Source organism: Carboxylicivirga fragile (genome assembly GCF_050589805.1).
Lineage (GTDB): Bacteria > Bacteroidota > Bacteroidia > Bacteroidales > Marinilabiliaceae > Carboxylicivirga > Carboxylicivirga fragile.
In genome coordinates this window covers 57672-106110 of record NZ_JBNGOY010000015.1, presented here as the reverse complement: position 1 = coordinate 106110, position 48439 = coordinate 57672, and the positions used below count along the sequence as shown (strand labels likewise).

Sequence of the window (48439 nt, the reverse complement as noted above, 5' to 3'; positions counted from 1 at the left end):
AATTACTCATTTCATAACCTGAGGATAAACCTCAGGCTAAATTAAGGCTAGGCTTTCAGCCTTGCAATGACATTATAATTTTCATATCACACCACCTACTTAAAGATCAATAAAAATAATTGAGTCGTAACTTATTTTATGGCTGAAGGCCATTATCAATTAAGCCCGAGGTGTTAACCTTGCGTTATAAATATCAAGTTTAAGTTCGTCCTGTAAGGACAGTTCATTCTCAGTCTAACCACTTAAATATATGGTAAGGATCGAATCTTAATCAATTATTTAATTGCCCTTTCAGGACGCTACAAATTACTCGTTTCATAACCTGAGGATAAACCTCAGGTTGAATTAAGGCTAGGCTTTCAGCCTTGCTATGACATTATAATTTTCATATCACACCACATAACTATTACACCATCTGCTTAAAGACCAATAAAAATAATTGAGTCGTAACTTATTTTATGGCTGAAAGCCAGTTTCAATTAAGCCCAAGGTGATAACCTTGGGTAATGCAGTAAAGTATTAATACGCCCTGAAAGGGCAGTTCAACAGCAATGCATCAGAAATTTAACTGTTTCCAATCGGCTTTTAATCGTTCAGTTAGAGGTACACCCATACCTTTTACATCAACACCCATATCACTTAACTCATCAGCTACGCCATACATATTGGCACAATTAACACATGCTTCCAGCACCACTCCATCTTCCTTCATTTGCAGCACTTTCTTTTTGATCTCTTCGTTTTCAGACAATAACTTGGCAGATGGCCCCCAGATAACAAGATGCACTTCTTTAAACCATTCCCTTTTTTTGGCGGCATGTGTATACATCAAACAAACTTTAAAAGCCACATCCGGATCACCACTACTCCAAATAACCATTAACTTATCATTTTCTCTCATCTCTTTTTTCTTAGCTGTTATCCCCATAATTGGTAATATCATCAAAAACAAGGCAATCAATCGTAATTTCATATCATATTCTTTATATATTTCAATCAAATATCATCTCATTTCACTTAAAAGGCAACTATGAGCCAAAAAGAATTGTACATACAATTATTGAACGAGCAATTAAATAAAATAGATGATCGTGACTTCAACCTATCATCCTGGAAAAAAGCCAGTTCAATTATCATTGACTCCATCTTCGGTAGTCATTCTGTTCAATCAAAAGCAATAGCGGCTCTTAATTACGAATACAATAGTTGGGCACTTCGCGATGAATCGGGTAAGGCCGACCCTTTAAAGGAAGATTGTAAAGCTTGCATGAACGTTATTATTCAGCAACTTGAAATTCAAACGGAGCCAAATCCTGATGATAATACGAGAAATGAGGAATTTGATTTTATCTGGACGCCCTTTGAGGATGAACTAACCGGATCGTCGCTTAGAAATTTAAAGCAATTATTGCAAGATAAAAACACCGAAAAAGAGGACATTGAGAAATTCTTAAAGAATTTACCAGATCAAACAAACATTGATATACTTACCAGTATTATTACTGCAGAAACACTAAAAAACTGGTTAAACCAGAACAAATAAACAGCACTTAAGAAATGATTTCGTACGCCATTATTGATAATATATTTCACGTTTCATTATCAGGAACCATCGAACTGAAAGATTTACTCACATTTCTGAAAGATTTTTCAGAGATAGAGAATCGGCCGGAAGACTTGAAGATTTTTTATGATCTCACACAAGCTAATGTAGATTTACACCTTGATGACATTAATAAATTGTCGGCCATTGCTGAAAAGTCAACATTAGATTTAAGCTCAGTAAAAACTGCCTTTTTGGTCGAAGACCCTAAGGTAACAGCTTATGCTATGCTTTTCTCATGGTTACCAACTAATGAGCGAATAAATCGAAAACAGTTCTCAACAAAGGATGCAGCCATTGAATGGCTTAATTCCAACGAAGATTAAAAATATAAAAAACCACCTCAAAGGGTGGTTTTTTTATTGATGTATAATGAGAAGCTGTTTTAAGTTTATAACTTATTCTTCATTTTAAAGTCCATGTGTTCTCTCGCCAGTTTTTGCTCACGCTTTAAAGCTGATTTACGATGATTTTCAAATTCCTCTTCCAACTCTGATAAGCGATGCTTTGTTTCGTTAGTAATAGAATTACTTCTCTTAAAAAGTAAAAATAATATAACCGCTAAAGCAGTCAAACCCAAAACCAGACTCCACATAATGGTATTGTACAACGATTTGGATAACTCGTTTCCAAATAAGGCAATACTGTCTTTGCTTTTAGTAACTGTGTCTAAATTTGTTTTTAAAACAGTTATCTGAGAATTTAATTCCGCCTCATTTAAGTTAAGCTGCTCAATCTCTACTTGATGCTTATTAATACTACCTTTTAAATTTACGATACTATCGCTCGCACTCTTTCTCAACTTATTTAAGTACCAGGTTTTTACAACTTTGAATTGCTCAAAGGTATTTGATTTTTTAATCACATAATCAAACTGTCCTTTTACGTTAGTACTATCAAAAACGGCTACATCCTGGGGTGTTTGTGCAAACATCACTAAAGTATTTGCAAGAAATAATAATAGTATACCGTACCGTCCAATTTTTCTCATATTTCTAAGTTTTACGTCCTCTAATGCAACGTTGGGGTTAAGCTCAATATTGCTTTAATTCATAACTTTTTTAATAATCTCACTTTCTTCAATCAAAAATATCAATTATTTATCGAACTGATCATATAAGAAGAAACAAAAAAAGCTTCCCTGAGGAAGCTTTTCCAAATATATGATGTATAAATTACATTCTTTCAGGCACATCTATTCCCAGCATCCACATTCCATTTTTAATGGCTTGTCCAACACTTTTACACAGGAACAAACGCATTGATCGGATAGCTTCGTTTTCCTCAACAGCAATTGGCGAGTCGTGATAAAACTGATTGAACTCTTTTGCCATATCATAAATATAGTTAGCAATTACAGCCGGACTATATACCTTACCAGCCTCCTTCACTACCGATGGAAAATTAGCCAACATCGACATTAATTGCACTTCTTTATCACTTAAAATAGTGGTAGAATCAATACAATCAGGAATTGAAAATCCTTTATCAGCAGCCTTACGTCCAATAGATTGAATACGTGCATAAGTATACTGAATAAATGGTCCGGTATTACCATTAAAATCAATTGATTCCTTAGGGTCAAAGGTCATATTCTTACGAGGATCAACCTTTAAAATAAAATATTTCAAGGCTCCTAAGGCAATGGTTTTATATACTTTTTCAGCTTCTTCCTCAGAATAACCTTCCAATTTACCGAGCTCCTTCGACATATCACGCGCCGTATCAATCATAGCTGCCATTAAATCATCAGCATCTACAACTGTTCCTTCACGCGACTTCATTTTACCTTCGGGTAATTCAACCATACCATAGCTGAAATGAACCAAATCTTTACCCCAATCAAAACCCAGACGATCTAATAAAATAGCGAGTACTTTAAAGTGGTAATTCTGTTCGTTACCAACCACATAAACCATTTCATCAATCTTATAATCATCAAAACGCAATTTAGCCGTTCCGATATCCTGAGTCATGTACACACTGGTTCCATCGGCGCGTAGCAACAATTTCTCGTCTAAGCCATCTTTCTCAAGATCAGCCCAAACACTGTTATCTTCGCGTTTCTCGAATACACCTTTCTCAACCCCGCCGAGCACCATGTCACGACCAGTTTTATAGGTATCCGATTCGTAATAGATTTTATCAAAATCAACACCCATGGTTTCATAGGTAGTAGCAAAACCACTATAAACCCATTTATTTAATTGCTCCCAAAGCGCATATACTTCAGGATCGTTAGCTTCCCACTTCAAAAGCATTTCGCGAGCTTCCTTCATCAACGGAGAGCTAGCCTCAGCTTCTTCTTTGCTTGCACCATCTGCAATTAAAGCTGCTTGCTCTTTCTTTAATTCCTGATCAAAACGTACATAGTAATCACCAACTAAGTGATCACCCTTTTTACCCGTTGATTCCGGAGTTTGACCTTCTCCCCACTTCTTCCAAGCCAACATCGATTTACAAATATGTATACCTCGGTCGTTAACGATATTAGTTTTCACAACCTTGTTACCATTGGCTTCAACAATGCGAGATAGAGAATATCCTAATAAGTTGTTACGGATATGTCCTAAATGAAGTGGTTTATTTGTATTAGGTGAAGAGTATTCAATCATCACCTGCGATGATTCATCCGTTACTTTTTTAATCCCGTAACTATCGTCATTTCCTATCTTATTAAGAAAATCAATCCAATAAGCATGCGATAACTGAATATTTAAGAATCCTTTTATTACATCAAATTCCGATACATTTTGACAATCATTTTTAATAAAAGCTCCCAATTCGTTTCCAGTTTCAACCGGATTTTTTTTAGAAACCTTTAATAATGGAAATACCACAATGGTATAATCGCCCTTCATATCTTTTCGAGTAACCTGCAATTGAATCGACTCCAATGCTATTTCGGCTCCATACAGTTCTTTAACTGCTTTTACTACAGATGTTTTTAATTGATTCTCAATTCCCATTATTCAATATTATTACGAGTAAGCTATATTTATAGAAGTTGCAAAGGTAATAAAGATATGCTTTAGGTGAATACCCGATTGAGGTATCTATATCAGTTTATGCATTAAAAAATTTATTTTTAACACATTATTTAATAACTTAACTGACTATAACTATTTTTAAATATTTGAATGTTTCTACATATAATCAATTGTTATAATTTTGTTAATTCAAAACCAAAGCTATTCATGTAAGGGATTATATGAAAACATTTTAATTAAAGCATTCAACATTTGAAACCTATTCATAACATAGCAATCACAGCCCTGCATCCACAAAATGCTTCTACCATTAGCTCGGGTTTTAACTTGACGCATATGTTAAGCATTGGTGTAACGCTGCTACTTTCAGCGTTAGTTGCATTTATTATCTATACCTACTATCGAAAAGGAAACAAGAACCTATCTCAGAAGCTTCACTCCTTGAACCAACACACCTCAACCAGATCAACCGACATTGGCACCATCCTTTACCAAATAGTTAATCACATTCCATATTCAGCCTGCATAGTAAATTCGGAGGGGCGAATCAGTGTTAGTAATGTGCAGTTTATTGCTCAATGTGGTAAAAACAGAAATGAGCTATTTCAACAAATTTGGCACGAAGCATTAAAAATTAATGTCAGTGACATCGACATATCTTTAAACAGGGAAAAAAGCTACACCATAAATCATGTTAATCATTCTTCCTTAAAAATTACCACTAAACCTATTATTCTCGAAAACCTGCAAGTATCACTTTGCAGCATTGTAATTGAAAACATTACACACATTGAAAGTAACCTGAGTGATATTGAGTTTAGAAAAAAATATTTTAAAGAGATTATAGACAAAACTAACCTTGCTTTATTGGTTGAAGATTACGAAGGCCATATACTGGAAGCTAATATAGCAGCCTGTGAATTATTAGAAATAGATTATAATTCTTTAAAAAACAAACGGATTCTTGACTTTACGCCAGGCTATCAACACGACCTGATGCAAGATCGTTTCAACCCAAACAATGAACACGATAAACTTAGAACTATTAATCATTTAATAACTCAAAATAACAATGAGGTTCCGGTTAGCATCAGCACTTTCGAAATTGACTATTATGGTACCAACGTTCATTTCTTTCTAATTAAAGATGTTTCGGAGAAGGTTCGGATCGAAACCGAAATGAAAGAAGCTAAAAGAAAGGCGGAAGAATCGGATCGCTTAAAATCATCATTCCTGGCAAATATGTCGCATGAAATCAGAACTCCAATGAACAGTATCATGGGATTTACCGAATTGATGTGTGATGATCAGATATCAAACCTTGAACGAAAAGAATTTCATAACATCATAAAATCCAGCGCCAACAATCTCCTTAATCTGATCAACGACATTATGGAGTTTTCTAAAATTGAGTCTGGCATAATAAAACTCAAAAATGAGGATCTGAGTGTAAATGAACTCTTCCATTCCCTAGAAGAATATGCCAAAAACCTTCTTCAAAATCAGTCAAATGTTGAGTTTATCATTGACTATCCCACAATTGAAGAGTCAGCACCAATTATTGAAACCGACCAGTACAGAGTTGAACAAGTGTTACGACAATTAATAAACAACGCCGTAAAATTTACTTACAAGGGAGAAATACGTGTAAAAAGCACATACCAAAAAGATGGCTCCATTGAATTTATGGTATCGGATACTGGTATTGGCATTCCCAAAGAAAAAACCTCGAGTATATTTCAAAAGTTCAGGCAAGCCAATGACGAAAACTCTCGCGACTTTGGAGGTGCTGGTCTGGGCTTAAGTATATGCCAACACCTGACGAAGTCTCTTGGTGGTTATTTATGGCTAAAATCAAAGGAAGATGCCGGCTCAACTTTTCGCCTAACAATACCCCAATACAATATAGCGCACCTTTCGGAGCTCAATAAACCAAGGATTCTTATCTACCGAAATAATGATGAAGTATCGAGCCACTTATCATTTATTCCAACACACCAAAGGATTTGTGTGTATAGCAAAGAGGCTCTGCAACACATTCCAGAATCAAATGACATTGCTGTAATCATTCTTGAAACTCCTCACGATCTAAGTCTTAAGCAATTTGAGGAAGAACAAGTTCAAAAACAGTATCCAATATTACTATATGAAAAGGGTAATACAAATGTTATTTATTCGCCAATCGAAGAGGATAAAGGCAGAGTATTATCAAATTCCCAAGATCTAATGTTATTTATTAACGATTTGATACAGAGTTAATCTATTTCGAATTCGAGAGGAATAATATACTCACTCTTTATGGGAGCTCCATTTCTTGTGGCAGATAGAAACTCCCATTCATCGGGCAAATCCGATGCAACCTTTAAAACTGCCTTATCAATAAGAGGATGTAATTTCTCAGATATGTAGTAGCCATAAACCTTACCATTCTTATCAATCATTAAATTAAGCACTATCCTACCACTGATGTCTTCATCAACCGCTTTTTCGGGATAATTAACATGATCGACCATAAAAAGATATGGAATCAAAGGACTGCCTTTATAAAAGCAAGGTGTTCGAACAGATGAAATAATTCTGTTATTACTTCCTATTCTGACAATTGAATCCGAATCGAAATCATACTCATATTCCAACAGATTATTAAAACTATAATATTGCCACTGTCCTATTCTTTTACCATTTCTATAATTACCATCCTCAATTAGTTGGTGTTTATAGAACAATCGGTAACTCCCCTCTTTAATACTTGTATCTGGTTTAACATGAGAATACACCTCTTTGAAAAAACCATAATTACGCGTAACTTTTTTAACATCTTGAGAAGTAGATGAACTAAGCCAGGTAAAAAGCAAAACAAGTGTAAAAATATAATATGGCGCTTTCATACAGTTTATAACGATTAAAGACCCTAATAGGTTATAACAACACTTAATTATTTACGTCCCAACTCATCTTTGATTCCAAGCACACCCTTAGCAATTTCTTCCATCTGAATTAAAACGTTGGCGGTTTGACCATCTTCACCTAGTCCCTTCAGTTTATTATTTCGAACGAAAGCTTCTTTAACTTCTGTCCAACGCAGCTTATCTTCTTCATTCAACACGCCATATAATTCTTTAAATTTAAGCATGTTTGCTTCCGCACCCGTGGTTAATGTTTGCGCCTCATTTCTATAATGCGATAATAACAAAGTATTCAACTCTTCCTCATTCATAATCGGCAATATCTTTTCCGATATCTTATTCATATCGCGATAGGATCCTTGCAACTTAAATGCAGGCTCAGTACGATATTCATCGGCTTGTGCTGCAGAAGAAATATACTCCAAATTCACTTTTAGTATTACATCACGCGCCTTAATCAACTTCTTCAACACATCTACGTAGTCATTAATTTCTTCAGGCGTATGTGCAGCCTCAAACTCATGCCCATCCTTTTGTCCTGTTTCAGCTATTGAAATAAGCGTATATAAGTCCGCCTGGCTTTTGCTTGATAGTTTATTTAAAACAGGATTCGAGGTAAGGGAATTCTCGATATAACTCATTTTAAATTCCTCGTCCGATCCACCAATGATATCTCCAATATTATAAATATCGGCACGGTTGGCTAACATATCAGGTATCTTAAACTTATCACCACTTTCGGTATAAGGGTTACCAGCCATTACCACGCAAACCTTTTTACCTCTAAAGTCATAAGTTTTACTCTTACCCTTATACACACCTTCAACCTTACGCTGGGCATCACAAAGCGATATAAACTTCTGTAAAAATTCAGGATTACAATGCTGAATATCGTCCAGATAAATCATCACATTATCTCCCATTTCAAAAGCCAGATTTAGTTTTTCCAACTCTTCACGCGCAGCGGCATTAACCGCCTCAGATGGATCGAGTGATGTGATTACGTGACCAATAGACGGCCCATTTATTTTCATGAATATAATACCCAATCGACTGGCCAAATATTCCATTAAGGTGGTTTTACCATATCCCGGAGGCGATATTAATAACAACATACCCATTAAATCGGTACGTTTACCAGCTCCCTCTGCTCCTATCTGCTTTGCCAGGTTATTACCAATAAGAGGAAAATAAACTTTATCGATTAACTTATTACGTACAAATGAAGACAATACACGCGGTTTAAATTCATGTAATCGTAAGTCATCGGCAAATTGCTCGGTTAGTTGTTTCTTCTGTCTTGTATATTGCGTATACAAAGTCGTTTTAATAGTAACAAAGTGCTTAAGGCGCGACACAAACTCATTAAAGTCAAAAGAATAAGCTTTTCCATGTAGCAAATTATGACTCCCTTTTAAACCTTCAAGCTGACACTTAACGGATTGATTTATTAAAGTTTTGTCCTTCCTTGAATCCAACAGCAGACTTATACTTACTTCGTTAAGGTATTGCGTATCTTTTTTCTCAACATCAAAATAGGCTGAAACCCAGTTGCGAATCAAGCGATAGGCATTGGACTTATCTTCTTTCAAGGGTTCAACAGAAGCTTTAAACTGTTTGCTTGCACGATTCTTTCTAAGGTAATCTTGAAACCCATCAAACAGAACAGATGCCTCCTTCGATAAAATAAAGTTATCCTCTTTTGCAATTTGATACAGCAGGTATGAAGCAGCATCTTTGATTAACTCAGCATCAAACAATTGCTCCTCATTATTAAATTCACATAAGTGCTTTTCGAGCACATCAAGCAAATAATTGAACTGTTTAGTATCCGGAAAAACCTGCAAAATCAAACCAGCCCCTTTCAGGTTATTGTTCAAATCTGACTTAAGAACTTCATCGCAATGGGCATTCCAAAAATACTCAGCCATAGCACGCGCATCAGCAGAGAAGCGCAGCAAACCAGCATTAAAATACACATTAAGCATTTGCCTTAATATCAAAGCAGCATCCACATCGTGAACCCCTTTGGAGTAACCTTCGTTGTATCGCAATGACATAACACCCTGCACATATTCCTGCAATTGAGTCTCATCCTTTTCTTTTAATTCTTTTAGAGATGCACTGCCCTCTGTCTGTTCAAGTGACATCGTATAAATTTGATAGGCCAAAAATTCGGAACGATACACATTCTTATCTTCCGATGGCAACACTTGATTCCATATTTCTTTGGTAGCTAAAAAGCTTTCGTCACGAACTTGCTCAAAAAAGTTAGTACTACTTAGGTGATAGTACATTTCACCATCCTTGTTAATCATCGACAATTCAAGGTTTTGAGTATTAACCGAGAATTTATGATTTCCAAACTTTATAATATTGGACCCATCTTCAAACAACTCCTGCTTATCCTTTAGTTGCCTTACTGTTTCTTCCTTAAGTGATTTTAATTTACTTTCAAGATCATCCGCTTTAATGTTATCATCCAGCTCTTTCAGCTCAGTTATTACATCACGAACTTTCTCAATCATTAAATCCGAAGCAAAATAACCATTCACTTCATTTATCTCTTTAAACTTTGAAACACGATTACGAATGGCTTTAAGTATGCGCTCTGCTGAAGATTGAAGTGCCGTTGTTTTTCGGTTGCGTTTCTCAACCAAACTCAACTTTTTCGATTCGAAGGCATTATAAACCTGCTCACGTTTTTGCGTGATGGATTCCATGAACTCTTCAAAATCAGAAAACTTACCTTCCAACTCTTCGAGCTGTACCATAAGTTTTGAAAGATATTCATCAGCCTTACCAGGAGAATCACAAAGATCGAGGTAATTAAGCATGCCCTGCTCAACCAATCGAAGTTGAGAAGCAAACTCTGCTTTCGCCTCAACGGCTCTTAATCCTTTGCGCTGTTTCTTTAAATCGGCTTTTATAATATTAAACTGGGAGTATACAGCCGAGATATTATTGATGATTTGTGTAGTTTGAGTAGCATCATCAATCTTTAGGTTACTTACAATATCAATCAACATTTCCAACTGACCTGCCAGCTTCACAATTTCTTCGGAAAGATCATCAGCTTCACTTACTTTAGCAATTTCGCCGACTGATGAACGAATTTTCTCAACCTTTTGCTCGTAGGCATCCAAGGCCTCGTCTCGAAGCAAGAAGGTAACACAGTCCTGTGATAAACGGTGGGTCTTCTCTTCGACAGACTGCTCCAGTTCTTTTACAAAATCCAGATCAACATAGCGAAGTTCCTGCAAGCTTATTATTTCACCTCTAACAGCACGCAAATCAGCCAACAACTGCACATAACGATCTATGTCAGTTATATTCTGAGAACTAATATGTCTGAAAATCTCCTTTACCTTGACTTCTGCATCGTTTACACTATCTGTTGTACTTTTTCTGATGCTGCGTACTTTCTCATATTCACTTATTGCTGAAAAAGCCGATTTCTTAATTTCCAACAAAGGACTTTTAATGTCGAAGGCATCAGTTTCGGCCAACCAGTAATACGAATCTACAATGGATGTACACTGCTTAACTAAATCGCCGTATACATCATTATAACTTTCATCCTTATTTACCAGCAACATAACTTCACGACACTCCGCCATTGCCTTTACCACATCTTTATTTCCAATTTTATAAAGGCGCGAATTATTAGAGGCAGGTAATTGGTGGTCAGAAGTCATGAATGGCGTTGTCCATACTTGTATGGTATGATGCTTACTGGCTTCTTCATGTCCTTTAAAATAGCACAATTCACCATTATCAAACATAGAGTAACCATTACAAATAAGCGGCGTTTCAATCTTTTGATTGATTAAATTATAAATGAGCAAGACGTAAGTACCTACTTCCTGATTGAAAAAGACATATAGAAAATCCTCACCATTAAATGATGCTACTTTACGCTCAAACATCAGGTTGTCAAAATCACCATCAAACACCTTGAACTGTCCGTTTTGCAAATAATAACCATTGGCAAAAATCAAACCTTGATCATCTGGCAATAATACACAGGAATCTTCAAGCGCATCAATTCGTTTGACCTCTTGTACTTTTGAGTTGTATACAAAATATCGAAAGTCCTTTTCCTTATAGGGCAATATGCGTATCACAACTAAATTGCCAACAATGGCATAATGAATTTCGGAATCATCTAGGGTTTGATCAGGCACTTCAACCTCCTCGGCATAAATACCTAAACCGCTATCCGTATTGTCTTCAATTTTAATGGTAAGATCGCCTCCAACAGCCTCTACAAAAACAATATCTTCGATGGATACATGTGGATGTTCGCCATAAACATACTGCTCGCGCGTTGCCTTTGTCCATTGAAACTCGTGCTGATCGGGAAAAACAAATTCATGTGTATGCCGATTACCTTTATATTCTAACTTATCTCCCTTTACCAACCATTTAAAAGCCTTAATATCATCCGTTTTTTTTCCGATCTGAAAAACCATATACAGATGTGGCCCTATGCTTGCAAACTTGATAAATCGTGTTGTTTTATAATACTCATATAGGTTCTCAAAGTCACTTAAAAATTGATCATCCTCAATCAGTGACAAACTTTGTTCTGAAAACTTACGATCCTCATATGAATATATACTAAACACATCGTCCAAAGATGTTTTGGTTTTAAGACCAATAATCACATTGTAACCAAATATCATTGAACTTCCAATGGATACCATATCAACGGGCGAACAATTATTTTGTGTGCTAATACGATCAGTGGCAACCAGTGAACTCTCGATGGAACCAAACACTTCTTTTCGTGAAACATTGAGCTTATCAAGCCTTTGCCCCAGATCATCAGCATTTTTTCTCAATCGGTTCTTAATTATTTCATAAGTTCCTTCTTCGAGTTGAATATTTTTTTCGTTTGCTGTATTAGGCTTATCAGACATAGGATATCAGTTAGTCTTATATGTTTATGGTAATAGAGAAAAGGTATAAATAGGGTAATAAACACAGGTAACCAATGCCATGGAACGATCTTTTAAATCGTCCCAACATGGCACCTGTATCAATCTTTGGTATGTTTATAAACGAATACCTAGGTTATGAGCTGTTTGATTCGAAACCCCAAGACTACGCGCGATATCGCTCAAGCTCGATAACATACTACTTGTTTTGCTATCAGGGTTTTCATTCATCATTTTACCAATTAAGGCACTTATACTAAGGTTTCTAACGTCCTCAGATGAAATACCAAACTGATCAATAAAACTTGCAAATTGATCTTTAAAGCTGCTTCCATCTTCGCTATCAAAGAAATGATTTTTGATATCGCTGATTATTTCGCTATTGTTAACCACCTTATCAACCTGCTTACCTTGTGTAATTGATCCTACAATCTTATCAAAGAACATTGTTTCACCACCAACGATATCGATATTCGCAGCTTTCAGTGCTTCCGCAATAACATTAGCCTGAGCATCTGCTATATCTTTCTGAATATTGATTCGAGCCAACTCCAGCTCTTTCTGCATATCCAATTTCAACTTGAATTCTTCGTGGTCTCGTCCAACATCATCAAGCTTCTTCATGGCCATACCTTTTTCTTCGATACCTTTGGCCTCGACGCTGTAACGCTCATCAAGCACTTTATTCTCAGCTTGTCCTTTTTCTTCAGCCGCAACTGCTTTCGCCTTTATAACATCAGCCTCTGCTTCACCAACATTCTTAGTTGCTTCAGCCTCTGCTGCCGCTCTGGCTTTGGTTCCTTTGGCTTCAGCCTCTGCTTTTACCTCTAAGACCTTAGCTTCGTTAATTCCTTGTTTTTCAAGGGCATCAGCCTTAGCCTCTATTACCTGAGCCTCTGCAACACCAAGTGCCGCCGCTTCTGCCGCTTTAGCTTCAGCTAAAATTTTAGTTGCCTCGGCTTGTTTACCCGCGGCTTCGTACTGAGCTTCGGCTTGTATAATTTGTGTTTTAGCATTGTGTTCTGCTGCATTTTTAGCTGCTTCCGCTGACTTTATCTCTTTAACGAAAGCCTCTTCAGCATCCATTTCAGCATTGGTAATCGCCACTTTCTTCGCTCGATCAGCCGTCGCAAACTCCTGCGTATCTTTTATCTTCTCCTGTTCAGCTACAGTTGCTTTTTCTACTTCCACACGCTCACGAATCACTTCCTGAATTTGCTTCTTCTCAATTTCTACTTCTTTTTCTTTTGAGATCTGAGCCAGTGTCACCACTTTTTCACGTTCAGTTTGCTTCAAGGCACGCTCCTGTTCAACTGCTTCCGTCTCTACAGCTTCCACGCGTTCGCGATTTTTCTCAGCGATAACAATCTGACGCTCCTTATTTTTCTCAGCAACAGCCACTTCTTCTTCAGTAATTATGCGTGCTTTTTCAGCAATTAATCGTTGCTCTTCAGCTACCTTCTTAATCTCAGCTTCCTGACGATCTTTAATATTAGCAACCTCACGTTTTTGGTTTTCTTCCGTTTCGGCTAACTGACGTTCAAGCTCAAGTACTGTTTCACGTGCTTCAACATCTTGCTTAGTAATTGTCTTCTGCTTATCTCTCTCAATCTGATTCGATAATATTTTTTGAGCGGCTGTTAGTTCAACAATTTTCTTAATACCCTCTGCATCAAGAATATTATTTTCAGATAAAGATTCAAGCGGTGTCTGCTCCAGGAAGTCAATGGCACAATCATCCAAAATGTATCCATTCAAATCCGTACCAATGATATTTAAAATCTCATGCTTAAACTTCTCACGCGAATTGTACAAGGAAACAAAGTCGAATTGCTTACCCACCGTTTTTAATGCTTCCGAAAATTTAGCGTCAAATAACTCAACTAGGGCTCTTTGGTCAGATGCTCGAACACAACCTATTGACTGAGCAACCTGAATAACATCTTCTGAGGTTTTATTTACACGAACAAAAAAGGCCACTTTAATATCTGCACGCATATTATCCATACAAATAAGGCCATCCTTGCCCATACGCTCAATCACAACGGTTTTAAGCGTGATGTCCATAATCTCCATTTTATGAAAAATGGGTATTACAAACAAACCAGAAAAAGAGACTTTAGCTCCACCAAAACCAGTTTTTACCAAGGCTTGACCTTGGGTGGCTTTACGAAAAGTCTTTATAATTAGAGCCAAGGTTCCAATTACGACAAATACAATTAATAATACTGTAGCAATACTTAATGATTGAATAATTTCCATTTGTTATATTTTATAGGGTTCTACTAAGTAACATTTCTTTTCAGGTATGTATTCTATTATTAAAGCGGTTTGACCTTTGTCGAGCTTTACACTTTCATCTTTGGTTAAGATGTTTACACGGTAAATATTGCCTTCACGCTTTATTTCTGCCTGTCCAAATTTATTATGGCAAGCCGTCATTAAAACTGTGCAAATCTTACCTACATATTTAAAACTATCATCGTCGTTCTTCTTCATTTTAGCGAAAAGAGCTGCAATGGGAGTAGTTAATACTTTAGAGGCTAATACACTTACAATTAAATTGGGGATAAGAGCGATCAATGAAATCAAGAAGGAACTATTGTGAAATACATGGTTAAACAGGATTGATATAAACCACATGGGAATTATCAGGAAACTTAACCACACCATAAAGGGTATTCTGCCTAGGTTGAAGAAGATTAGTATGGAATTGAGAAAGGCAGCGGATCCGACACCATCGGTGTCGACATCTGCATCTGTATCAAGGTCAGTATCTACATCTACGTCCGCATCAATGTCAACATCGGTATCAACGTCTACATCAAGAAAATCCATATCCATGGCACCAATGATGACAAAAATCCAATAAACCAATATCAATAGTAATAAAACAGTGGGTATAATATTCACCCCTGAAAACGCAGCTTCAAATAGTTCCTTCATGAATAAGGATTTAAGGTTAGGTAATAGCTTGTCTTACTATATTTAAGCCTTTGCTATAATATGGCAAGACGTATATTAAAAAAGAGCTTAATACAATTATTTGCATTAAGCTCTTTATCGTTTATTCTTCTTTATTCATACCCAATTTTTCTTTCAACTTAGCCAATGATTCAGAAGCTTCAGCCTTATTTTCTCCACCAAGAGCTGAATTTATTTCATCATCCAAGCTTTTTGACTCATTGGCAATATCACCATACGCCTCAGACAGAGCTTCCTCCTGGTTCACTTTCTCCTTCATTTTTTCGAGCATACTTATTGTACTACCCGAATCAATCTGAGCCATTTGCTTATTAATATTCTTAGTTGCCTTGCTAACTTTTACACGAGCTTTAAGCGTACGTAACTCATTCTCGTAAGTACTAATTTGCGAACGTAAGCTTTTAATATTCTTATCTAACTGCGCAATGTTCTGATCAAACTTATCAACTTCCTTTTGCTTCTCACCAGCAAATGTAACACACTCTTCTTTTTTACTTAAAGCTTCAGTTGCTAATCGATCAGCTTCATCAGCCGAAATACTACCATTCTCAGCTTTTTTCAATAAAAGAATGGCTTTGCTCTCATAATCTTTAGCACGATTGCGATTTGTTTCTAAATCATTCTTCGAACGAATGGCCAATGCCTTTACTTCTGCAAACGCTTTCAAACTTTCATCTAAATGCTTTTTCAAATCCCTGATACCTTGTTCGGTCATTTTAATGGGATCTTCTAATTTATCAACTGCTGAGTGAGCTTCCGCTGTACCTATCTTGAATAATCTACTAAATACGTTCATAACATTAATTTTTTGAGGACAACTTAATTATTTCTTCCGCATACTCACTCAGCAATAAACTAAGTGAGTTAATCGAGCCTTCCAGCTCATTCAAATCCAGATTCTCTATCTGCAGTGTATCCCTGAATATCACCTTTGTACCAGTTTCGTCGAGAACAAAAGCGCCGTGAACAATGTCACGATTCTTCATCAAAAGTTGTTTAAATACACGCAAACTATCTGCTTCCATTTGAAAAATAAACTGCTCCATAATAAGCAGAGGGTCGGCACAACCAAGAACCAAATTCATTATTCCTTCATCTTCCTTATTCACAACAAGCACTCCATCTTCAACTTGTTCGGTGATGATTTCACAATTTAGTTCTAACAGGTAATTTTTTACTTTTTCAAAATGATTTTCCATTGTTGGCTTCTTTAAACAATTTTTTCAGGATTTGAATTTAGAAAATTTTCTCTTTTCATAAAGCATCAATTGTTAATTTATAATTATTATATGTTTGTGTTAAATTTATTAGCAATAGTCATTTTATTTTTCTTATTTTGACAACTACAATAGCAAATATAGAATAATATTTTATTTCTGCCAATTAAATTAGCATTATTTATGAGTTTTTTTGGAAAAAATATACGGAAGATTCGTTCGATACGAAAAATAAGCCAGACTGAATTCGCCAATATCTTTGATTTATCAAGGGCTAGCGTGGGTTCATACGAAGAAGGTAGAGCTGAACCAAAACTGGAACTGATTAATAATGTAGCTAAACATTTTAGCATCACTATTGACGAACTCATAAATAAAGAACTTACGGTAAATGATTTATACCATTTCGACGTAGGCAACGAACCCGTTTTTAAGAGCCCTGTTAAGCAAAAATTAGAAATTAGAAAAATCCCGTATTCACACTCCAGTGAATTAATTAAAAAAAGTATTAAACAACTCTTAGGTTCGACATCACTTCTACATATACCTATTCCACCGCATAGCCAAGATAACATTGCCATTAGCATTGACAAGGTTCATTTCAAAACAAGCCCTGAAATATTCGAAAACAATACAAGCATCATTATTTGTACCGACACAAATACAATTAACACTCAACAATATTATCTAATAAAAACAAAAAACGCTATTTATATTAGCAAGCTAAATATATTAGCAAACGAACGTCTACATTTAACAGAAATCGATTCAGAATTACATATCATCAATAAAAATGAAATAGAATATTGCTATCCAATAATCCAATATATTGGCACAACACCGAGCATATCTAATGATGAGAAGCTATTAAAGCTTGAAAAACAAATTCAGCAATTAATCCAAAGAACCCTATAATAAGCAACATGCAAGAGACCTTACAATACCTAAAAGCTTCACTTGACGATTTTATCTTATCCAATTCCGAAAAAAAAGCACTCAAGTCAGTTCTTTCTGATAAACAATTAAAAAAGAATGACCTTAATCGATTGCGTAGCGAGATATTTAAAATGACAAGAGAAGAACTCTCTGATCACAAATCACTACAATTACTTAATTGGCTGGAGCAAGCCAATAAGTTGCTACTGCCCAAAGAAGAGTCACAATCCAATTTCAAATCCTACTTTAGTCCGGGTAACGACTGCCAGCAAGCCATTTGCAATGAAATATCCTACGCATGCAGAAGCATCGACATATGCGTATTTACAATAAGTGATAATGTAATTCGTGATAAAATTGTTTATGCCATTTCCAAGGGCATTAAAGTTAGAATAATAACCGACGATGATAAAACCATGGATATGGGATCGGATATTGACTATCTGCACAAAAAGGGAGCCATCATAAAGACAGATAATACCAGCTACCACATGCACAATAAGTTTGCTATATTTGATGAGGCAACATTAATCACAGGTAGCTATAACTGGACACGAAGTGCAGCAGAACACAATCAGGAAAACATTATTGTTACTAACGAGCAGCAACTAATAGTACAGTTCAGAAAGGAATTTGAACGATTGTGGAAACATATGCTTCCATTTGAATAAAAATAAAACCATTATTAATTAGACAATCCGAAAAACATGCAAAAAAAATTAGTCGTTATTTTAATCGCAGCATTAGCTGGCTTGGTCATTGGATATTTACTTTTTGGTAAGATAGGTGGCGAATATATTGACATTTCTGACATATTCAGTAGTGCGGGTGGTAAACTTGGCTCTTTCGCCCGTAAAGCTACTGGTATAGCTAAAATCAGAACCAACATTCTACTTACTGGTGGAGCTGGTGCTGTACTTGGAGTAATCTATACTTTTGTTAAAAAGAAATAAAAAAAGTTGTATATTGGCAATGGCTTTTGCCCGTAATCATCCCTAGCAATCAATTCCATCACAGCTGCTATCGGGTGTGATCGGACAGAAGCCTTTTTTTTGATTCTAAAAATAAACCCTTCTTTTACTTATAATCTTATCTACTTAGCATCTATATTCATCATTTTTTGATATTTTTACGGCTCCATTCAAAAAAAATCAAAAGTGACGAAAACTGACTCTCAATTTGACCACGTAATATCAATTTGTAAAGACATCTTTGAAAAGAAAATGCGTGATTACGGTACTGCGTGGAGAATACTAAGGTCGTCGAGTATGACAGACCAGATCTACATCAAGGCGCAACGCATAAGAAGCATTGAAACAAAAGGAATATCAAAAGTTGACGAAGGCGTTCGATCTGAATTCATTGGCATCATTAATTACGCAGCCATGGCTTTGGTTCAGCTGGAACTAAAACCAGCTGACGAACCAGAGATGAACCAAGACGAAGCTCTAAAGCTTTACCTTGAAAAAATATATGGCTCAAAGGCATTAATGGAAGATAAAAACCATGATTATGACGAAGCCTGGCGGAAAATGCGCGTTAGTTCTTTCACCGATTTAATTTTGATGAAGCTTCATCGCACAAAACAAATTGAGGACAACCAAGGAAAAACGATCATCTCAGAAGGAATTGATGCCAACTATATGGACATCATCAATTACGCCATTTTTGCGATGATTAAATTGGAATTTCCAAACGATGAGGATAATCAATAAAAAATAGATTACTATGCTTAATATTATTTGTAGAGTTATTCTGGGTATCGTCTTTGTGTTTTCGGGCTTCGTAAAAGCCGTTGATCCGCAAGGTAGTGCCATTAAAATTGCGGAATACCTCGAAATAATTGGCTTGCATAATTTTGAAACACCTGGTTTAATATTAGCAATAGTATTATCGACGCTTGAATTTGCCATCGGTTTCCTCCTTCTGTTTAATCTAAATATTAAGAAGATTTCTCCTTTGGCTTTTGTGTTTATGGCATTTTTTACAATACTAACTCTTTATAGTGCTATATATGCGCCTGTTAGTGACTGTGGTTGTTTTGGCGATGCAGTTAAGCTTACTAATTGGGAAACTTTCTTTAAAAACCTCTTCTTACTTCCGCTAAGTTTTTACATTTATAAAAAACGTAATAGAAATGCCTCTTCCCTATCAGCATTAAAACAAAATATTGGAAGCATAATCAGTATTCTTTTCATTGTTGGTATTTCAGTCAATTCGATTCAGCACCTGCCTTTATTAGATTTCAGACCATACAAAGTAGGAACCAACATTGAACAAGGGATGAGCATTCCGGAAGGAGCGCCTGAAACGGTTTACGAAACCAGTTTCATTCTTGAGAAAGATGGAGAGAAAAAAGAATTTGATGAGCACAACTACCCATATAATGATACTACCTGGGTGTTTGTTGAAGCAAAAACGAAAGTGGTGAAAGAAGGCTATCAAGCCCCTATTCAAAACTTCATATTACAATCAGAGGATGGCCTCGATATAAGTTCAGACCTTATCAAGCACGATAAACCGGTGTATTTACTTATTACTCCAAAAATTGAAAAAGCTTCTGAAGAATCAATTGAGCATTTGAAAGCAGTGCATAAATTATGCATGGAAAAGAACTTCCTTTTTTATGTTGCAACAGCATCTCTGCCCGAAGACTATTACAGTTTTGATTCGAAGCACTCGTGTGGATTTGAATACATCAACGCCGACGAAACATTATTAAAAACAATATGCAGAGGTAATCCTGGATTAGTTATACTTTATAAGGGAACCATTATAGCAAAATACATGCACAGTGATATTCCAAGTATTAATGATTTAGACAATACACTTTCACATTCTATTAAATCATTAAAGAGTAGCAAGGACCAATGGATAGTTTTATTCTGGGCCTTGGCATTGCTTGGTATTATAGTGTTACTATATCGAATTAAATAAACTTTAAAATTACAATTGATGAGACAAAACATTGTTGCTGGGAACTGGAAAATGAACAACACCCTGGAAGAGGGAATTACTTTAGCCAAAGAAGTGAACGCTATTTTAGTGGCAAACAAGCCAAATTGCAAAGTGGTACTAGGAACGCCATTTATCCATATTACAGAGGCTGTAAAAGCTGTTGATAGCAGTGTAGTTGGAATTGCAGCTCAAAACTGCGCAGATAAAGTAAGTGGTGCATACACAGGTGAGATTTCTGCCGCTATGGTAAAATCTACAGGAGCTCAATATGTGATTCTTGGTCACTCAGAGCGTAGAGCTTATTACGGTGAAACCAATGCTTCTCTTAAAGAAAAAACGGACTTAGCTTTAGCTAACGACCTAACACCTATCTTCTGTATTGGCGAAGTACTAGAAGAGCGTGAAGCTGAAAAACATTTTGATGTTGTTAAAACTCAAATCGAAGAAGCTTTATTCCACCTAAGTGCTGATGCATTTAGCAAGGTTGTTTTGGCTTACGAACCAGTGTGGGCCATCGGAACAGGTAAAACGGCATCTCCTGAACAAGCACAGGAAATTCACGCTTTTATTCGTCAGACATTAGCTGACAAATATGGTGCGGAAGTTGCCGATAACACGAGCATTCTATATGGTGGTAGTTGTAAAGCTTCTAATGCCAAAGAATTATTTTCAAACCCTGATGTTGATGGTGGTTTAATTGGTGGAGCTTCGCTTAAGGCAGAAGACTTTCATGGAATTATTGCTGCTTTTTAAGCTGTTGTAAACAAATTAAACAAAGAGGTTATTCGACGAATAACCTCTTTGTGTATAATCTCATTTCTTTTAATCTGAAAAAACCGACTTTTTATCAAATTCATTCTATCATTAACATTGGAATTCAGCTAGCATTCCTATATTTACAGCACAGTAATGACCCAGAATGAGACGAAGTAAGACTATTAATATAGCGTTATACTTTTATAAAATCCTATTTCTGTTTTTAGCAATTATAATGTCGCCTAAGACATTTTCGCTAAATACGGATATAAATTTCCAATCCTTTAATGTAAAACATGGATTATCTCATGGTTCATGCACAGCCGTAATACAAGATAGCGAAGGTTATATATGGATAGCAACCTACAATGGTCTTAATCGATTCGATGGGTACGAATTTAAAGAATTCAGGTATCAGGCTAATGATTCAAGCTCACTAAGTCATAATGGTGTTCAATCTCTCATACTCGACCAAAACCAACAGCTTTGGGTTGGAACCAACAATGGTATTAACCTTTATGATTCTAAAACCGAAACATTTGAGCGTTTTCTAACCAATGATGGTGATATATTAAATGCTGTCTACAGCATGAGTTTATCCGCTGATGGATCGATATGGTGTGGCACATGGGGACAAGGTCTGGTCGTAATTAATCCGATCACAAAAGAAACCCGTTCTATAGATTTATCTGAATATGACTTTTTAAATTCAAGTAGCAATTTAATCCGACAAGTCATGTGTGACTCTTCTGGAGATGTATGGATTTGCACTTGGGGTAATGGTTTGCTTCAACTAAACCCCAACAACCTTGAAATTCATCAATATTGCAATAGTGAAAAAAACAATTTACTTGCCAGCAACTATACCTGGAGCATTATTGAAAAAAACGAAGCGGAATTCTACTTTGGAACGGCCATGGGTGGACTTCACAAACTAAATAAATCAACAGGTTTAATAAGTGAAGTAAGCTCGAAACTAACTGAGCGCATTAGAACAGCTGATGTCAACACCTTGGCACTTGACAATAAAGGAGATATATGGGTAGGTACCTATGGCGATGGCCTATTTATAGTTTCAGAAAACAATGATGCAGTTAAAACATTTACTTACAGGAGCAAAGATCCTAACTCAATAAGTAATAATCGCATCACAGATTTCTTTTTCTCAAAGCAAAGCAACATTATATGGGTAGCAAGCTCAGATGGGATTAACCTCATTGATCCCATGCTTCAAAAATTCAGACTGATTGCTGATGATGAATTCCCAGCCGATGCACTAAGTGCTGAATGCCATTCATTTCTACTCTCAAAAAATGATGAACTCATAATTAGCACATGGGGAAACGGTCTTTTATATTTCGATCTGAACAATCATACCTTTAAAGACAAATCAATTAAATACCCTGAAATTAGCGACAGTCATGTTTTTGATATACTGCAAAAAAACAATAAAATATATGCAGGTACGCGCTATGGCTTAAATATTATCGATAAAACTACAAATAGAATTAATCAACATATAGCAGAATACTCTGAAGAAGGTCGACTCGGCAGCAATTATATTCGTGATGTATTAATTGATTCAAAAAATCGCATTTGGTTAGGAACTGATGCAGGCATTGAAAGTTTTGATGAAGCAACAGGAAAATTTAATCTTTACAAACCATACCCTAACAGTAGTCCTGAAGTTTTAGAAAATTTAATTTGGACGATGGAAGAAGATTCCAATGGAAATCTTTGGCTTGCATCGGCAGGTGGCGGGATATCTGAATTTAATCCGGATACAAAAGAATTTTTAAACCTATACAAACATGAATCAAATAATAAAGAGTCCATCGCAAGCAATCGCATAGTATCTCTTAAAATTGATTCCAAAAATCGCTTTTGGATTGGCACAACCGAAGGGCTAATTCAAAAAAACGAGAACGGCACATTCACGAAGAAAATTAGTCTTGAAGATGGATTACACAACGACGTGATTTTCGCCATAGAAGAAGACAACAATGGTGACATCTGGTTTACAACTGCTAAATCTCTGGTTCGTTTTAAACCTAATACGAATGAATTTTTTGAATTCTTTTATTCAGATGGCATCCAGGAAAAGGAATTCTACATGGAATCATCTCTAAAGCTTGACGATGACCGACTTATTTTTGGTGGGCTTGGAGGCTTTAATATTTTTCATCCGGATAGTATTAAATACAATACTATTGCACCTAAAGTAGTATTGACCAAATTGAAGATATTTAATCAAGATATAAACGAATACCAAGAAGATAAAAAAATAACCTTTTTAAAAGGAGCCCTCAATCATAGCACTAAAATAACGCTTGGGTATCAAGACAATTCACTTTCGTTTACTTTTGCGGCATTAAATTATTCTCATTCTGAAAAAAACAAATACCAATACAGGTTAATAAACTTTGATTCTGATTGGATATACAATGGCAATAACCGAACTGCCACCTATACGAATCTGCCTCCTGGCGAATACACTTTTGAAGTTAAAGCAGCCAATAATGATGGCTTATGGTCAGATGAAAGCAAAACACTTAACATCGTTATAAAGCCACCTTTCTATTTAACTCCCTGGTTCAAGATTACTGTTGCCTTGCTCCTGCTCGTAACCATTGTTTTATATATGCGCTTGCGAACCAGACAACTAAAAAATCAGAAAAAACGACTAGAGAAGCAGGTAAAATTAAAAACTCAGAATCTAAGTCAAGCCTATAAGACTCTGGAAGATAGGCAAGAAGAAATTAAAGCTCAGAATGAGGAAATACTGATACAGAAGGAAGAAATAGACATTCACCGTCATAATCTGGAGGAACTGGTAATTCAGCGCACAGCAGATTTAGAAATTGCTAAGAATAAAGCTGAAGAATCGGAAAAACTTAAATCTGCCTTTTTAGCAAACATCAGTCACGAAATACGAACACCAATGAATGCCATTATTGGTTTTTCTTCCTTACTTGAAACGCCTGATCTTGAATCAGAAGAACAAGAACGTTTTATTTCGCACATTAGAAACAACAGTGAAACTTTATTAATTTTAATCGATGACATTCTTGATCTGAGTAGAATCGAATCAGGCACCCTTCACATCAAAAAAACCGATTTCAATATTTATGATTTGATAGAGAAAATATCAAACCAATACAAAGAACGCATTGAAAATAAAGGCCTGGAATTCAGGCTAAATAAAAGCATGAGCAAAAGTGCTTATCAGGTATACAGCGATGCTTTGCGCATTGAGCAAATAACCAGGAACCTTCTTGAAAATGCCTTAAAATTCACTGAAAAAGGACATATTAAAATTGGTATCACCACTCACTTTGAAAAAAATAAAGAATATCTGAAAATATACATTAAAGATACCGGAATTGGCATACCCAAAAACAAAACCAAAGCTATCTTTGATACCTTCAGAAAACTAGAAAACAATCAACTTCAACGTCTTTACGATGGTACTGGTCTAGGCCTCTCAATTTGTAAGAATTTGATAAAACTATTAGGTGGTAAAATTTGGGTTGAGTCGATTGAATACAAACAATCCATATTCTTTTTTACAATCCCCCTTAAGAAAGACAATTAATAGCTTTAAAATCCAAAAGGTTCTTCAACTTTTCGGCTTTTTGATTTTTAAATATACTTACTCAAAACCTCAATGATCATTGGTTTTAATTACTTTTGTAAAAAAAAATGCAATATACAAAAGTAAGTGTCAATGTATCGCCAGCTAACGAAATTGCCAATGACTTATTAATGGCTCAAATGGGTGAACTGGGTTTTGAAAGCTTCTGTGAAAGTGAAACTGGTTTTGACGCTTTTATTCCATCGGCTGACTACGATGCCACAACATTAAAGCAATTAAATTTACCTTTTGAAGGTACATCGCTAAGTTTTCAGACAGAAACGATTGCCGATCAAAACTGGAACAAAGTGTGGGAAGAAAACTACTTTCAACCAATTGCCATAGGTAAAGACTGTTTGGTTAGAAGCACATTTCACAAGCCGATTGAAGATGTTAAATACGAAATATTGATCGATCCAAAGATGGCTTTTGGCACAGGACATCACTCAACTACCAGCTTGATGCTTCAACACATACTTGAAACGGATGTGAAAAATAAAACAGTTCTCGACATGGGATGTGGCACTGCAATATTAGGTATGTTGTGTTCAATGAAGGGCAGCAAATCAATATTAGGAATCGACATTGATGAATGGGCGTATAACAATGCACTTGAGAACATTGGCCTCAATAACATTTCTAATATGCAAATTCAATTGGGAGGATCAGAACTGTTAAATGAAACAAAATTCGACATTATACTTGCCAACATTAATCGTAACATACTACTAGATAATCTTCAACACTATTCGAAGGTTTTAAATTCAGATGGCACTTTGTTCTTGAGCGGCTTCTATACCGAAGATTTACCAGTTATAAATGCCGAAACCGAAAAACAAGGATTAAAATACATTTCGCATAAAACAGATAACAATTGGGTGGCTGCCACGTATAAACTTTCCGAGTAGTGAATTGTCACTAATTTGTTTAGATGAAGTTTTTGAAATTTAAAAGTCTATGATTAAATATTTACTCGCTCTTACATGCTGTATATTAATACAGCTTTCTTCCACAGCTCAAACAAAAAAGTTCTCTGGTTCACCAGATACTTTCATTGAGGAATTAGATGAAATATTTAAGATATCAGCAGATAAAAAAGCCTCTAAACAATTTATTGAAGAAGTTGAACTTTTTTGGATGGATCCGAATACATCGGATAAATTGAAAGAATTGATTATTGAAACATGCACTCAATTAGCCGTTAAAAAAGCAAGATCCTATCCTGATTATCATACCTACCTAACAACCATTATGACTTTTAAAAGCAAAGGTCACATGGACGAAAGCTTTACTAATTGGCATACCACGGTATCCAAATTATTGAACACACCCCGATTTGCATTAAGGCATGTTAAAAAATTCCTAAGCCAAAGTCAGGATTTAATTGCAACTAACACCATATTTTCAACGCCTGCTGTTAAATGGAAAAGCCATAGTAACGACTATAAATATGAATATGAAGGCGACGAACTAATTATTAATTTTCCTTCAACTACCAATATTGTTTGTCATTCAAAAAAGGACAGCATCATAATCTACGATACAAAAGGTAAGTTTTATCCTTTAAAGGAAATATGGGAAGGTGAAATGGGAAAAGTCACCTGGGAGCGCTGCGATTTTGACCCAACAATGGTATATGCCACTTTTCAGAACTATTCGGTAAAAATGGATAAACCAGAGTTGAGTATTGATACTGTAGAATTCTACAATCGACATTACTTCGACAAACCGCTAAAAGGTAAGTTGACACACAAAGTAATGAAGATACAAACAGCCGAAGGAACCATTTACCCCAAATTCATAACTAACGATGAACGCTTTGAAATAAAAAAGATACATCCCAATATCGATTACGAAGGTGGTTTTGCACAGAATGGGGCTAAATTCCTTGGGGCTGGTAACCCCGATAACCCCGCAACCATTACCATATCTCGCAACGACACCGTTTTTGTTACTGCTAGCTCCTTGTATTTCGCGCTTCGAAAAGACCAGATTTTAAGTACAGATACTGAGATAAAAATTAAGTTGGATACAGCATTCGTCTATCATCCAGGCCTTATTTTCAGATACATGGCCGACCTAAATGAGCTACACCTCATCCGCAATGGTGAAGGTCTTGCCATTAGTCCCTACTTCAACACCTTTCACAATGTTAGTATGGACGTTGAGTTGATACGCTGGAATCTGGATAGCCAGTGGATGGATTTAGAGATGTTAAGTGGTGCTGCCCAAAATCAGGCTTTCTTCGAATCCTTAAGTTATTTTCGTGAAGAATTTTATAACCGCTTGCAAGGTATGGATGCCATTCATCCTTTACAAGGCCTGAAAAACACAAGTAAATACTTCCATGGACGACCATTTACTGCTGCTGAATATGCACGTCACATTGGGCTGCCAGAAAGCCCGATTCGACAACAGGTAATTGAACTATCGTTTTATGGCTTTGTCGGTTATAATGTTAACACCGATGAAATAACCATTCGCCAGCGATTACTCGATTACATACAATTTCGTTTGGGTAAAAAAGATTTTGATGTAATTCGTTTTAACTCGATAACGCCCGGTGAAATAATGAATGCCCGACTTGATTTAAAAAACTATGATTTAAATCTGAATGGCGTTGAATCCATCTCAATTTGCGATCATCAAAATGTTGTTTTCTTCCCGCGCAACAAACAAATCATCCTGAAGGAAAATCGAAACTTTACCTTTAACGGAACCATTAATGCGGGGATGTTAAATTTGTTTGGTGATGGCTTTAAGTTTTCGTACGAAGATTTTAAAATTGATATGAGTAATATCGACTCACTTCGTATGAAGGTACAATCAGGCGACCTTGACTACTTTGGACAACCAATTCTTAAACGTGTAGGAAATACGATAGCTCAACTATCAGGCTCGTTAAAAATTGATGAACCAGGCAATAAATCTGGAGCAAAACGCAACCCTCACTTCCCTATCTTAACCAGTGAGATTGAATCGTATGTTTACTTCGATCATAAAGAAATTCAAAATGGATCGTACAAAAAAGAAGAGTTTTTCTTTACTCTTGATCCTTTTGAAATGGACAGCATTAACACGCTTTCGCGACAAAACTTTGATTTCGCCGGATTGTTTGAATCAAACATCTTCCCAACATTCCGCGAAAACCTAACAATTCGCCCCGATTACTCACTTGGGTTTAAACGCGATACACCTGAAGAAGGCTACCCTATATATGATAACAAAGCAACTTTTACTGCCGCCATTGACCTAAGCAATGCAGGTCTTAAAGGAGATGGTAAGCTGGAATATGTCACCTCTACCTCTTTATCTGAAGAGTTCACATTCTTGCCAGACAAAACACTTGGGCAGGCACACGAGTTTACAGTTGAAAAACGAATTGAAGGCACCAAATACCCTGATGTTCAAGGACAATTCATCGACATAGAATACCTCCCAGAACAAGAGCAGTTATATGCTCAAAGTTTGGAAGAGAATTTCGTGATGTACAACGAGGAGGCTCAATTGAAGGGTAAAGTCAAACTCACGCCTTATGGTTTAACCGGTGGAGGAACTTTCTACATGAATCATGCTAATCTATTGTCGCAAAAAATGGACTTTAGTGACCATTCTATGGTAGCCGATTCGTCCGACTTTAACTTGGTGGGAGCGGATATGGAAGGCGTTAGCTTCTCTACATCCAACCTAATATCGAGTATCGATTTCGAAACTCGACAAGGTACTTTCCAATCGCGTAGTGGTGGTAGCAAGGTTGACTTTACCGACAACCGATACATCTCATACATTAGCGAATTCTCATGGGATATGGATAAAAACGACATCTATATGGGGGCACGTGGATCAAAAGGTAACCGCTTTATATCAACCCACCGTCGCCAGGATTCCCTCTCATTCTATGTTCCAATGGCAAGGTACGATGTGGAGTTTAAAACCATTTACGCCGAAGAAGTCAAACAGATTGATGTCGGTGATGCCAATCTAATGTTGAATGATGGCTTCGTCACCATTCGAGAAGATGCGGCCATCGATCCTTTGGACAGTGTTAAGATTATTTTACAACAAGACTCTGCTTTTACCCATTCCATCTATGAGGCGCGGGTTAACATCAACGGAAAATATGCGTACAACGCTCGCGGTAAATTTGACTACTTTAATGGTGATGGTAAAAAATTAACCGTAGACATGCATTCCATCGAATTAGATGATGAAAAACAAACCGTTGCCGAAGGTAAAATCACGAGTCAGGAACTATTTACATTTGATTCGCACTTTGCCTATAAAGGAGATATTAAATTAGAAGCCCGACATGAATTGTTGAGTTTTAAAGGTGGCGCACAAATGCTGCATCGCTGTCCAAGCGGCCCTCAAACATACATTCGCTTCGAAGATAGAGTAGATCCGAGCAATGTGCGTATTCCAATTAATGAGGAGACTGAAAACTTTGAGTACAATCGTATTTACAAGGACTTTTTCATTACCAAGGATAGTACACACGTATATAGTTCATTCCTTGAAGACAGAGAAGACTATAGCGATGTTCCAATGTTAACGGGTGAAGGTTATTTGATTTATAACGACAAAAATAAATCCTTTGACATCGCCGCAGAATACAAACATGCCAACCCGGATTCCATTGGCAAACTTCTTCGGTTTAACGAGTCGGATTGTAACATTCTGGCCGAAGGCGAATTCGACATGGGTGTTAAACTTGACCAAGTAAAACTAAAGAATGTTGGTACTCTACTAGATGTTCGTGATGAAAATAAAATCACAGCCTCAACTATGATGGGCATAGATTTTTTCTTTAACGATGAAGCATTAGATTTATTCCACAGTAGCATTCTTAATTCAGATGCTAAAACATCGAAACTTAGTAAGGAAACCTTTGTAAAACGCATGAAGGAATGGAGCGGTGACAAACAGGCTAATAAATTGGAACAATTGCGTTCAAGCACTGGATTGACGGATCAGATTCCTTTGGAAATGCAACAAATGCTACTATTTAGTAACATTGATTTTGTTTGGAACTCAGAAAAACGCGCCTACATTGCTAATGGAGAAGCTGACCTGGCATTCATGAAGAATTATGTGATAAATAAAAAGGTGAAGCTACAGGCTGAAATAGTGAACAAACGAAGTGGAAACTCCTTCGACATGTACATTGAGTTTGATAACAATACCTGGGTGTATTTCACATACAAAAACAGTATGATGCAGACGCTATCGTCGAACAAACAATACAACAACCTGGTGCAAGCTCTCAAGTCCGATGAACGTAAACAAAAAGTTGGTTTAGGTGAAAAAGGATTCACCTTTATTCTATCACCCGAAAGTAAGAAAAAACGTTTCTTAAGTGGCTTTAAGAAGAAAGAGGCTCCTGCAGAAATCGCTAATTAATATATTAAAAATAATTGAGCTACAAGGATGACATCTTTCAATAAATCTTTTATAAAGATGTCATCCCTAAATTCAACACATAAACTAAGCTCGCTCAGTGAACGGATACTTTCCGAGTTTTTGGACACCCTCTTTTTATTTCGAAGCACACCTCATACATTTACGGCTCTCTGGCATCAAAACCAAACGCCCTGCTGGAATAGCACCTTTACAGGAAACGCAAACACCAAAATCAGCATCATTTAAACGTTGTAATGCTTCCTTTAAGTTCTTTAGTTTTCTTTCCGACTGGCGTAAGGCTGCATCATTTACACTTTTGTTATTGATGGCATCCATCCTACTAACCCGACCAATGGCATCATCAGGACTAATAGCTCCAGTTAATTCCTTAAGCGATTTTATTTTTCGTTCTACTGTTGCTATTTGCTTATGAATAAGAGTTTCTATTTCGGTTTTATTAATTTCCATCACTCAACATTTGGGATTAGAATTAAAGATAAGATAATCTACTTAATTCGGACTAATCCTCAATTCCCACAAATTGGAGAGTTAGAGTGTAACAGGTTTGATTTACATATGCCATCTTTTAACCGTTGCTAACTCAAAAAGCGCGTACGCTGGCATCGAATAGAAGATCAGCGCTATCACACGATTACATCGTTTAGTTTAATAAAAATAAAAACTAAACAACTAAAACAAAAGCTGCACTATTTCTAATGCAGCCTTCATTGATATTAGCTAATGCAATAGAACGCGATGCAATCGCGCACTAAAGGGGATTTATATTATCGAATATTTATAATTTAAAGACAATACAATAAGGGATATCATTTGAAAAACCACAAAAAAACCCGAAGCAATTCACTTCGGGTTCAAATAACTATCATTTATATTTTATTGACTAACTTCCAATACCTTTACTTCAAATTTCAATACTGTGTTTGGAGCAATTGGGGGGTTTCCTCCAGGACCATAAGCTAAACCCGAAGGTATATACAACATGGCTTTTTCTTTTAATCGCAACTTAGGTATGCCAATCTGCCACCCTTTAATTGTACTACTTAATCGAAAAGGAGTCTTATTAGTATCATCCTCATTGGTATCAAATACAACGTCATCCAAATACATTCCTTTATATCGAATAGTCATCGATGCATAATACGGTACTGTAGCACCGCTTGCCTGACTATCATCTAAAATGCGATAATATAAACCAGATGGGTCTTTAGTGGCATCCGTAATATTGTTTTCTTCAAAATGGATTTGTATTAATTCATCATCAATAGCTGCCTGCTTTACCGGGTCATGCGCTTCTTCTTCATCTTTATTACAAGCCGCCATCACTAATAAAACCATTGCTAACAATTGTACTTTCTTCATATAATGTATGCTTTTTATTTGCTACAAATATATAAGATCTCAGTTAAAAGCCTTTGATTTTAACATTCTTTCCAGTTTTTATATCCGTTTTGTTAATATCAATAATAAGATATAAAAAGAGGGTGTCCAAAAAGCAAAATCGCTCATCGAGCGAAGTCGAGATGAAATTTTAAATGTTGATTATCAGCAAATAATCACTTCGACTCCGCTCAGTGAACGCGTAGTTCTAATGTTTTCAGACACCCTCAAATATTTTTATTTTGACTTACTTCTTCTTATCCAAAATAGCTTCTATCTCATCCATAATGCCATTCATGGCTTCAATGGTTTTTTCAAAAGGTTCAGACTGTGTCATATCCACACCTGCCGTTTTAAGTATCTCAATCGGAAAATCCGATCCTCCAGCTGATATAAACTCCATATAACGCTCTTTAGCTCCTTTTTCGCCAGCTAACACTTTTGATGCCAACGCTTGAGAAGCTACAAACGAGGTACTGTACTGATAGACATAAAAACTCATGTAGAAATGAGGAATGGCTGCCCACTCAATGGCGATGTTATCTTCTACCTTACATACACCTTCTTCATGTCCATAATATTTACGAGTGATATCGCCATATAATTTTGTCAAACTCTGACCTGTTAATGGCACTCCTTTTTCCGCTTGCTCATGAATGGCCAATTCAAATTCGGCAAATTGCGTTTGACGGAATAAAGTACCTTTAAATCCATCCAACATACTCATCAATAACGATAGCCTCATATCATCGTCTTTCAACTTCTTCTGCATCATGTCGTTTAACAATACCTCGTTAAAAGTAGATGCCACCTCAGCTACAAACGTTGCATAGTTAGCCGTTGCAAAAGGTTGATTTTTATTCGAATAGTACGAATGCATTGTATGCCCCAACTCATGCGTTAAAGTACTAACCTCATTATATTGGTCGGTATAATTCATTAAAATGTAAGGATGCACATCGTAAGCACCTCCATTTGAATAAGCACCACTTCGTTTACCAGTATTAGGGTACACATCAATCCAACGCTTATCAAATGCCTCTTTTACAACAGATGTATATTCCTTACCCAATGGCTTAAGTGAAGTTAAAATTAAGTCTTGAGCTTCTTCGTAACTATATTTTAACTCTACACCTTTTACCGTTGGCGCATATAAATCGGAATACATTAAAGTATCAACACCCAACATACGTTTTTTAATAGCCAAATAGCGGTGAAAAGTTGGTAAATTATTGTTGACATTCTCAACCAAGGAGTGATAAACCTCAACCGGAATATTGTTAGGTTTCAACGAAGATTCTAAGGCTGAAGTATAGTTTCTTGATTTAGCACCAAAAATATCAACTTTTACATTTCCGTTTAACAACTCGCCATAAGTACCTTCAAAACGCTTATAATTATCCCAATAAACTTTTGTCACTTTTTGACGATCAGCTCTATTGGCTGAAGCTCGTTGAACACTAAAAGTAGTACGATTTAATTCAATTTCTTTACCATCGCTTAAGGTAACATTTTCCCATGGCATTTCGGCATTACTAAATACGCTAAAAGCTGAATTAGCAGCACCTGTAATCATACCTGTCTTAGCCATTATTGCTTCTTCCAAGGCCGATAAAGTATGCATTTTCATGCGTGATATGTCCTCTAACTGCATGCGGTAAATTTCCAACTTAGGCTCTTCTTTCAGAAACTTTTGAATGATTTCTTCAGGAATAGCTGCCATCTCAGGCGATACAAACGATGCCTTTTGACTATAGTTGATAAATACTTCACGTATTTTTTTTACACGCTGCATGTTTTCCTGATCGCGTAAATCCCAATCCGATTTCAATGAAGCATAAATGTATAGTTGATAACCTTCTTTCATCAACTCATCAGAAAAGGTCATGAAACTCAACATATCCGCTGCCGATGTTCCAATCTTACCTTGATACGATGAAATGGAATTCATCTTTTCAGCCATCTGATCAAGTGTTTCATTCCAAATCGCATCAGACGCGTAAAGATCAGTTACATCCCACTTGTATTTATCTTCGATTTCACTGCGTTCTTTTTGTGCCGAAACAGTATTTAACGCTCCTACAAAAAGAAGCATTAAAAGGGTTGTTTTAGTAAATTTTCTCATAAGTAAAGATTTTAAATTGTGTGTATTAAGGCGCAAAATAATCAATTCATCTAAATAAGCACATGACAAAAAGCAATCAACTATTAACATCATACTACTCATTACAATAATAATACAAGGTCCAGCGAAAGTAAAATCAATAGTATCATCAAATTAATCATATATGCTTCTAAAGATTTCATTATATTTGTGGCGATTTTAACAAATCGGACAGTTCGTAACCATCCTGTCGGTAAATAAAACTAGGACCTTGTAGCGTGCTACAATCATGTGTGTATTATTATGCGCGCACCTTAGTTTACCTTCTTTTTACAACTTTCCGATTCAACTCTAAGTAGTTAATTAACATGGATAAAGCCATAGTATTATTATCAGGTGGATTGGATTCAGCAGTTGCACTTTACCTTGCTAAACAAGAGGCAAAGGAAGTACATGCTATTTCGTTTGATTATGGTCAACGTCACGATCGTGAATTGCAAGCAGCCAAAGCAATCGCTGAAAAAGCTGAAGTAAAATCTCATCAAGTTGTGACCCTAAAACTGGATCAATGGGGCGGCTCATCGTTAACTGATAAAAGCATGCCGCTTGAAGATGGTGATGTAAACCGCGATGATATACCAGTTACCTATGTTCCGGCTCGCAACATGGTTTTTCTTTCGGTTGCAGCATCCTACGCCGAAGCCATTGATGCACAAAACATATTCATTGGAGTTAGTGAAGTTGATTATTCGGGCTATGTTGATTGTCGCCAAGAGTTTATTGATAGCATGGAAAAAGCCATCAACCTGGGAACGGTAATGGGCGCAGAGAAAAATCGCCCCATCAAAATTCATGCTCCCTTTGTAAATAAAACCAAAGCACAGGAAATTACCCTAGGGATGGACTTAGGTGTTGATTTTGGCCTAACATGGAGTTGCTACCGAGGTGATGAAAAACCATGTGGCACCTGCGATAGTTGTTTATTGCGAGCCAAAGCTTTTACCGAAGCTGGATACGAAGATAAAGCACTTAAATAAGAAGCAGAATGGAGAAGTTGGTATTGGCTAGTGAAGGTGTTTTTCCTGTTGTTAAAGACATGCATGGTAATACGATCAAAGATCAGCCACAAACAGGTTTACTGATGCCTGGCACCATACAGGGTGAAGGTAAATTAGCGGGTGTTCCGTCCTTATTCATTCGCCTATCTAGTTGTAATTTACGATGTATTTGGCAAATGAACGATGGTAGCTTTTGTCGATGTGACACAACCTACGCCTCCTTTCACCCGGACAAAACCCAAGAAATTGAAGTCGATAATATCATCGATTGGTTGAAGCACAATTTAGGCGCCATTCGTCATGTTGTAATTACCGGTGGAGAACCTCTACTGCAGAAAAAGCCCCTAGCTAGTCTTTGTAAAAAGATAAAGGAAGAATTAAACTTACACATTACACTCGAATCGAATGGTACCCTATTTGATGAAACAGTTGCGCAATGGGTGGACTTGTTCAGCATATCGCCAAAATTAAGCAACTCGGTTCCATCGGCTGAAAAGCTAGCGCATTACAACTTAAAAGAATCCGGTCCATTTAAGTTTCATGGTGAACGCCGACTTAATCTAAACGCACTTCAAGCATACATTGACCTTTGTAATCGCAGCGATAAAGAACTTCAACTAAAATTCGTTATTGGTAAAACCGATGATTACAAGGAAGTAAAAACAGATTTTCTGAATAAGCTCAATGACTACAAGAATAACGACATATTATTAATGCCATTGGGGGCTACACAAGAGGAAATTGCCAAATCAGCTCCATTGGTTCTTGAGATGGCAATAGCCAATGGATGGCGCTATAGCCCACGTGTTCACATCGATCTATTTGGGTCGAAACAAGGAGTTTAAAAAAAGCCAATAGCTGTCAGCTAAAAGCTATTAGCTAACAGCTTAAAAGTAAAGGTAATGACTGAAGACAAATACCTAGGAAAACAAGTAAAGTACCCACAACAATATGCCCCTGAAATATTAGTTGCGGTACCTCGTTACTTAAATCGTGAGCAATACCAGCTAGCTGATAACGACCTTCCTTTTATTGGTCTGGATGCCTGGCACGCTTATGAGTTGAGTTTTCTTACTGTGAACGGCTTACCCGTTACTGGCCTTTTAAAGTTTGTGTATTCATGTACTAACCCTAGTTTGGTTGAAAGTAAATCACTCAAATTATACCTCAACTCCTTCAACATGCATCGCTTTGGTAACACTGCGAAAGAGGGATTAGCGTTAGTACTAAACACAATCCAAAAAGATTTGGAGAATTTATTAGACACAGAGGTAAAACTTAGTTTCCATACAAGTAACAATCAGCAATTACCTTTCGATTTTAATGAATATGAAGTTCTTGAAGATGTCTTGGATGTCGACACAATTAATTTTACTGACTTTAATGAAGCGCCCCAGCTACTAAGTGAAGCTAAAAACAAAACAAAGGAAATTAAGATAGCCACCCACCTCTTACGGAGTAACTGTAAAATTACACATCAACCCGATTGGGGAAGTGCATATATCTACCTAAAAGGTAAAAACACACCTGATCTTCATAAGCTATTACAATATCTTGTTTCCATTCGTAACGAAAATCATTTTCATGAAGAAATTTGCGAGATGATATACAAACGCCTTTGGGATAAGTTTAAACCCGAAGAATTAATGCTTGCCTGTATATATACCCGGCGAGGTGGTATCGACATCTGTCCTGTACGTGCTAGTCACGAACACATAATACCAGAAGCTCTTTGTGACGGTCACAACCTATCATCAAAACTTTTGAGACAATAGTTAATAACCAAAGTTTATTCGGTCGAAAGCACTTAATATCTCTTTGCTATTTTGATTTAGTTCAAACGCCCTTTTGTAATACTTAATAGCTTTTGCTTTATTACGATTTTTAAATTCGTAATAATAGCCTAAATTCTTATATAAATCAGAATATGCTATTTTTGGTTGATCATATTTATCAAGTGTGTATTTCTTTTCAATATCAGCTAAAAGAGTAATTGTGTTTGTTATTTGTGTTGAATTCATATAGTTCATCCCCAAATTACAGCTTAACAAAAGATAACTGGAAATGAAATTATCATGGTTTTCAAGAAATGGAAATTCAGTCAATAAATAATCCAACTCACTAATTCGTAATTTTATATCCGATTCAGAATAACCAACATCATTTAAAACTCTTGCAGGTGCTATACTATTTAAATTACTTTGCAATCTAATATTCTCCTTCTTAATCCCATAAGCAATACAATACTCCCTAAAAGTTGCATCAATTTTACCTTTCATATGAAACCCCTCTCCTCTTTTGAAATGATACCAAAACTCAACCTCTTTTAATAAAGTTGAATCTTCAATATTATTAGCATAAATTTTATAGGCTCTATCAAAACCACTAAAATCCCCTCTTTCAATCATTCTTTCCTGAGCAATAAACTGAATATCATTCCCTAATCTCTCCTTATTATACATTTCAGGAATTATTTTATACAAATCTATCATTGTTTCAATATCGGAGTCTGATTCTAATTGACTTGAACTTAGGCTTTCTTCCAGTAAAGCAACTGACAAATATTTTGCCTTATAATTAGGTTCAATCTGGTATGATTTCTTAAAACATTTTAAAGCAAAATCTTTATCATCATTCATTAGCTCCCATAAACCTTCATTAAAATATTGATACGCAGCCAGAGCGTTTACACTTACAGACTTTGTATTGTAAAAATACTCATTAAAAAGCTCATCAGTTGATTTATGTCTATATTCATAATCGGATATAAGTTTATTTTTTTTCATAAACTGAACATAGGATTTTTTAAAGCGATCATCATGTACGATATATCCACCTTGTGGATCAGTTGTTTCTACTTTAATTTTATTTGTTTGCGGATATGCTAGTAAATAAACATGGGTCGGAAGTTCTATAACCTCATATGGTATATGCAATTCATCAAATACCAACGCGTACAAAGCAGATGCTGTTACGCAATTATATGTACCTGCAATAAATATATCAGAGAATAATGCTCTTGACATGTACTTCCTTAAAAAATGACCATGTACTTCTTTAAAAACATATTTAATTTGTTTTTCCTTCTTTGACACAGCCAATTTCTTCTTGTCAAGCCTTTCAACAAATGAATTGATTTGCAATTGTGCATTCTGAACCATAACCTCTTTCGAATCTGATGTAATAGCTATTAACAATGCTAAAACATCTGTTTCTGTTGAATCAATAAAATTGGTAAAAACCTTTTCTTCAAATTGATTATGAAAGGATAAATTTAATCTGGCCTGCTGTGATTTACCATTAATCGACAATAAAAAAAGCAAAACAAGAACAGCAAGTCTGAGAGTATTAGTTAGCATAGTTTAATCTTTTGTTTGGTGCAATAAAACTAACCAATATGGAGTAGATAACAAAACTTAAAAAAAACATTTATCGAAGCAATTCTAATTCTCATAAGATAAGCCTTGCCGCGGGTTCATTATGATGGACATAACTTATCATTAAAACTTTTAAGGCAGTAATAAGAGCTTACCAATAATTGATAAGCTCGTCAATTCTTTAAGCAACAACAATCGATTTTAACTTGCTCGTAAATTGCATATTATCAGCAATCGGACAACGTTTTTCTATCTCATGCAGGTAAGCTTGCTTCTCTTCCATCGACATGTCAGCATCAATTTCAACGAATGTTCTTATTTCAATAAATCCAGCTCTACCTTCTTCGGTTTTTCCCAAAAGAAAATTCTTATCAATATCTCCTTCCAACTTTACATTTATGCCGCGTACAGGTAAACGCTTTTGATTAGCAATAATACGACCAATGGCACAAATGCACGCTGGCAACGAAGCTAAAAAGATCTCCATTGGATTTGGTCCCTCATCAGTACCTGCCGGCTTTGGTTGGTCAATTACAAAATTGTGCGAACATTCTACTTCGGTGCGGAAGCCTTCATTCATTTTGGCTCCAACTTTTAGTGTTGATATAGTCATTTTGTCGTCTAATAAATTAAAAATTCAACACAAAAATAAAAATTAATTTGAACATATGTTCATTTTAAATATGTTTTATTGAGCCAATAATCACTTTTGAACTGACTTTGGCCCCAACTCTATCACCTCCATATCTTTTATTTCCTTTCCATCAATTGAAAAACGTAGTGCAGTTCTTACGGAATGAAAACCTGACCTTCCTGAAGCTCCAGGGTTTAAATGCAAAATTTCCAAATCCTTATCGTAAATCACTTTCAGGATATGCGAATGACCTGTAACGAAAAGTTTAGGCTTCTTCTTTACCAAATCCTTTTTCACTCGGGCGTCATATTTACCAGGATATCCACCAATATGGATCATATATACACTTACATCTTCGCAGGTAAATATTTGTTTTTCTGGCAATTCCTGCCGAATAGGTGAACTATCAATATTGCCATAAACAGCCCTAAGTGGTTTAAATTGCTGCATCGCTTCCAATACCTTAATATCGCCCAAATCACCTGCGTGCCATATTTCGTGCACATCCTTAAACAGTTCCTTAAATCGGGGATCAAAAAAGGAGTGCGTATCTGATAAAAGTCCAATTCTTGTCATTATTGCTTAAATAGCCGTTAAAGTATGCCCAAAAATATCTTAATTTTCATAAATTTATTCCGAATCAACACGCTAAGTATGTCCCAACAGTTTTTTAATCGAGATATAAGTTGGTTGTCTTTCAACCACCGCGTACTGGAAGAAGCTAAAGATGAAAGCCTTCCTTTGTTCGAGCGTTTAAAATTCATGGCCATATACTCAAGTAACCTGGATGAGTTTTATAAGGTGAGAGTGGCCGAATACCGAAATGCAACCGTAAATCCCAAAAGTTTTCCTGACATACCAGATGCTGAACAGACATTTGAAAAAATTAATGCCATTGTTAGTCAGCATTGGGTTGAATTTAGTCAGATATTGAAAGAGCACATATTACCGCAAATGCATTTGAACGGTATTATTTTGCACTATAAGGGCTACCCAAGTTATCCGAGTCACCTAAATTTTATTCAAGAATATTTTAATACTGAGATAACGCCCTACGTTCAACCTGTTCTGTTAAACAAAGGAACGCGTTCTTTCATGCGCGATAACAGATTATATCTTGCGATCAAACTCTTCAAAAAAAGCACAAAAGAGAAAGCTCGGAAATCAAAAAAAGCAAGGTACGCTCTCATAAAATTGCCAACCAATGAAGCGCCACGTTTCATTAGACTGCCAAGAGTAGACGACCAACATCACATTGTTTTCTTGGACGATATATTACGCTATAATTTGCAGGAATTATTTCCTGGTTTTGACATTGTTGGTAGTTGGGGCGTTAAATTGGCACGCGATGCAGATTTAGGTATAGAAGATGAATTTGGCGGTAACATTGTAGAACGAATTAAGGAAAATCTGGCCAAGCGAAAAATAGGAAAACCAGCGGGCTTCCTGCATGATCGTAATATTCCAGGCGATTTATTAGCATACTTACAGGAAACTTTTGATATAAATACCAATGAATTAGTACCTACGGGTAGTTATCTGAATTCACACGATTTTTTTAATTTCCCAACACCGGAGAATCCCGATTTGGTATGGCAAGCCCCTAAGCCTATTTTACCTTTTGAACTGGAACAGACAGGTTCGATGTTTGAAGCTATCAAAAAGAAAGAGCGGGTTTTACATTATCCCTATCACTCTTTTAAATACGTCATCCAATTCTTGAACGAAGCTGCTACTGATCCTAAAGTTGAAGACATTATGCTAACTCAGTATAGAGTAGCTAGTAATTCCGAGGTAGTTAGTGCCTTAATTGCTGCAGCCCATAATAAAAAGAACGTGACTGTTTTTGTGGAAGTAAAGGCACGTTTCGACGAAGAGAATAACCTCTACTTTGCTAAGCAGATGGAGAAAGCAGGTGTTAAAATAATGTACAGTATTCCCGGCTTAAAAGTACATGCTAAAATGGCATTGGTTCTACGTCGCAGTCATGGGGTGCGAAAGCGTTCATTTGCCTACCTAAGCACGGGTAACTTTAATGAAAAGACGGCACGATTATATGCCGATCATGGTTTCTTCACCTGTAATGATGCCTACATTAACGACATGGAGAACTTGTTTAAATATCTTCAAGATCAAAGCATAAAACCTAAGCTAAACAAACTTCTGGTAACGCAGATAAATTTGCGTAAAACCATAATGGAAAACATTAATCGTGAAATAGAGCTTGCACAATCGGGCAAAGAGGGCTATATTTTACTAAAAATGAACGGCATCCAAAATAAAAATCTAATTAGTAAACTTTACGAAGCGAGTCAGGCAGGTGTTAAAGTTGACCTTATTGTGAGAGGTGTATGTTGTTTGGTACCAGATCAAGAATTTAGCAAAAACATACGAGTGCTCAGATTAGTGGATAGTTTTTTGGAACATGCTCGCATTTGGGTATTTGGTAATGGAGGTCAAAAAACCATGTTTCTTTCATCAGCTGATTGGTTAAATCGTAACATCAATAGACGAATAGAAACAGCATTTCCAATCGAACACCCGGAATTGAAAGACGAAATTCTTAACATCCTGGAGATGCAATTGAACGACAATGTTAAAGTGAGACGAATTGACACCAATTTAAACAATGTATTAGACCAAACCGATAGACCACAGCTAAGAGCGCAAGTTAGTACCTATAGTTACTTATATGAATTAGACCAGGTAATACGCGCTAAATTTTAAGCTGTTTTAATGCAAAAATCAAAGCTATGAAAACATTAATTTTGATGCGACATGCGAAGACAGAACAGTTAGAGTACGGAACCTCAAAATCCGACTTTGAACGTGAGCTTAAACCTCGGGGCTACAAGGACATAAAACTCATAGCCAGCGAAATTATTCGATTCGAATCTATTCCTGATTTAATAATATCGAGTACAGCTAGTAGAGCCAAGCAAACAGCACAAAACCTAGCTGAACACCTTAGCTATGATCAATCGCTGATTCGCTACGAGCAATTTATTTACGATGGTTACACAACTACTGATTTCTTAAGTTTCATGGAGCAGCTCGACTCCAAATATGATACCATTGCTGTTGTAGGTCATAATCCTGAAATAGCAATGATGGCGGTTAACTTGTGTAATGATAATATCTTTCATTTTCCTACGAGTGCAACAATCTCCATTTCGTTCGATCAACAAAGTTGGAAGGAAATTAAAGCACGTGAAGGAAAAACCAACTGGTTTACTTACCCAAGTATGCTGCGATAAAATATAAGTAAGTGAAATATATTCAGGCTAAGAAGATTCTAAGTGTAGGAAAGCCTGAAGGTGATCCTTGGTTTGGCACTAGTTACACCATTAACTTATATCGCGGTTGTACGCATGGATGTATCTATTGCGACTCAAGAAGTGATTGCTATCGCATTAACGATTTTGACCAAATTGAAGTTAAACAAAATGCCTTAGAACTTTTACACAGAGAACTCAAATCAAAAAGGCAGCGACGAACCATTGGTTTTGGATCGATGAACGACTGCTACATGCCAATTGAAGAGCAGCAAAGACGTACACGTAGAGCACTTGAAATAATACTACATCATAAATTTCCCATACACATTATTACAAAAGGAACTTTGGTTACCCGCGATACAGATTTACTAAAACAAATATCTAAGGTTTATGCAGCGGTAAGTTTTACAATCACAGCTGCGAATGATGAACTGGCAAAGAAGATTGAACCTCAGGCTCCAAGTTCGACAGATCGTTTTAAGGCACTAAAACAACTTCGCGAAGCAGGTATATATGCAGGCATTACCCTAATGCCAATATTACCTTTTATCAACGATTCAATTGATAACATTAAACAAATTGTTGCGAAGGCTGCCGAAAGCAATGCGTCCTACATTATAGCTTCAATGGGCATGACAAATAGAGATGGACAAAGAGAATACTTTTACAAGAAACTAGATCAGTCATTTCCTGAAGTAAAACAAAAATACATGAATCAATTTGGTAATGACTACTCATGTGCATCACCCAATGCCAAACTCTTATGGCAAACATTTAATAGTGAATGTAACAAATACAAGATCCCAACGAAAATGGCTTTTTACAAACCAATTAACAACCAACAAACTTCGCTGTTTTAATTATTCTCAACCATTTTGCTAATTACATTGGTTAATGCCGATATAACATTAATTGAGTTTTATGAACGAAGTGAAAAAAGGCGTATTTTAATGTATAATCGGTATTACTCTTTCTCCACCAGACTCACTCATCAAGGTACTCCAAAATATCGGCTGGTTGACATTTCAGAGCTTTGCAGATAGCATCCAAAGTTGTAAAACGAATGGCCTTCGCTTTACCAGATTTTAAAATGGATAAGTTCGCATTTGTTATCCCAATAATCTCGGCCAACTCATTACTACGCATCTTTCGTTTAACAAGCATAAGGTCTAAATTAATTTTTATCCCCATAGCTATACAGTTAAAGAATTTTCCTCTTCAAGAATAATTGCTTTAAACAACGACCCACATTGTATCAGAAAGAATAAACCTATAATAAATAAAAACAAAGGAGAAACCACGAAACCTTCTATCAACAATAAGGGATTAATTAAAAATCCGTCTTCTGCTAATTGCACAATAAAAAGGATAAAAGCAGAAATTCCCCCAGCATATAAAAAATGCTTACCACACATTTTTAAATTTGCTACTATTTTTGGGCTTATAAAATCTCTAGACAGGTAATTCCTTGCTACTCGTCGAAGAAACATTATACCTCTCAAAAATGTGATCCAATAAGCCATACTTAGAACTGTAATAATTAGGTTAAAGATCGACTCAAAACTTAATGAAATATCAATTTTATCATTGTCATATAGTTCTACCAGTTCGCTAATAAAAAGTGCAGACAAAACTACTAATAGCCCAAAACAAAAAATATCAATTAAGGATTTGAATAATACTGAATATTTCATAATAATTTAGATTAGAATATCACAAAGCTAAGGCATTTTTATTGCTAAACAATCTTTTTTTATTGTTTTTCGATAAAAATTTATTCTATTTCGATAACACAGAAACAACTTACTTTTTCTTAAATACAGTTAATATAATACGCATTCAAATAAATCGCCAACGGATTCAAATTTTCACCTAGCTCACTTCAAACGATAACTTACCTTAGATTAAAATTCTAATCATTGCATGGACCATGGGCAATCCACTTAAAAAAATAAGCTTATCAACACGAAATTTCATTCATCTGATAAAAGTAGAAAACATCCTCTATTGCCAAAGTAACAACTCATATACAACCTTCTTTTTTAATGACAATAAAGAAACAATAACCGTATCTGTATCAATCAAAAAAATTGAGGAACAATTGTGTAACAATAACTTTATTCGACCACATCAATCTTATCTGGTAAATACCCTTTACATAAAAAGCTTGAGTAAGATAAGCGATGGCGAACTATTACTGGCCAATGGCACATACATACCTGTAAGCTCAAGAAAAAAGAAAGCCATTCTCCACTTCCTCAAACAATCCTCACAAATTCAATAACAGTAATATCACTTAACAACATAAACAAAAAATAATCAATCAGACTAAAAGTATAACTATGAAACAATTACTATTTATTCTTGCATGCCTCTTAATAACACAAATAAGCAGAGGTCAACAAAAAGCACAACAATTTGCCATTAAATCGGGATATGCCGAATATACATTAACAGGTAGCACAAAAGGCACAAAAAAGCTGTGGTGGGATGATTATGGTGCTAAAACTCGAACGGAAACTAACTCCGAAACTGTTACTAAAATGTTCGGAATAAAAAGTGTAGATAAAACTCACTCCATCGAAATTATTGTGAAAGATAAATATTGGTCTGCCAATCTACTTGAATCAACAGGTAGCAAAGGAACCCTACCCTACTACAATGAAAGCAGAGAGTTATTTGAGGACATGAGCAAAGAGGAACAAGAGGAGTTTGCGAATAATTTAATTGAATCGCTTGGTGGCGAAAAACTAGGCAATGAAACCATTATGGGTCATAGATGCGAGGTGATTAAAGTGATGGGAGCTAAAATTTGGATATACAAAGGGCTTACACTTAAATCGGAAGCTAAAGTATTAGGCATCGAAAGCAATGAATTAGCGAGCAAATTCGATGCTGGAAAATCAATATCCGCATCCAAATTCACACCTCCATCCGACATTACTTATGAGAATATTGACCAGCAAACACAAGGAATGTTTGGTGGCTTTGCGGACATGGCCAATATGGATAAAACATATGAAGATGATGATTCTGAGAACATGGAATTGGTACCAACCAAATACCCTTATGACCTATTTCTGAAAAAAGTAAATGGCTTTTCTCACGATGGTTATAAAAAAATGATGGCTCAGAGTTCGGATGGAACTCATAATGCCATGTTCATGAAAGGATTTGGATCAACATTAATGGTAGCAGCTGTTTCTAGCGAAAATGGCGACATGAGTGAAGAAGGCGACTTCCAAATCTTTAATCACAAGGGTAAAACGTGCATGTATGGTGCAATTGACGAAGATGATGACGACGTCGTACTATTAGTGATTGAAATACCCGAATACGATACTTATATCACCGTTGGTACATCTCCTAAAAGAACAAAACAGGAATTATTAGATCTCGTTGATCAATTTAATTTTTAAGCAAATCATTCAATAAACAACCTGCATTTAAAAGTAACAAAATGATAAAATTTTTACTTATATCAATAATTGTCACAGCTTCATTAAGCCTTAACGCACAAAACTATGACATTAGTTTTACAGCAAGTGGCGAGTCTAATAGTATTGGGTCCATCATAGCGACTAACCTGTCAACGAATGAATCACTAACACTACAGGGCTCAGATATGCTGCAACTGCAAGCAACATCAACAGACATTACTAAAATCTCAAATGATACAGATATAAAGCTATACCCTAATCCATACAATAGCCTTTCTAATCTTGAGCTTCAGTTGGATAAAAATCAAACAGTTCTGATAGCATTAACTAATTTAAGTGGAAAAACATTGATTCAATACAAGCAAGAATTAAACGCCAGTACTCACAAGTTTAATATAGCAACGGCTCATGCTGGTATCTATTTACTTAGTATCAGAACTGAAAAGAAAACAATCTGCAAAAAGATAATACAAAATCAAGCGAGTCAAAATCTGATTAAGCACTTAGGTTCAGAACCAAATAACATCAGTTCACGATCAAGTCTAAAAGCTGCCAACAATGTGCTTTCTTTTACACCTGGAGATGTAATTTCATATCGTTTCGTAAGCGGTAACTTTACAACAATAATCAATGAAATACCAACATCCTCAAAAGTCATTAATGCTGAGTTTGTTGAATGCTCCGATTATGAAGGCAATCATTATGCGGTAGTCAAGATAGGTAATCAATGGTGGATGGCTGAAAACCTACGAAGCACAAAATATGCAGATGGCACATCGATACCACATGTAACAAGTGATGAAGACTGGGCTGCCATGCGTGGAATGGGAGGCAGTACCGAAAGAGCCTATTGTTATTTTAATAATTCAGAAGCAAGCAATGATGTTTTATATACATATTCTGCAGCTACTAACAACGCCCCATACGACGGTGTTAATTATGCTCAAGGTATTGCACCAAATGGATGGCATATACCAGGCAACGCTGAATGGTACGAATTAAGAGACTACCTAATAGATAATGGACATAATTACGATGGTTCTTCATCTGGAAGTTATATTGCCAAATCATTAGCTTCGAACTCTGGCTGGGATACCAATGATAAAGAAGGTAGCCCTGGTTACAATCAATTAACCAATAACAAATCTGGCTTCAACGCCTTACCAACAGGATTTCGAAAGGATTACTACGGCAGATTCCATTTCAACTCAAGAAAATATGCACGCTGGTGGAGCAGGCCTATAGGCAATAGTGGTCGAACAAATTTTGGTCTCAATTATTCATCCCTTTACTTTTTTACCGATGGAGATAATACAGGTAACTCATGTGGTTTCTCTGTTAGATGCGTGAAAAATTAGAAGATAAAGTTATTGAGGGTGTCCAAAAACTCTGAAAGTATCCGTTCACTGAGCGAAGTCGAAGTGATTATTGGTTGATAATCAGCATTAATCAAATTTCATCTCGACTTCCTTTCGACATGCTCAAGGGGCATCTCGATGAGCGAGCTTAGTTTTTGGACATCCTCATTTTTTTATTCTAAGCTATCACACCTGAACCAATCAACTCATCATTGGCGTACCAAGCTGCAAACTGCCCCGCAGTGATACCACGCTGAGGCTGATCAAAAACAATGAATATGCCATTATCGCGATAATGTAAGGTTCCTTCCTGCAGCGGCTGGCGGTAACGAATTCGCAAACTAAAACGACGAGACTCTCCAACCTTCATGGCTAAATCCTGACGTATCCAATGGATCTCATCACTAGCCACTCTTAATACTTTGCGGTAAAGCCCTGGATGCTCTTTACCCATGCCCGTATACACTTGATTAAACTCAACATTGGTTCCAATCACAAATAAGGGTTCAGGGAATCCACCTATATTTAATCCTTTACGCTGACCAATGGTATAAAAGTGAGCTCCATTATGCTCCCCTATTTTCTTACCATACTTCGGATGAAAAGCGTAAGGCTGCGATAACTCTAATAAGTCCTCATCGGATGGTTGTTCCACTTCTGCCTTTGACCAATCGCGCACAAATAATTCACTGTGTGCATCTATGTTAAAAACACGCCCTTTTTTAGCTTCTAGTTTCTGTTGCAGAAATACAGGTAAATCAACCTTACCTACAAAGCAAATACCTTGTGAATCCTTTTTATGGGCCGTTACTAAATTCAACTCGTTTGCAATGCGTCGAACCTCTGGCTTAATAATATCGCCAACCGGAAACATTGCTTTCTCCAATTGTTTCTGACTAAGCTGACACAAAAAATAACTCTGATCCTTATTGTCATCACTTCCGGCCAATAAGCGATGTACTTCTTTTCCATCTACAGTTAATGTTTCCTTTCGACAATAATGACCCGTTGCCACATAATCGGCTCCCAACTCCAGTGCCTTATCTAAAAATACATCAAACTTAATTTCACGATTACAAAGTACATCTGGATTAGGCGTACGCCCTTTCTCGTATTCGGCAAACATATAATCAACAACACGCTTACGATAAAAGTCGCTCAAGTCAACCATATGAAATGGAATATCCAACTTCATGGCAACAGCCTGCGCATCAAATTTATCATCTAACCAAGGACAATCAGCTTTTAGTACACCAGTTGTATCGTGCCAGTTCTTCATAAACAGCCCAATCACTTCATAACCCTGCTCCTTTAGTACGTAGGCAGCAACGCTTGAATCAACTCCTCCTGATAATCCTATGACAACTTTTTTCTTTTGCATCATTACTTTCTTTACAGCAATTAGGGCACAAAAGTACTGTTTTTATCGGGAATACATACGTGATACCACACATCCAATTGTCA

The 48439-nt window shown here is 36.2% G+C and carries 39 protein-coding genes; 21 read left to right on the top strand and 18 right to left on the bottom strand.

The genetic code is table 11. The features are described from left to right. Positions 1 to 556: 556 nt before the first annotated feature. Complete coding sequence (locus ACRD7B_RS08785; protein WP_430824146.1) at positions 557 to 973, bottom strand: DsrE family protein; 417 nt, start codon at positions 971 to 973, stop codon at positions 557 to 559. Between the two features lie 57 nt (positions 974 to 1030). On the opposite strand from ACRD7B_RS08785, the gene ACRD7B_RS08780 reads away from it, so the two are divergent. After that, on the top strand, positions 1031 to 1543 hold the full coding sequence (locus ACRD7B_RS08780) for a hypothetical protein (RefSeq protein WP_430824145.1): 513 nt from the start codon (positions 1031 to 1033) through the stop codon (positions 1541 to 1543). A 14-nt stretch (positions 1544 to 1557) separates the two neighbouring features. Further along, a complete protein-coding gene (locus ACRD7B_RS08775) occupies positions 1558 to 1929 on the top strand; it encodes a hypothetical protein (RefSeq protein ID WP_430824143.1) in 372 nt (123 codons plus the stop codon). A 65-nt stretch (positions 1930 to 1994) separates the two neighbouring features. Here ACRD7B_RS08775 and ACRD7B_RS08770 read toward each other — a convergent pair whose 3' ends face one another. Both ACRD7B_RS08770 and argS read right to left on the bottom strand, forming a co-directional pair. Continuing rightward, positions 1995 to 2594: a tRNA (guanine-N1)-methyltransferase gene (locus ACRD7B_RS08770; protein WP_430824142.1), complete on the bottom strand. Its 600-nt coding sequence runs from the start codon at positions 2592 to 2594 to the stop codon at positions 1995 to 1997. A gap of 184 nt (positions 2595 to 2778) precedes the next feature. Further along, positions 2779 to 4572: an arginine--tRNA ligase gene (gene argS, locus ACRD7B_RS08765; RefSeq protein WP_430824141.1), complete on the bottom strand. Its 1794-nt coding sequence runs from the start codon at positions 4570 to 4572 to the stop codon at positions 2779 to 2781. A gap of 273 nt (positions 4573 to 4845) precedes the next feature. Here argS and ACRD7B_RS08760 point away from each other — a divergent pair, with 273 nt between their 5' ends. Further along, positions 4846 to 6852: a PAS domain-containing sensor histidine kinase gene (locus ACRD7B_RS08760; RefSeq protein WP_430824140.1), complete on the top strand. Its 2007-nt coding sequence runs from the start codon at positions 4846 to 4848 to the stop codon at positions 6850 to 6852. Here the strand turns inward: ACRD7B_RS08760 and ACRD7B_RS08755 are convergent. The 6 genes from ACRD7B_RS08755 to ACRD7B_RS08730 form a co-directional block, all read right to left on the bottom strand. Further along, the gene (locus tag ACRD7B_RS08755; RefSeq protein ID WP_430824139.1) at positions 6849 to 7481 is read right to left on the bottom strand and encodes an energy transducer TonB; all 633 of its coding nucleotides are present in this window, start codon (positions 7479 to 7481) and stop codon (positions 6849 to 6851) included. The two genes, ACRD7B_RS08760 and ACRD7B_RS08755, sit on opposite strands and share 4 nt — an antisense overlap. 47 nt (positions 7482 to 7528) lie before the next feature. Next, a complete protein-coding gene (locus ACRD7B_RS08750) occupies positions 7529 to 12424 on the bottom strand; it encodes a DNA repair ATPase (protein WP_430824138.1) in 4896 nt (1631 codons plus the stop codon). Between the two features lie 135 nt (positions 12425 to 12559). Further along, a complete protein-coding gene (locus tag ACRD7B_RS08745; RefSeq protein ID WP_430824137.1) occupies positions 12560 to 14704 on the bottom strand; it encodes a hypothetical protein in 2145 nt (714 codons plus the stop codon). Positions 14705 to 14707: 3 nt separating this feature from the next. After that, positions 14708 to 15388: a hypothetical protein gene (locus tag ACRD7B_RS08740; RefSeq protein ID WP_430824136.1), complete on the bottom strand. Its 681-nt coding sequence runs from the start codon at positions 15386 to 15388 to the stop codon at positions 14708 to 14710. Between the two features lie 121 nt (positions 15389 to 15509). After that, positions 15510 to 16223, bottom strand: coding sequence for a PspA/IM30 family protein (locus ACRD7B_RS08735; protein ID WP_430824135.1), 714 nt, complete (start codon positions 16221 to 16223; stop codon positions 15510 to 15512). 4 nt (positions 16224 to 16227) lie between these two features. Next, positions 16228 to 16626, bottom strand: a complete 399-nt coding sequence (locus ACRD7B_RS08730) for a type III secretion system chaperone family protein (protein ID WP_430824134.1) — start codon at positions 16624 to 16626, stop codon at positions 16228 to 16230. A 201-nt stretch (positions 16627 to 16827) separates the two neighbouring features. On the opposite strand from ACRD7B_RS08730, the gene ACRD7B_RS08725 reads away from it, so the two are divergent. The 9 genes from ACRD7B_RS08725 to ACRD7B_RS08685 all read left to right on the top strand — a co-directional run bounded on the left by ACRD7B_RS08725 (position 16828) and on the right by ACRD7B_RS08685 (position 30328). Further along, entirely contained in the window at positions 16828 to 17559 is a 732-nt protein-coding gene (locus ACRD7B_RS08725; RefSeq protein WP_430824133.1) for a helix-turn-helix domain-containing protein, read from the top strand. 8 nt (positions 17560 to 17567) lie between these two features. Then, complete coding sequence (locus ACRD7B_RS08720; protein ID WP_430824132.1) at positions 17568 to 18251, top strand: phospholipase D-like domain-containing protein; 684 nt, start codon at positions 17568 to 17570, stop codon at positions 18249 to 18251. 36 nt (positions 18252 to 18287) lie between these two features. Beyond that, the gene (locus ACRD7B_RS08715) at positions 18288 to 18533 is read left to right on the top strand and encodes a hypothetical protein (protein WP_430824131.1); all 246 of its coding nucleotides are present in this window, start codon (positions 18288 to 18290) and stop codon (positions 18531 to 18533) included. A 204-nt stretch (positions 18534 to 18737) separates the two neighbouring features. Then, on the top strand, positions 18738 to 19295 hold the full coding sequence (locus ACRD7B_RS08710; RefSeq protein WP_430824130.1) for a DUF1599 domain-containing protein: 558 nt from the start codon (positions 18738 to 18740) through the stop codon (positions 19293 to 19295). A gap of 13 nt (positions 19296 to 19308) precedes the next feature. Then, positions 19309 to 20517, top strand: coding sequence for a BT_3928 family protein (locus tag ACRD7B_RS08705; RefSeq protein ID WP_430824129.1), 1209 nt, complete (start codon positions 19309 to 19311; stop codon positions 20515 to 20517). Between the two features lie 18 nt (positions 20518 to 20535). Further along, the gene (tpiA, locus tag ACRD7B_RS08700; RefSeq protein WP_430824128.1) at positions 20536 to 21291 is read left to right on the top strand and encodes a triose-phosphate isomerase; all 756 of its coding nucleotides are present in this window, start codon (positions 20536 to 20538) and stop codon (positions 21289 to 21291) included. Between the two features lie 166 nt (positions 21292 to 21457). After that, a complete protein-coding gene (locus tag ACRD7B_RS08695) occupies positions 21458 to 24889 on the top strand; it encodes a two-component regulator propeller domain-containing protein (RefSeq protein ID WP_430824127.1) in 3432 nt (1143 codons plus the stop codon). 107 nt (positions 24890 to 24996) lie between these two features. Next, positions 24997 to 25836, top strand: coding sequence for a 50S ribosomal protein L11 methyltransferase (gene prmA, locus ACRD7B_RS08690; protein WP_430824126.1), 840 nt, complete (start codon positions 24997 to 24999; stop codon positions 25834 to 25836). 49 nt (positions 25837 to 25885) lie between these two features. Beyond that, entirely contained in the window at positions 25886 to 30328 is a 4443-nt protein-coding gene (locus ACRD7B_RS08685) for a hypothetical protein (protein WP_430824125.1), read from the top strand. Between the two features lie 135 nt (positions 30329 to 30463). Here ACRD7B_RS08685 and ACRD7B_RS08680 read toward each other — a convergent pair whose 3' ends face one another. The 3 genes from ACRD7B_RS08680 to pepF form a co-directional block, all read right to left on the bottom strand. Further along, positions 30464 to 30796, bottom strand: a complete 333-nt coding sequence (locus ACRD7B_RS08680; protein WP_430824124.1) for a TraR/DksA family transcriptional regulator — start codon at positions 30794 to 30796, stop codon at positions 30464 to 30466. 426 nt (positions 30797 to 31222) lie between these two features. Further along, positions 31223 to 31708, bottom strand: a complete 486-nt coding sequence (locus ACRD7B_RS08675) for an FKBP-type peptidyl-prolyl cis-trans isomerase (RefSeq protein ID WP_430824123.1) — start codon at positions 31706 to 31708, stop codon at positions 31223 to 31225. Between the two features lie 265 nt (positions 31709 to 31973). Continuing rightward, entirely contained in the window at positions 31974 to 33851 is a 1878-nt protein-coding gene (gene pepF / locus ACRD7B_RS08670; protein WP_430824122.1) for an oligoendopeptidase F, read from the bottom strand. Positions 33852 to 34198: 347 nt separating this feature from the next. On the opposite strand from pepF, the gene queC reads away from it, so the two are divergent. The 3 genes from queC to ACRD7B_RS08655 are packed head-to-tail and all read left to right on the top strand — an operon-like array spanning position 34199 to position 36663. Further along, complete coding sequence (gene queC / locus ACRD7B_RS08665) at positions 34199 to 34867, top strand: 7-cyano-7-deazaguanine synthase QueC (RefSeq protein WP_430824121.1); 669 nt, start codon at positions 34199 to 34201, stop codon at positions 34865 to 34867. Positions 34868 to 34875: 8 nt separating this feature from the next. Next, positions 34876 to 35733, top strand: a complete 858-nt coding sequence (locus tag ACRD7B_RS08660; RefSeq protein ID WP_430824119.1) for a 7-carboxy-7-deazaguanine synthase QueE — start codon at positions 34876 to 34878, stop codon at positions 35731 to 35733. Between the two features lie 57 nt (positions 35734 to 35790). Then, on the top strand, positions 35791 to 36663 hold the full coding sequence (locus ACRD7B_RS08655) for an NADPH-dependent 7-cyano-7-deazaguanine reductase QueF (protein ID WP_430824118.1): 873 nt from the start codon (positions 35791 to 35793) through the stop codon (positions 36661 to 36663). On the opposite strand, the gene ACRD7B_RS08650 is transcribed toward ACRD7B_RS08655, so the two are convergent. The 3 genes from ACRD7B_RS08650 to ACRD7B_RS08640 all read right to left on the bottom strand — a co-directional run bounded on the left by ACRD7B_RS08650 (position 36664) and on the right by ACRD7B_RS08640 (position 39475). Beyond that, positions 36664 to 38247: a tetratricopeptide repeat protein gene (locus tag ACRD7B_RS08650; protein WP_430824117.1), complete on the bottom strand. Its 1584-nt coding sequence runs from the start codon at positions 38245 to 38247 to the stop codon at positions 36664 to 36666. A gap of 199 nt (positions 38248 to 38446) precedes the next feature. Then, positions 38447 to 38878, bottom strand: coding sequence for an OsmC family protein (locus ACRD7B_RS08645; RefSeq protein WP_430824116.1), 432 nt, complete (start codon positions 38876 to 38878; stop codon positions 38447 to 38449). Between the two features lie 90 nt (positions 38879 to 38968). Continuing rightward, positions 38969 to 39475 (bottom strand): metallophosphoesterase family protein, encoded by a 507-nt coding sequence (locus ACRD7B_RS08640; protein ID WP_430824115.1) that lies wholly within the window; start codon positions 39473 to 39475, stop codon positions 38969 to 38971. Between the two features lie 78 nt (positions 39476 to 39553). Between ACRD7B_RS08640 and ppk1 the strand changes: the two genes are divergently transcribed. From ppk1 to ACRD7B_RS08625, 3 genes are read left to right on the top strand one after another with little or no spacing between them, the layout of a single operon-like run. Then, a complete protein-coding gene (ppk1, locus tag ACRD7B_RS08635) occupies positions 39554 to 41626 on the top strand; it encodes a polyphosphate kinase 1 (protein ID WP_430824114.1) in 2073 nt (690 codons plus the stop codon). 26 nt (positions 41627 to 41652) lie between these two features. After that, on the top strand, positions 41653 to 42156 hold the full coding sequence (locus ACRD7B_RS08630) for a SixA phosphatase family protein (RefSeq protein WP_430824113.1): 504 nt from the start codon (positions 41653 to 41655) through the stop codon (positions 42154 to 42156). A gap of 11 nt (positions 42157 to 42167) precedes the next feature. Beyond that, the gene (locus ACRD7B_RS08625; protein WP_430824112.1) at positions 42168 to 43037 is read left to right on the top strand and encodes an SPL family radical SAM protein; all 870 of its coding nucleotides are present in this window, start codon (positions 42168 to 42170) and stop codon (positions 43035 to 43037) included. Positions 43038 to 43161: 124 nt separating this feature from the next. Here the strand turns inward: ACRD7B_RS08625 and ACRD7B_RS08620 are convergent, their stop codons facing one another. After that, a complete protein-coding gene (locus tag ACRD7B_RS08620) occupies positions 43162 to 43341 on the bottom strand; it encodes a helix-turn-helix domain-containing protein (RefSeq protein ID WP_430824111.1) in 180 nt (59 codons plus the stop codon). 29 nt (positions 43342 to 43370) lie between these two features. After that, on the bottom strand, positions 43371 to 43871 hold the full coding sequence (locus tag ACRD7B_RS08615) for a hypothetical protein (protein WP_430824110.1): 501 nt from the start codon (positions 43869 to 43871) through the stop codon (positions 43371 to 43373). A gap of 236 nt (positions 43872 to 44107) precedes the next feature. On the opposite strand from ACRD7B_RS08615, the gene ACRD7B_RS08610 reads away from it, so the two are divergent. Genes ACRD7B_RS08610 through ACRD7B_RS08600 form a run of 3 tightly spaced genes read left to right on the top strand, consistent with a single transcriptional unit; the run spans position 44108 to position 46975 of the window. Beyond that, positions 44108 to 44461, top strand: a complete 354-nt coding sequence (locus ACRD7B_RS08610; RefSeq protein ID WP_430824109.1) for a LytR/AlgR family response regulator transcription factor — start codon at positions 44108 to 44110, stop codon at positions 44459 to 44461. Positions 44462 to 44519: 58 nt separating this feature from the next. After that, on the top strand, positions 44520 to 45596 hold the full coding sequence (locus tag ACRD7B_RS08605) for a hypothetical protein (RefSeq protein ID WP_430824108.1): 1077 nt from the start codon (positions 44520 to 44522) through the stop codon (positions 45594 to 45596). A 41-nt stretch (positions 45597 to 45637) separates the two neighbouring features. Further along, positions 45638 to 46975, top strand: a complete 1338-nt coding sequence (locus ACRD7B_RS08600; protein WP_430824107.1) for an FISUMP domain-containing protein — start codon at positions 45638 to 45640, stop codon at positions 46973 to 46975. Positions 46976 to 47153: 178 nt separating this feature from the next. Here ACRD7B_RS08600 and mnmA read toward each other — a convergent pair whose 3' ends face one another. After that, complete coding sequence (gene mnmA, locus ACRD7B_RS08595; RefSeq protein ID WP_430824106.1) at positions 47154 to 48356, bottom strand: tRNA 2-thiouridine(34) synthase MnmA; 1203 nt, start codon at positions 48354 to 48356, stop codon at positions 47154 to 47156. Positions 48357 to 48439 lie beyond the last annotated feature (83 nt).

Bases quoted from the DNA above. Each gene is read 5' to 3' on its own strand.
- ACRD7B_RS08785 (WP_430824146.1), bottom strand. From the start codon at position 973: ATGAAATTACGATTGATTGCCTTGTTTTTGATGATATTACCAATTATG.
- ACRD7B_RS08780 (WP_430824145.1), top strand. From the start codon at position 1,031: ATGAGCCAAAAAGAATTGTACATACAATTATTGAACGAGCAATTAAAT.
- ACRD7B_RS08775 (WP_430824143.1), top strand. From the start codon at position 1,558: ATGATTTCGTACGCCATTATTGATAATATATTTCACGTTTCATTATCA.
- ACRD7B_RS08770 (WP_430824142.1), bottom strand. From the start codon at position 2,594: ATGAGAAAAATTGGACGGTACGGTATACTATTATTATTTCTTGCAAAT.
- argS (WP_430824141.1), bottom strand. From the start codon at position 4,572: ATGGGAATTGAGAATCAATTAAAAACATCTGTAGTAAAAGCAGTTAAA.
- ACRD7B_RS08755 (WP_430824139.1), bottom strand. From the start codon at position 7,481: ATGAAAGCGCCATATTATATTTTTACACTTGTTTTGCTTTTTACCTGG.
- ACRD7B_RS08750 (WP_430824138.1), bottom strand. From the start codon at position 12,424: ATGTCTGATAAGCCTAATACAGCAAACGAAAAAAATATTCAACTCGAA.
- ACRD7B_RS08745 (WP_430824137.1), bottom strand. From the start codon at position 14,704: ATGGAAATTATTCAATCATTAAGTATTGCTACAGTATTATTAATTGTA.
- ACRD7B_RS08740 (WP_430824136.1), bottom strand. From the start codon at position 15,388: ATGAAGGAACTATTTGAAGCTGCGTTTTCAGGGGTGAATATTATACCC.
- ACRD7B_RS08735 (WP_430824135.1), bottom strand. From the start codon at position 16,223: ATGAACGTATTTAGTAGATTATTCAAGATAGGTACAGCGGAAGCTCAC.
- ACRD7B_RS08730 (WP_430824134.1), bottom strand. From the start codon at position 16,626: ATGGAAAATCATTTTGAAAAAGTAAAAAATTACCTGTTAGAACTAAAT.
- ACRD7B_RS08725 (WP_430824133.1), top strand. From the start codon at position 16,828: ATGAGTTTTTTTGGAAAAAATATACGGAAGATTCGTTCGATACGAAAA.
- ACRD7B_RS08720 (WP_430824132.1), top strand. From the start codon at position 17,568: ATGCAAGAGACCTTACAATACCTAAAAGCTTCACTTGACGATTTTATC.
- ACRD7B_RS08715 (WP_430824131.1), top strand. From the start codon at position 18,288: ATGCAAAAAAAATTAGTCGTTATTTTAATCGCAGCATTAGCTGGCTTG.
- ACRD7B_RS08705 (WP_430824129.1), top strand. From the start codon at position 19,309: ATGCTTAATATTATTTGTAGAGTTATTCTGGGTATCGTCTTTGTGTTT.
- tpiA (WP_430824128.1), top strand. From the start codon at position 20,536: ATGAGACAAAACATTGTTGCTGGGAACTGGAAAATGAACAACACCCTG.
- ACRD7B_RS08695 (WP_430824127.1), top strand. From the start codon at position 21,458: ATGAGACGAAGTAAGACTATTAATATAGCGTTATACTTTTATAAAATC.
- prmA (WP_430824126.1), top strand. From the start codon at position 24,997: ATGCAATATACAAAAGTAAGTGTCAATGTATCGCCAGCTAACGAAATT.
- ACRD7B_RS08685 (WP_430824125.1), top strand. From the start codon at position 25,886: ATGATTAAATATTTACTCGCTCTTACATGCTGTATATTAATACAGCTT.
- ACRD7B_RS08680 (WP_430824124.1), bottom strand. From the start codon at position 30,796: ATGGAAATTAATAAAACCGAAATAGAAACTCTTATTCATAAGCAAATA.
- ACRD7B_RS08675 (WP_430824123.1), bottom strand. From the start codon at position 31,708: ATGAAGAAAGTACAATTGTTAGCAATGGTTTTATTAGTGATGGCGGCT.
- pepF (WP_430824122.1), bottom strand. From the start codon at position 33,851: ATGAGAAAATTTACTAAAACAACCCTTTTAATGCTTCTTTTTGTAGGA.
- queC (WP_430824121.1), top strand. From the start codon at position 34,199: ATGGATAAAGCCATAGTATTATTATCAGGTGGATTGGATTCAGCAGTT.
- ACRD7B_RS08660 (WP_430824119.1), top strand. From the start codon at position 34,876: ATGGAGAAGTTGGTATTGGCTAGTGAAGGTGTTTTTCCTGTTGTTAAA.
- ACRD7B_RS08655 (WP_430824118.1), top strand. From the start codon at position 35,791: ATGACTGAAGACAAATACCTAGGAAAACAAGTAAAGTACCCACAACAA.
- ACRD7B_RS08650 (WP_430824117.1), bottom strand. From the start codon at position 38,247: ATGCTAACTAATACTCTCAGACTTGCTGTTCTTGTTTTGCTTTTTTTA.
- ACRD7B_RS08645 (WP_430824116.1), bottom strand. From the start codon at position 38,878: ATGACTATATCAACACTAAAAGTTGGAGCCAAAATGAATGAAGGCTTC.
- ACRD7B_RS08640 (WP_430824115.1), bottom strand. From the start codon at position 39,475: ATGACAAGAATTGGACTTTTATCAGATACGCACTCCTTTTTTGATCCC.
- ppk1 (WP_430824114.1), top strand. From the start codon at position 39,554: ATGTCCCAACAGTTTTTTAATCGAGATATAAGTTGGTTGTCTTTCAAC.
- ACRD7B_RS08630 (WP_430824113.1), top strand. From the start codon at position 41,653: ATGAAAACATTAATTTTGATGCGACATGCGAAGACAGAACAGTTAGAG.
- ACRD7B_RS08620 (WP_430824111.1), bottom strand. From the start codon at position 43,341: ATGCTTGTTAAACGAAAGATGCGTAGTAATGAGTTGGCCGAGATTATT.
- ACRD7B_RS08615 (WP_430824110.1), bottom strand. From the start codon at position 43,871: ATGAAATATTCAGTATTATTCAAATCCTTAATTGATATTTTTTGTTTT.
- ACRD7B_RS08610 (WP_430824109.1), top strand. From the start codon at position 44,108: ATGGGCAATCCACTTAAAAAAATAAGCTTATCAACACGAAATTTCATT.
- ACRD7B_RS08605 (WP_430824108.1), top strand. From the start codon at position 44,520: ATGAAACAATTACTATTTATTCTTGCATGCCTCTTAATAACACAAATA.
- ACRD7B_RS08600 (WP_430824107.1), top strand. From the start codon at position 45,638: ATGATAAAATTTTTACTTATATCAATAATTGTCACAGCTTCATTAAGC.
- mnmA (WP_430824106.1), bottom strand. From the start codon at position 48,356: ATGCAAAAGAAAAAAGTTGTCATAGGATTATCAGGAGGAGTTGATTCA.